Here is a 57,371-nt window from a genome sequence, read left to right on the forward strand (position 1 = left end):
GGTGCGTTCGACTTCGACGCGGACGGCCGCCTGGTCACCGCCGACGGCAAGATCGTGCAGGGCTACCCGGCCACCAACGGCGTCGTCAACGACAACGGTGGCCTCGCCGACATCACGCTGCCGCTCGACGCCGCGGCACCGGCCGTCCGCACCACCTCCGCCTCGGTCGCCGGCAACCTGCCGTCCGAGACCGCCGTCGGCGACACCATCACCCGCGAGGCCACCGTCTACGACGCCTCGGGCGCCAAGCACACGATGTCCCTCGCCTACACGCGCACCGGCACCGGCTGGGACGTCACCGCACGCAACGGGCAGGGGACCACCACGAACGGGTCGCTCACGTTCGGCACCGACGGCAAGCTGACCTCCGGCGGCGCCCTGACGGTCGGCGGCATCGCCGTCGACATGGGGGAGCTCACCGGCTTCGCCTCGCTCAACACCGCGTCGATCGGCTCGCAGAACGGCCGCGAGGCCGGCGCCCTGCAGGGCTACGCAATCTCGAAGGACGGCACCGTCACGGGCACGTTCTCGAACGGTGCGTCGCTCGCCCTCGGCCGCATCGCCCTCGCGACGTTCGCCAACCCGGCGGGCCTCGAGAAGACCGGCGCCTCGGGCTACCGTGCCACCGGCAACTCGGGCACCGCGACCGTCGGTGGTCCCGGCTCGGCCGGCGTCGGGTCGCTCGCGGCGGGCACCCTCGAGATGTCGAACGTCGACCTGTCGCAGGAGTTCACGAACCTGATCGTGGCGCAGCGCGGGTTCCAGGCGAACGCGCGCATCATCACGACCTCGGACGAGGTGCTGCAGGAGCTGACGAACCTGAAGCGGTAGGCGCTGGTACCGTCGCGTCGCGTCGCGTCGCGTCGCGTCGTGCGCTTCGTGAGCAGAAATGGTCGGGTGCCTCCGGGCGACCCGACCATTTCTGCTCACGATCGCCGGTCGCGGCGGACCGTCGCGGCGTACCGTCGCGCGCATGAGCTCGCACACCACCAGCACCGCTTCGGTCACCGCCAAGACCCTGCTCCGCATCGCCCTCGGAGCCGTGCTCGTCTCGCACGGCTCCCAGAAGCTCTTCGGCGCGTTCGGCGGCGGAGGCATCGAGGGCACCGCGCAGGGCATGCACGCGATGGGGTTCCGCCCCGCCAAGCGGAACGCCGTGCTGGCCGGCATCGGCGAGGCCGGCTCCGGTGCCGCCCTGGCACTCGGGCTCGCCACCCCGATCGCCGGTGCGGGCGCTGCGACGACGATGGGCGTCGCGTCGAGCGTGCACACCCCGAACGGCTTCTTCAACGCGGACGGCGGCTTCGAGTTCCCGGCGTTCCTCGGCTTCTCGGCGGCGATGTTCGCGCTCGGCGGCCCCGGTCCGGTGTCGCTCGACCACGCCACCCGGCACGTGTTCGACCGCCCGTGGCTCCGGGCGGTCGCCCTCGCCGCGATCCCGGTCGCGATCGCGGTCCAGGTCGCGCAGCGTCGGAAGGCGCTCGCGTCCGACGCGGCGGCGCCCGAAGACGCGTAGACCACGAGACGGGAGGCCCGGTGCCAGCTGGTACCGGGCCTCCCGTCCGCCGTGGCAGGGGCTGACAGCCCCTGTCAGCGCGGTCGGATCGGCGATTGCATCGTCCGGTGACCACTGACACCCTGCAGCCCGCGACCGGCACGAACCGGACCGTCGTCCACACGACCGCGATCCTCGTGATCATCCTGATCAGCTACTTCATGCTGATCCTCGACAACTCGATCGTCTTCACCGGGCTGCCGACCATCCAGCGCGAGATGCACTTCACCCAGACCCAGCTCACCTGGGTCCAGGACGCGTACACGCTCACCTTCGGCGGCGCCCTGCTGCTCGGGGCGCGCGCCGGGGACATCGTCGGCCGGCGCCGCATGTTCATCATCGGGCTGGTCGTCTTCACGGTCGCCTCCGGCCTCGTCGGGGCGTCGCCCACCGGCTGGTGGATGATCGCCGCACGCGCTGCGCAGGGCATCGGATCCGCGATCCTCGCTCCGACGTCGTTGTCGCTGATCACGAGCACGTTCACGGACCGTGACGAGCGTTCGCGAGCAGTCGCGCTGTACTCGGCGGTCGCGGGGATCGGCGCGAGCCTCGGCATGGTCGTCGGCGGGGTGACCGCCGACCTCGTCTCCTGGCGCGCCGGCTTCTTCCTGAACCTGCCCATCGGTGCCGTGATGATCGTGCTCGGGGTGCGGTACCTGGTCGAGACTCGTCGCGCTCCCGGCCGGTTCGACGTCGTCGGCGCCCTCACCGCGACCATCGGCGTGGGCGCGCTGATCTTCGGGGTCATCGAGTCCTCGACACGGGGGTGGGCGTCGCCGGTCACCCTGACGGCGGTCATCGTCGGGCTGGTGCTGCTCGCGCTCCTCGTGGTGAACGAGTGGCGTGCGGAGCAGCCGATCATGCCGCTGCGGCTCTTCCGCAGCCCGATCCGGTCGAGCGCCTACGCGATCCGCTTCCTGTACCTCGGCGCGATGATGGGCTTCTTCTTCTTCACGACGCAGTTCCTGCAGGAGGTGTTCGGGTGGACGCCACTGCAGGCCGGGCTCGGCTTCCTGCCGATGAGCGTCGTGAACTTCGCGGTCGCCGTCTCGGTGCCCCGGTTGCTCCGTCGCGTCCCGGCGGCCTGGGTGCTCGTGGCAGGTGCGGTCCTCACCGCGATCGGGATGTGGTGGCTCGCCCAGGTGCACGTCGACTCCTCCTTCACCACCGGTGTCGCGCTGCCGATGGTCCTGATCGGTGGCGGGCAAGGTCTGGTGTTCGCACCGCTGACGAGCTTCGGCATCCACGGCGCCACGGCGTCGGATGCGGGCGCCGCCTCCGGCTTGGTCAACACCGCGCACCAACTCGGCAGCTCGCTCGGGCTGGCCGTCCTCGTCGCCGTCGCCACGACCGCTACCGCCGGGCCGGACGCGGCGGCGGTGGTCGCCCGCACGGACACGGCGCTCACGATCGCGACCGTTTTCCTCGTGGCCAGCGCCGTCATCGCGGTCGTCGTGCTCCCGCGGGCGGACGTCCGGGAGCGCTGATCGAGCGCGCCGTCGGGCGGCGGAGGTCAGGCGGGGGTGATGCCGTCGAGTCGCGCCTCTTCCGCGTCGTAGCCGGCGCGGACCTGGCGGAGCACCAGGTCGTCGATCTCGTCCGAGTCACGGAGCCGCAGCAGGGTCGCGGCCTTGTGCTGCACCAGGGCGAGCTCGAGCGCGACGGCGGTGTCGTGCCGCTGCACCGCCGGGTGCTCGTCGTCGTCCTCCTCGCGCGCCTGGATGACGTCCAGGTGCGCCTCGTAGTCCTTGCGCACCCGGTCGACGGTGGCCTGGTCGGCTCCGGTCGACCGTGCCAACCGCGGCAGGGCGTCGAGGGCCTCCTCGATCGCGGTCCGCTCGGCGTAGCGACGTTCCTCACCGACCGACTCGTCCTCGGGCAGCGCAGCCCGCCGCAGGACCGCCGGCAGCACGAGTGCCTGACCGACGATGGTGACGACGACCACGCCCGCCGTGACGAAGACGATGAGGTCGCGGTCCGGGAAGTCCGCTCCGGACTCCAGAACGCGGGGGACGGCGACGGCCATCGCCAGCGAGACCGCGCCGCGGAACCCGGCGAAGCCGCTCACGAGCCGGTCGCGGTGGCCCTCGCGGGGCGCGCCTCCCGTGCGACGGGTGACGAGCCAGACGGTGCCGCCCGCGGCGTTGAGGAACGCGAACCGGACCACGACGAGCACGACCGCGACGGCCAGGACGACGCCGACGGCGCGGAGCAGCTCGGACGGCGTCAGCGCCCGGGCCGCGACCATCGCCTCGATGCCGACCAGGACGAACAGTGCACCGTTGAGCAGGAACGTCAGGAACGACCAGAAGGCGCGGACCTGCTGCCGGGTCTCGGCGCGGTCGAGCTTCGGCCCGACCTGGCTGACGACGATGCCGGCCGCCACCACGGCGAGCACACCGGAGGCGCCGATCGCCTCGGCAGCCAGGAACGCACCGAACGGCACGAGGAGCGTGACGAGGTTCTCGAGCACCACGGTGTCGACCCGGCGCAGCACGAGCGTGCCGACCCACGCCGCGGCGAGCCCCGCGGCGACCCCACCGAGGTACGACAGGACGAGCATCCCCGAGACGCCCCAGAACGTGAGTTCCTGCGTGCCCACCGTGACGGCGACCGCGATGCCGTACACGACGAGGGTCGTGCCGTCGTTCACCAGGCTCTCCGCCCGCAGCACGGTGACGTTCCGGCGCGGCAGCATCTTCGTGAGCACCCCGACCGCGGTCGCGTCGGTCGGGGCCACGGCGGCGCCGAGCACCCAGGCCGGACCCCACGGCATGCCGAGCAGGTGGAGCAGGACGGCGACGGCGCCCGCCGTGGCGACGACGAGCAGGGTGCCCATCAGGACGATGCCGCGCAGGTTCTTCCGGATCTCGCGGAGCGACGTCGTCAGGCTCTCCCAGTACAGGAGCGCCGGCAGGAACAACAGCAGGACGGCGTCGGCCGGCAGCTCGACGTCCGCGAACTCCGGCACGAAGGCCAGCGCAGCGCCGAAGACGAGCAGCAGCACCGGAGGGGCCACCCGGATCCGGTCCGCGATCCCCGCCGTCAGTGCGATGGCGAGGCCGAGGACGACCACCAGTTCAGGACCCAGCACGTGCACTCCGATCGTCGTCCGACCCGCAAGTCAACGCCGATCACCGGTGGATCCTTCCAGACGCGCGATCAGACTGGGTGCGGGCGCCGCGCCACCCGCCGCCACCACGCCCGCCACGGCAACGAGCTCGCGAGCGCCGAACCGATCACCACGCTGCCGAACCAGGCGACGACGGCCCCCGGGATCGGCACGAGCAGGCTCGCCCACAGCAGCACCGCGAGCACCCCGAGCACGTACGCCGCCCCGGCCTTCAGGTACCGCAGCCGCTTCAGCCCCGCGGCCTCGTCCAACCGCGAGGTCAACCGCGCCAGGAACACGGCACCGACGCCGATCGCCGCCACCGCGACCGCCGCCTGTTCGAGCGCTCCGAGGCCGTCGGCGCCGAGGGTCCCGGACCCGGACAGGCTGTACACGCCGTCCAGGATCTCGAACAGCATGAACACCACGAGCCCCCGCTCGAACACGACGGTCGACGCGTAGGCGTGGATCCGCCAGGCACCCCGCCCGACCCCGATCGACGCGGTGTCCGAGCCGACCCCGTCGATCGCCCAGGCGGCGACGCGCTTCGACCCGAGGTACGCGACGATGCCCGCGGCGCCGCCGAGCACGACCGGCAGCAGGGCTCCCGGCGACCACGCGCGGTCGACGCCGACGAGGACGGCCGTGACGGCGACCCCCGTCGCAGCGGTGACCAGGGACCAGACGCGAGGACGCGCGACGGCGGCGAGCCGGGCCTCCAGGCGGCCCAGCCAGGACCTGCGCGACGCACGGTCGGTGTTGAACAGGTACTCGGCGAACACGAGCCAGATGAAGGCGGCGCCGAAGGCGGCGAGGGCGGGGCGCACCTCGGCGAGGTGCGCCGAGAACGAGCCGGGGGCGAAGACGGCTTCCTGCACGGAGCTCGCGGGGTCGGTCGCGTCGCCGACCGCGACGGCAGCCGGCGGCAGGAGCAGCCGCATCGCGAGGACGCCTGCGACGATCCCGAGCGACAGGAACAGGCGCCGGGCGGGGGAGTGCAGCCGTCCCGCGATGCCGGCCATCGGCACCGACGAGTCGGCGGCCATCGCGATCTCGAGGAGCGCGAGCGCGACGAACGCCAGCGCGGCGGCGGGGCCGAGGACGAACCAGGCCGCCGCGGCGGCCGCGACGGTGATGGACAGGGGGACGGTCAAGAGCGATCTCGTGGCCATCACCCCATCCAGCACCGGTCGCCTGGATGGGTGGTGGAGCGCTCCTGCGCATCAGCCTGGAGGCACGGGTCGATCCGCGCAGAACGGGTGACGGCCCGTCCCCACTTGCGGGGACGGGCCGTCGGGTCACGCGGGCAGGCGGTCGCCTCAGTCGTGGAACGTCTCGATGGACGCGCCGAGGGAGTTCAGCCGTTCCTGCAGCTGCTCGTAGCCGCGGGCGATGATGCCCACGTTGCGCAGGACGCTCTCGCCCTTCGCCGCGAGCATCGCCAGCAGGATGACCACCGCGGGGCGGAGCGCCGGCGGGCAGCTGATCTCGGCACCGGAGAAGTGCGTCGGACCGGTGACGTCGAGGCGGTGCGGGTCGCGCAGGGTGACGCTCGCGCCGAGACGGGTCAGGTCGAGCAGGTGGATCGCCCGGCCCTCGTACACCCAGTCGTGCACGAGCGTGGTGCCCTCGGCCATCGCGGCGATGACCACGAAGAACGGCAGGTTGTCGATGTTCAGCCCGGGGAACGGCATCGCGTGGATCTTGTCGATCGGGGCGTGCAGCTCGGACGGGTGCACGGTGATGTCGACCAGGCGGGTGCGGCCGTTCGCTGCCGGGTACTCGTCGGTGACGTCGAACCGCAGGCCCATCTCGGCCAGGGTCGCGAGCTCGATCTCGAGGAACTCGATCGGCGCCCGGGTGACGGTGAGCGTGGAGTCGGTGACGATGCCGGCGGTCAGCAGACTCATGGCCTCGACCGGGTCCTCGCTCGGCCAGTAGTCCACGACCTCGTCGATGCGGCTCTTGCCGGTGATGCGGAGCGTCGTCGTGCCGATGCCCTCGACCTGCACCCCGAGCAGCTCGAGGAAGAAGCAGAGGTCCTGCACCATGTAGTTGGGGCTGGCGTTGCGGATGACGGTCTCGCCGTCGCGGGCGGCCGCGGCGAGGATCGCGTTCTCGGTGACGGTGTCGCCGCGCTCGGTGAGGACGACGGACTTCGCGGGGACGTCCTGGTTCGCGACGCCGACCTCGTACCAGCCGGAGGTCGCCTCGACGTCGACGCCGAAGGGGCGCAGCGCGATGAGGTGCGGTTCGACCGTGCGGGTGCCGAGGTCGCAGCCGCCGGCGTAGGGGAGTCGGAAGGACTCGTACCGGCCGCTGAGCGGACCGAGGAACATCAGGACGCTGCGGGTGCGGCGGGCGGCGTCGGCGTCGATCGCGTCGAGGTGCAGGTCGGACGGTGCGACGATCTCGAGGGTCTCGCCGTCCTCGGACCACGTGACGCTCGCGCCGAGGCTGCGGAGCACGTCGATGATCCGGTCGACCTCGACGATCCGGGCGACCTTGTGCAGGCGGGTGACGCCGCGGTTGAGCAGCGAGGCGCAGAGCAGCGCGACGGCGGCGTTCTTGCTCGAGTTGACGGCGATGGACCCGCTGAGCTTCCGCCCGCCCTGCACGCGCAGGTGGGCACGCTGCGGGGCGCCGCCGATCGAGACGATCTGCTGGTCGAGGGCGTCGCTGATGCGGGTGAGCATCTCGAGGGACAGGTTCTGCCCGCCCTGTTCGATGCGGTTGATCGCGCTCTGGCTGGTGCCGACGCGTTCGGCGAGCTGCGCCTGGGTCATGCTGCGGCCCTTGCGGGCGCCCCGGATGAGGGCACCGACCTCGCGGAGCGGGGCGGCGGATGCCGGGGTGGCCGGCGAGACGACGGTGGTGGTGTCGGACATGGCGCCAACGTAACACGCTCATGAGATAAAACGACTGGAGAACGACACCCGTTGCCCGTCCCGAGGTCTCGAATACGTCACAGCTGAGAATTCGGGGGACGAAGACGCTCAGGGATCGGTCAGCGTCCCGCGCACGATCGAGTCGCCGGAGTGCGCCGGGTCGCCGTCGTCCGCTTCGGCGGAGACGTCGACCACGGGGAACCGCGCGGTGTCCAGGTCGGCGGGCACGGTGAAGGTGCCGCGGTCGCCGTCCAGGTAGCCGACGCTCACCAGGCCGGCGAGGTCGGACCGCATCATCCAGACCTCGCGGAGCGGACCGGTACCGGATCGACCGCGTTCACCGTGCAGGTCGACCACGAGCGTCACCCGCCCGTCCCGGTCGCGTTCGAGTTCGGCGGTACCGGACGTGCCGGACCAGCCGGGGAGCGCCGCGAGTTCGGTGTTCGCGAGGACGGTCTCGGTGTCGCCACGGGGCAACCCGGGGACGACGCCGGACGCCACGCCGATGCCCAGGACGACCGCGAGGACGCCGGCACCCGCGATGAGGACCGTCACGAGACGACGACGCGTGGCCGACCGGGGTCGACGGGACACGACGTGGGGCCGCGGGTCGACGGGGGCGGTCACCTGCTGCGGCGTCTGCGCGATCTCGGTCGCGATCCGGTCCCACACGTGGTCCGGCGGCGCGATGAGCTCGAGGTCGTCGGACGCCCGCGTGACGGCGGCGACCCGCTGCAGCACGGCGACCTCGTCGCGGCACCGGGCGCACGACGCCAGGTGTTCGGCGACGTCGTCCTCAGCCACCTGGTCGGAGACCGCGAGCATCGCCAGGGTCTCGTCGTCGACGTGCTTCATTCGATCACCTCCAGACGTGTTCGGAGCCGAGCCAGACTCCGGTGGATGTGGCTCTTCACGGTGCCCAGCGGCAGGTCGAGCCGTTCGGCGATCTCACGATGGCTGAGGTCGTCGTAGAACGCCAGTCGCATCACTCGTCTCGGTGTCTCGTCGAGTCGGTCGAGCTCGCCCGCGACCAGTGCGCGCTCCGCCAGGTCGAACGCCGGTTCCGGTGCGGGCGTCGTCGCTTCGACGACTTCGGGGTCGGCTGCGCTGGCGTGCCGACGGCGATCGTTCAGGGCGTCGACGATGCAGTTGCGGGTGATGCCGACCAGCCAGGCGCCGAGCGGAGCCCTGGCAGGGTCGTAGCTGGCGCTCCGCTGCCAGGCCTTCACGAAGACCTGCTGCGTGACGTCCTCCGCGGCTGCCGGGTCCGACAGCGCCCGCAGGGCCAAGGAGTACACGAGCGACGACCAGCGTTCGTAGACGGCGCGCAGGGCGTGCTCGCCCCCGGCGCTGAACGCGTCCGAGAGTTCGCCGTCGTCCGGGAGGATGGTCGTCACGTCTTCCTGTCGCTGGTGCGGTCGTCGTCGACCACGACCTGATCGTAAGCGGCCGTCGGTCGCCACGGTCAGATCGGTGCCGCGGTGACGACGAGGTTGCTCTCGTAGTGTCCGGTGCTCGTGTCGAACCGGCCGCCGCACGTGACCAGGACGAGTCGGCGCGGTCCGTCGTCGCGGAACACCTCGCCCCAGGGGAGGCCCTGCTTCTCGAGCGTGCTGACGGAGTCGATCCGCCACCGGGTGTCGGCACCGGCAGCGTCGGTGAGGGTGACCGTCGTCCCGCGGGGGACGTCCCGGAGCCGGGCGAAGGGTCCGATGCCGTACCCGACGGCGTCGACGTGGGCGGCGATCACGACGGTGCCCTCCGGTGACGACGGCGCTGGGCCGAACCGGTACCACCCGGCGGTCGCGGGGTCGGGCGGGAGGCCCATCGCCCCGCTGCCGTCGACGCCCTCGGGCTGGACGGGGGCGCTGATGCCGTCGTGGTCGACGACGATGCCGGTCGGAGCCGGTGCGCGCCGGACCGGGGGGATGGTGGCTGCCTGCTGCGGCACCGCGGTCGAGAACGCCGTCGGGACCGGAGTGGGGGTGCTCGTCGGCAGGGCGGGCGGCTGCCCGTCGGGGGCGTGTCCGGCCGACGAGCACCCGGTCAGGGATGCGACCGCCACGGCGACGACGATGGCCGTCACCGTGACGGACCGCACTGGGGACCGCACGTTCAGCGGCGGGCCGCTGCGGTGCGTCGACGGAGCAGCACGGCACCGATCGCGGCAGCTGCGGCCAGGGCTGCTGCTGCACCACCGACGAGCGGCAGAGCGGCCTGACCGTTCGTGGCCACCAGACCCGCGTTGCCGGCGGGGACGCCGTTCGGCGTGCCACCGAGGTCCGAGATCGTCTGCGTGGCGAGCGCGAGGTTCGAGTCGTCCAGGCTGCCCCACGCGTACACGATGGTGTCGGCGCCGGCTGTGACCGCGACGTCTGCCGGGCCGATCACGGGGTCGGTCGTCCCGGTCGCGGCAACGCTCGCCGAGACCGTGCCGGCCGGGAGTTCCAGTGCCTGCTCGTCCGGGTTCGACAGGTTCGTGACGACGGCCTTCCCGCCGGCGAGGACGTCGACCGCGGGTGCGGCCGCGACGTGCCGGACGACGAGACGCCCGTGGCCGGCGGGCACGGCGGAGGTGTCGTTGGTGAACACCGTGGCGGTCGGTGAACCGTCCGCCGCGTCGTGTGCGACGGCGGTGTAGTTGCCGCCCGCGTCGAACGAGACGTCCGCCGGTCCGATGATCGGTTTCGAGGCGTCGGCGGCGTCCGAGGCGGTGATGGCGAGCTGGTGTGCACCTGCCGGCACCATCATCGGACCGGCGAGGGTGCCGGGTGTGAAGTCGTCGATCGCCCGCTTCCCGTCGAGGTAGACGTCCACGGTGACGTCCGGGACGGCGTGGAGGACCGAGAGTGTCGCCTCACCGGTGGCGGCGGTGGCGGCGGTCGCGGGCAGTACGACCGCGGCGGCGGCGAACAGCACACCGGCGCTCAGGCCGGTGACGAGTGTCTTGCGCATGGCGTTCTCCTTCGGGCCGGTCCGGGCCGGAGCGGACGGCGTCGTCATCGACGTCGTACCCCCACTACCGGCCGTGAGGGCCGATCGGATGCACCGGTTCCCGGCGGATCCGCGGAGCCACCGCCGGATCGTCGCTAACGCCCCGGCCCCGCCCGCCGATAGACCTCCGTGCAGGCCCACGGACGGGCAGCATCCTGCCCCACGGACGGCGGCGGGACGATCGAGAACCAGGACGGGCCATGATCGTCGTCACACGACTCAACGGCAGCGCATTCGCTGTCAACCCCGACCTCGTGGAGCGCATCCACGAGACGCCGGACACGACGCTCATCATGGTCGACGGGGCGAAGTACATCGTCCGCGAGTCCATGGCCGACGTCATCGACCTGATCGCCGCGTACCGCGCCCGCATCGTCGGCATGGCCTACGGCACCGACCTGCCGAACACGCGGAACGCCACCGGCCCCCAGCCGACGCTCACCGCGGTCGCACCCCTCCGCACGCAGGACGGGGGACGCTGACGTGGACATCGCGACGATCATCGGGATCCTGCTCGCCTTCGGCGCCCTGTTCGGCATGGTCGAGATGGAGCACGTCGAGCTCGCCGGGCTGTTCCTGCCCGCGCCGATGCTGCTCGTGTTCGGTGCCACCATCGGCTGCGGCATCGCGAGCACCACGCTGAAGGACGCCATCGCGAGCTTCAAGGCCGTCCCGAAGGCGTTCACCGGCAAGGTCACGCCGCCGCAGTCGGTCATCGACGACGTCGTGGGCCTGGCGGAGACGGCTCGCTCGAACGGTCTGCTCGCCCTCGAGCAGGAGGCCGACAAGCACGACGACCCGTTCATGAAGAAGGCGCTGCAGAACATCGCGGACGGCACCGACGGCGACGAGCTGCGGATCCTGCTCGAGGACGAGATCGAGTCGAACGCGGCCCCCACGCGCAGTGCGAGTGCGTTCTTCATGGGGCTCGGCGGCTTCGCCCCGACGGTCGGCATCATCGGCACCGTGGTGTCGCTGACCCACGTGCTCGCGAACCTCGGCAAGCCCGACGAGCTCGGCCCCCTCATCGCGAGTGCGTTCGTCGCGACCCTGTGGGGCCTGCTCACCGCGAACTTCATGTGGCTGCCGATCGGCGGCAAGCTCCGGAAGCTCGCACAGCTCGAGTCGGACCGCCAGACGCTCCTGATGGAGGGGCTGCTCGCGGTCCAGGCCGGCAGCCAGCCGCGCCTGCTCGGTGAACGCCTCAAGGCGATGGTGCCGCCGGCAGCGCGCACCGACACCTCGAAGAGCAAGGCCGGCAAGAACAAGCAAGACGCCGACGCCGACGACCAGCAGCTGGCGGCCTGACGATGAGCGCCAACCCCCGTGGGCGCGGCCGCGGTCGTGCGAAGAAGGGCCACGACGACGCCGAGCACCCCGACGAGCGCTGGATGGCCTCGTACATGGACATGATCACGGTGCTGATGTGCATGTTCCTGGTGCTGTTCGCCATGTCGACGGTCGACCAGGAGAAGTACATCGCCCTGAAGAACTCCCTGGCGACGGGCTTCGGTGAGGTGAAGTCGCAGAAGGTCGACACCGCCAGCGGCACGGTGGTGACGAAGGACCAGGTCGAGGACGGATCCGGGTACTCCACCGACAAGTCGCAGGCCGACCACTCGACGGCGTCGTCCGGCACGAAGGACACCAACGTCGACCCCGCGTCGACCGTCGTGCCGGTGACCGCGACGAAGCAGGACCTCGCCGACGCCCAGAAGGAGCTCGACGACCTCACGGCGATCGAGCAGGCGATCAAGCAGAACCTCGCGAAGGCGGGGCAGACCGCGAACGTGCAGTTCACCGTCGACGCCCGTGGCCTGATCGTCCGCCTCGTCGGCAGTGAGACCTACTTCGGCACGAACAGCGCCGACCTGTCCGACCAGGCGAAGTCGATCATGGACGCGATCGCCCCGGTCCTGCAGACGAGCCACCACGACGTCAGCGTCGAAGGGCACGCCGACCAGCGGAACTCGACGGCACCGTACGCCACCAACTGGGAGCTCAGCGCGGCCCGGGCGACGGGGGTGCTGCGCGACCTCGTCGAGCGTGGCGGGATGCCGGGCGACCACGTGCAGAGCGTCGGTTTCGGGTCGAGCCGGCCGCTCGCGAAGGGCGGGACCGACCAGGACCTCGCCCTGAACCGAAGGGTCGACATCGTGGTCCTGTCGAACGCCGACCAGGACGTCAGCGCGCTGATGCCGGCACTGGCGAAGGCGCAGGACGGAGCACGCCAGGGCTGACGCGCGACCGACGGGGCTGGAGACCCCGCATCCCCAGTACGGGGTACAGCACTGACGGGTGCCACACAGGCGACCGATAGACGCACCCGTGACCGAGACCCTGCCAGCGCCCGAGGTGTACGACTTCGCGCGCCCGTCGACGCTCGCCCGCGAGCACGCCCGGGTCCTCGAGCTCGCGTTCGAGACCTTCGCGCGGCAGTGGGGCACGCAGCTCACCGCGAAGGTGCGTGCCGTCAGCCAGGTCACCTGCGAGCAGGTGCAGATGGTGACGTACGACGAGTACGCCGCCTCGCTGCCCGCGCTCACCGGCATGGTGCTGCTGCCGATCGCGGACGTCGTCCCGAAGGGCGTCCTGCAGGTCCCGCTCGACGCCGCGCTGACCTGGGTCTCGCACGCCCTCGGCGCGTCGAAGCCGCTGCCGACCCCGGAGCGCACCTTCACGCCCATCGAGCAGGCCCTCGTGCGCAAGATCGTCGAGGACGCCCTCGACGACCTCCGCTACTCGTTCGGCGGGTTGCTCGCGCACGACGTCACGGCTGGTGGCTTCCAGTTCAACTCGCAGTTCGCCCAGGCCGCCCAGAAGGGCGACCTGATGATCGTCGCGGCGTTCTCGATCCGCGTCGGCGACCGCGTCGCCCCCGGCACGCTCGCGCTGCCCGCCGAGGCCGTGCTGCCGCAGCTCGGCGAGGCCGCCGCGCACGTGTCGCCCGCCGACGCCCAGGCGCTGCTCGACGCGCAGCTCGCGGGCGTCCCCGTCGGCGTCAGCCTGCGCTTCGCCCCGGCGACGGTCCTGCCCACGCAGGTGCTCCGGCTCGCCGTCGGCGACGTCCTGCCGCTGCCGCACCCGCAGCACCGCCCCCTCACCATCGCGGTCGACGGTGAACCCGTCGGCACCGCCGCGGTCGGCGCGAACGGCTCGCGCCTCGCCGGCATCGTCGTCACCACCACGAGCACGGAGCAGCACTGATGACCGAAACGACCACCCTCCAGACCACCGCGGCCGAGTCGCTCGCGGCGCAGCTCCCGACGGCCGTCCCGCTGGGTGCGCTGCTGCTGCCGGGAGGCGCGACCCCGGTCGTGCTCGAAGCGGCGACCGACGCCGTGGTCGCGTCGTTCGTCGGCGGCCTGTCGGCCGATCTGGCCCTCGTGCTCACCGACCTCGAGGCCGTCATCGCTGCCGGCGGCACCGACCACGGGATCGTGGCCGTCACCGACGTGCTGCGTCCGTCGCTCGAGGCCGCCGCGTCCGTGCTCGGCGTCGGGGTCCTCGGCGAGGCGAGCCGCGAGTCCGCGGCCGCGCTGCTGGCCGACCCCGACACGGTGGTGTTCGAGCTGACCGCCGGTGGTGTCCCGAGCGGCTGGTTCGGCATCCGCGTGCGCGAGCACGGCACGGTCTCGGCCGCCGCCCCCGTCGGGGTGCCCGCCGGCAACCTCGGCCGCATCAACAACGTCGAGATGACCCTGACCGTGGAGATCGGCCGCACCCGCATGTCGGTCCGCGACGTGCTCGGCATGGAGCCCGGTGCGGTCGTCGAACTCGATCGCAGCGCGGGTGCGCCCGCCGACGTCCTGCTGAACGGTCGCCTCATCGCGCACGGCGAGGTCGTCGTCGTCGACCAGGACTACGCCGTCCGGATCACCCGCATCCTCGACGTCGCCGAATCCCTCTGAGCCCCGCGTGGACACCCTCCTCATCACGCTCCGCGTCGCGCTGTCGCTCGGCGTCGTGCTCGCCCTCATGTGGGTGCTGCACCGTGCCAGCAAGAAGCGCTTCGCGGGCAAGACCTCCGGGCGCCGTGCGGCGACCGTCGAGGTCGTCGGTCGCCAGGGCCTCGGCGGCAAGGCGAGCGTCGTGGTGGTGGACGTCGAGGGGGAGCGTCTCGTGCTCGGGGTCTCCGAGCAGGGCGTCAGCCTGTTGACGAGCGGGCAGGCGCCCGCTCCGGAGCTCACCATCGTGACCGGACCCGTGCAGCTGCCCGTGCGTCCCGCCCCGTCGGCCGACGCGTTCGGTCAGGAACTGGCGCTGCAGGCGGACGCCCCCACGGCCCTCCCGGCCGACGCGGCGACGCCGCTGCCGATGCGCCCGCGCAACCGTCGTCCGCAGCGCACCACGGTGCCGACCGCGCAGCAGCTGCAGGGCTCGATCCTGTCGGTCGACACCTGGCGGCAGGCGGCCGCCGCCCTGCGGAACCGGCGCGCCGGGTGACCGCGGTCCGCACCGGACGCACCGCCGCCCTCGTCCTGCTCGGGCTGGCGGTCGTCGCCGGCTTCCTCATGCTCACCGCGACCGGTGCCCACGCCGCCGGCGTCGTCGAACCGACCGCCCCCGCGACGCCGACCGCTCCCGCGAACGGCGACTTCAGCGTCAGCGTGAACGGCCCGGACGGCACCCCGTCGTCGGCCGTCGTGACGCTCATCGGCATCACGCTGCTCAGCGTTGCCCCGGCACTCATGCTCATGATGACGTCGTTCACGAAGATCTTCGTCGTCCTCGCGATGACCCGGAACGCGCTCGGACTGCAGTCGATCCCGCCGAACCAGGTGATCGCGGGCCTGGCGCTGTTCCTGTCGCTGTTCGTGATGGCGCCGGTGCTCGGGCACATCAACGACGACGCCCTGCAGCCCTACCTGGCCGGCCACCTCGACTTCAACCAGGCCGTCGAGATCGGCACCAAGCCGCTCCGGACCTTCATGCTGCACCAGACCCGTGACGAGGACGTCGCCTTGATCACCCGCGCCGCAGGGCTCGACAACCCGAAGTCGATGGCCGACGTGCCGATGACGACCGTCATCCCGGCGTTCATCATCTCGGAGCTCCGCAGCGCGTTCATCATCGGGTTCGTCATCTTCATCCCGTTCCTGGTGATCGACCTCGTCGTCTCGGCGGCACTCATGTCGATGGGCATGATGATGCTCCCGCCGGTCATGATCTCGCTGCCCTTCAAGATCCTGCTCTTCGTCCTGGTCGACGGCTGGGGCCTCATCATCACGTCGCTCATCGAGAGCTACCACGTTGTCTAGGGGGCAGGCATGAACCAGCAGGCCGTCATCGACCTGGTCCTCCAGGCGCTCCTGGTCGCGGGCAAGCTCGCCGCTCCGGTGCTCGTCACGTCGCTCGTCGTCGGGTTCGCGATCTCGCTGTTCCAGTCCGTGACCCAGATCCAGGAGGTCACGCTCTCGTTCGTGCCGAAGGCCGTCGCCGTCGCGATCGCCCTGGTCGTCTGCGGCAACTGGATGATCTCGGAGATGGTGGCGTTCACGCACGTCGCCTTCGACATGATCCCGAAGCTGCTCGGCAGCGGCTGATGGAGCTCGCGATCAACGCCGACCGTCTGGAGGCGACCATGCTCGCCGGCGTCCGGCTCGTCGCGTTCTTCGTCATCGCGCCGCCGTTCTCGTACCGGGCGTTCCCCGGCACCGTGAAGGTGATCCTCGGGCTCGGCCTGGCGATCGGGGTCGCCCCCCGCGTCGCGGTCGGCTACGAGTCGCTCGACACCGGGCCCTTCCTGCTCGCGCTGCTCACCCAGCTCGTCGTCGGGTTGTCGCTCGGCTTCCTGGTGTTCCTGGTGTTCGCCGCGGTGCAGTCCGCCGGTGCGCTCATCGACCTGTTCGGCGGGTTCACGCTCGCGCAGGCGTTCGACCCGCAGTCGCAGGTCAACGGCGCCCAGTTCACCCGGCTGTTCCAGATGGCGGCGCTCGCGCTCCTGTTCACCTCGGGCGGGTACCAGCTCATCGTCGGTGGGCTCGTGCGGTCGTTCGACGCCGTGCCCCTCACCGGCAGCTTCGCGGTCGACGGTCTGGCCCACCTGCTCGTGGCAGCGATGTCGCAGATGTTCCTGGCGACGCTGCAGATCGCCGGGCCCCTGGTGGTCGTGCTGTTCCTGGCGGACGTCGGCCTCGGTCTGCTCACCCGCGTCGCGCCGGCCCTCAACGCGTTCCAGATGGGGTTCCCGATCAAGATCGGGCTGACGGTCCTGTTCGCCGGTGCGCTCTTCATGGCCCTGCCCTCGGTGGTGTCGTCGCTGACCGGCGACGCCGTCCAGGCGATCACGGGACGGGGGTGAGGCGCCGTGTCCGACAGTGGTGAGAAGTCCGAGAAGGCCACCCAGAAGCGCATGCAGGAGGTCCACCGGAAGGGCCAGCTCGGCCGGTCCCAGGACCTCGGTGCGTGGATCGGCATCGCCGTCGTCGCCCTCATGGTGCCGTCGATGATCGGCAACGCGGCAGCCGCAGGCACGGCACAGCTCGTCGCCGTGCAGTCCGTCATCGCGAACCCGACGATCGGCACCATGAACCACCTGTTCGGCGACGCGATGGCCAGCGTCGGCGCGACCCTCGGCCCGATGCTCGCGGTGGTGCTCGTCGCCGTCACCGCGGCTGCCGTCGCGCAGGGCGGGGTGCACATCCGCAAGCTCGCGCCCGAGGCGTCGCACTTCGACCCCATCGCGGGCCTCAAGCGCGTGTTCGGCGTCCAGGCGCTCTGGAACGGGGCGAAGGCGCTGCTGAAGACCACCGTCGTCGGCCTCGTGCTCTGGTTCGCCGTGCAGGGCCTGATGCCCGTGCTCATGACCAGCGGCTCGATGCCGTTGTCCGCCGTGCTCGAGGCCGCAGCGGACGGCGCGGGCACCCTGCTCCGCGCCGCGATCGCCGCCGGGCTCGTCCTCGCCGCGATCGACGTGCTCGTGGTCATCCGCCGCAACCGCAAGCGCACCATGATGACCAAGCGCGAGGTCAAGGACGAGCAGAAGAAGAGCGACGGCGACCCGCTCGTCAAGGGTCAGCGCCGCTCCCGCCAGCTCGCGATGAGCCGCAACCGGATGATCCAGGCGGTCGGCACCGCTGACGTCGTCATGACGAACCCGACCCACTACGCCGTCGCGCTCAAGTACGAGCCGGGCAAGGCCGCACCGCGGGTGGTCGCGAAGGGCGCCGGGCCCGTCGCCGACGTCATCCGTGCCCGGGCGGAGGAGGACCGTGTGCCGATCGTGCGCGACGTCCCGCTCACCCGAGCGCTGCACGCCGCGTGCGAGCTCGGGCACGAGATCCCCGTCGACCTGTACACGCCGGTCGCCCGGGTGCTGTCGTTCGTGATGGCCCTGAAGGCCCGCGGTGCAGCGGCCGGCACCCACGCACCGCCGAGGCCGACCACGCCCGACGAGGTGGCGAGCGTCATCGACCCGGCCACGTTGACCGGTGACGTCCGCCCCCGCAAGCTCCGCGCACCGCGCATCGCCGAGACCCCGACCGAAGGACTCCCCGCATGAACCGCAAGGACCTGCCGAAGCTCGTCGTCCCGGTGTTCATCGTCGGCATCATCCTGCTGCTGATCCTGCCGGTGCCGTCGTTCCTGCTCGACTTCCTGATCATCATCAACATCCTGCTGGCGCTGGTGATCCTGCTCACGACGCTGTTCGTGAAGAAGCCGCTCGACTTCTCGGTGTTCCCGTCGCTGCTGCTCGTCGCGACGCTGTTCCGCCTCGGCCTGAACGTGGCGTCGACCCGGCTCGTGCTCGGCGAGGGCTTCGCCGGCGACGTCATCCAGGCGTTCGGCCACGTCGCCGTGTCCGGGTCGATCATCATCGGCGCGGTGATCTTCCTGATCCTCATCGTCATCCAGTTCGTCGTCGTGACGAAGGGTGCCGAGCGCGTCGCCGAGGTCGGGGCACGGTTCACCCTCGACGCCATGCCCGGCAAGCAGATGGCGATCGACGCCGACCTGAACGCCGGGCTCATCACCGACCAGCAGGCGAAGGACCGCCGCGCCGCGGTCTCCGCCGAGGCCGACTTCTACGGCGCGATGGACGGCGCCTCGAAGTTCGTCAAGGGCGACGCGATCGCCGGCATCCTGATCATCATCATCAACCTGGTCGGCGGTATCGCGATCGGCATGCTGCAGAACGGGCTCTCCGCCACCGACGCCCTGTCGAAGTACGGCATCCTGACGATCGGCGACGGCCTCGTCACGCAGATCCCGGCCCTGCTCATGGCGGTCTCCACCGGCATGATCGTCACCCGCTCCGGCGCGGAGTCCGAGATGGGGGCCTCGGCCGCCACCCAGCTGTCGCAGTCGCGCAACGCCCTGATGATCGCCGGCGTCGCCGCCATCGCGATGGGGTTCATCCCCGGCATGCCGATCCTGCCCTTCCTGCTCGTCGGTGCGACCCTGCTGTTCACCGCGTGGCGCATCGGCCGGAACGCCGCGAACGCCGAGTCGGCCGCCGCCGAGCAGCAGGCCCTCGAGGCCGCCGCGCCTTCCGGCGACACCCCCGAGGACCTCATCGAGCAGATGCGCGTGCACGCCCTCGAGATCCTGCTGGCGCCCGACCTGGTCGACATGGTGTCCGGCGCCTCCGACGACCTGCTCGGCCGGGTCCGTGCCCTCCGTCGCAAGATCGCTGTCGACATGGGCATCGTCGTGCCGCCGGTCCGCACCCGCGACAGCATCGACCTGCCGCCGTCGACCTACGCCATCCGGATCGCCGGCGTCGAGGCCGGCCGCGGCACCGCCCCGGCCCGCAGCGTCCTGGCGCTCGGCGACCACCTGGACGGCCTGCCGGGCACCTCGACGGTCGAGCCGGTGTTCGGCCTGACCGGCAAGTGGGTGCCCGCCGAACTCCGGCACGCCGCCGAGATGACCGGCGCCACCGTGATCGACCGGGTGTCCGTGCTCGTCACGCACCTGCAGGCCGTCATCGGCGACAACGCCGCCCGCCTGCTCACCCGCGAGGACGTCAAGGTCCTGACCGAGGGCGTCAAGCAGGTCAACCCCGCCGCGGTCGAGGAACTCGTGCCGGGCATGCTCTCGATGGCCGAACTCCAGCGCGTGCTGCAGGGCCTGCTCGCCGAACGCGTGCCGATCAACGACCTCGGGCGGATCTGCGAGGCGCTGACCCTGCGCGCCAAGGCCTCCACCGACCCCGAGGGCCTGGTCGAGGCCGCCCGCGCCGCACTCGGCCCCGCCCTCGCCGCCCGCTACACCGACCAGGGCACCCTGCGCGTCATCATGATCGACCCGCTGCTCGAGCAGTCGATGCTCGAGGGCCTGCGACCGTCCGAGCAGGGCAGCCAGATCGTCCTCGACGCCCACCGCATCGAGCAGGTCCTGGGCTCCGTCCGCGATGCCGTGCGCAGCATCGAGGACCAGGGCCTGTCCGCCGTCCTGGTCTGCGCCCCGCAGCTCCGCCCGGCCGTGCACCGCATGGTCGCCGCCCAGTCGAACGGGCTCCCGGTGCTGTCGTACCAGGAGGCCACCGCCGCGGGCTCCACCATCGAGACCGTGGGAGTTGTCCGTGCCGCCGACCCGATTGCAGCGTAACGGCGCAACGCTCGACGAGGTCCGCGACGCCGTCCGGACCGAGTTCGGCGCGGGCGCGAGGATCGTCGCCGCCGAGCGGGTCACCACGCCGGGCATCGGCGGGCTGTTCCGCAAGGCGCACGTCGAGGCCACCGTCGAGGTGCCGGAACCGGGGGAGACCCCGACCGCACGCGTCGTGATCGCCGACTCACCCGTCCAGCGGATCGGCATCGCGGCGCTGCTCGCCGACGCCGACGCGGCCGAGGCCCGCATCGCGCGCGGTGACGGCACCCAGGCCACGCGTGCCGACGCGTTCGCGTCGGTGCTCGACGGCTTCGTGGCGGACGGGATCACGGGGAGCGCCCCGCGCCCGACGCACGCCCTGCCCGGAGCGGACGGGCCTGCGGACGTCGACCCGCGCCTCCAGGCCGTCACCGACACCCTGCCAGGAGGCCCGACCACCGTCCCCGACGTCGCGCCCGGCCGGCGCGCGGCCCGGTCCACGGCGCCTGCCGCGCGGTCTGCTGTCCCGGCAGTGCGGTCTGCTGACGGTGACCTGGTCCTGCTGGTCGGCCGGGCGAACGACGTCGACGCCGCGGCCGGGCTGTTCGCCGTCCGGCACGCGCTGCGGCCGACGGACGCCGCCGACCGGCGGTCCGCCATCCTCGCCCGCGCCGACGGCGTGCGCGACGGCCACGCGGTGCTCGCCGTCGCCGCGTGGGACGACCGCGCGACCGGCGAAGGGATCGAGGCCGACCAGGTCTGGGTCGTCGTCGACGTCGGACGGAAGCCCGAGGACACCGCGGCCATGGTGTCCGCGGTGGCCGCACGGCTGCCGGTGGCCGGTGTCGTCGCGATCGGCGCGGGGGAGACCGCCACGCCGGAGTCCGTCGACCTGCTGGGGGTCCCCGTCCTGTCGCTAGGCTGAGCGGGTGCTGGTACTCACGCGGAAGGTCGGCGAGCGGATCCTCGTCGGTGACGAAATCGTCATCACGGTCCTCGACGCCCGGGGCGACGGCGTCCGGATCGGCATCGACGCACCACGCGGGGTGAAGATCCAGCGTGAAGAGGTCGTGCGGGCGGTCGCCGAGGCGAACGCCGAGGCCGCCGCGGCTGCCGGCGCGACCGGTGCCTCCGGTGACGACGCCGAGGCGCGGCTGCGTGCCGCGCTCGGCGACCGCGGCGGGGCCGACCGGGCGTAGTCCGGGCCGGGCGCGGTCGTTGTCGCACCGTCGTCGGCGAGCGCGCCCCGTGGCGGGCATAGCGCCCCGACTCTTCGGGGCGCGATGACGCTGGCGGGGCGCGGGCCGGGCGGCTACGCGCGGGGCTTCTTCTCCTGTTCGGGGAGTCGTCCGGCTGCCGCCTCGGCGGCGAACCACGCACGGGCCTCGTCCTGGCGCGCCTGCTCCTCGCCGAGCGCGATCGGCGCCCGCACGTGGCCGGGCTCGTAGCCGAAGGTCTCGATGAGCTGCGGGACCACCGGACGGAGCCGCGCCACGAGCCGGTCGATCGACGCCGACACCGCACGGGCACGCTGCGCGCTCAGGCGGCCGTGCACCAGGTACCAGTCGAGGTGCTGCTCGAGCAGTCCCAGCGCGAACAGGTCGCGCAGCCACACGAGGACCCGGCGGGTGTCGCCCTCGGGGACCGCGTCGAGCCCCTCGGTGAAGGCGTCCCACTGCATGAGTTCCGCGTGGGCGCGCGCAGCCTCGATCAGCTCGTGCTGCGACCGGTTCAGGAGCACGGCCTGTCGGGCGCGGTCCTTGCCGGCGGTGTTCAGCCGGAGCCCGATCTCGGTGACCATGGTGTCCACGCGGCCGGCGAGCAGCGCGCGCTGCGTGGCGGGGTCGTGCAGGTCCGTGACGCTCGCGGCGAGCGACCCGCGGTCGGCGACGGTCTGGCCCAGCCGGCGGAGGCCCGAGGCGTCCGCGAGCTTCGCGCCCACCTGCGACGCGACGAACTTGGCGGTCGACGCGGCGTCGCGCGGCGCGCGCTTCCGGAAGTCGGTGAGCAAACGCTTCCCGACGAGCTGCAGCAGGACGGTGTTGTCGCCCTCGAACGTCACGTAGACGTCGAGGTCGGCGCGCAGGCTCGTCAGGCGGTTCTCGGCGAGGAAGCCCGCGCCGCCGCAGGCCTCGCGGCACTCCTGCAGGGTGTCGAGCGCGGACCACGTCGACAATGACTTGAACGCGGCGGCCTGGGTCTCCAGGTCCTCGCGTCGCTCCGGGGTGTCGGCTCGCCCGCTGAACACGTCGTCGAAGGTGCGGAGCAGCTGCTCGTGCGCGAACGACTGCGCGAACACCGTCGCCAGACGGGGGATGAGCCGGCGCTGGTGCCGGCCGTAGTCGAGCAGGACGCCCTCGACACCGCCCGCCGTCGGGAACTGCCGGCGCTGCATCGCGTACGTCAGCGCGATCTGCAGCCCGATCTTCTGGGCGACGACCGCGGCACCGTCGAGCGACACGCGGCCCTGCACCAGGGTGCCGAGCATCGTGAAGAAGCGGCGTCCGGGCGAGTCGATCGGCGAGCTGTAGGTGCCGTCCTCGGCGACGTCGCCGTAGCGGTTCAGCAGGTTCGTGCGGGGGACGCGGACGTGGTCGAAGTGCAGCCGGCCGTTGTCGATGCCGTTCAGGCCGCCCTTGACGCCGTCGTCCTCGCCGCCGACGCCCGGCAGGAACGCGCCGTCGTCGTCACGGAGCGGCACGTAGAACGCGTGCACGCCGTGGTCGACGCCCTGGGAGACGAGCTTGGCGAAGACGACGGCCGCCTTGCCGTGCAGGGCCGCGTTGCCGATGTAGTCCTTCCACGCCCCGCGGAACGGCGTGTGCACGACGAACTCCTGCGTGGCGGGGTCGTACGTGGCCGACGTGGCGATGTTCTGCACGTCCGAACCGTGGCCGGTCTCGGTCATGGCGAAGCAGCCGGGCACGTCGAACCCGATGATGCCGGGCAGGAACTCCTCGTGGTTCCGCGCTTTCCCGAGGTGGTGCACCGCGGAGCCGAACAGGCCCCACTGCACGCCGGCCTTGATCTGCAGCGACGGGTCGGCGGTGGTGATCTCCTCGAACGCCGCCAGGTTGCCGCCGTGGTTGTCCTGGCCGCCGAGCTCGGGCGGGTACGGGCGCTGGATGGCTCCGGCGTCGACCAGGATCTGCAGCTGCTCGAACGCGCGGGCCCGGTGCTCGATGGTGCCGAGTCCCTCGGTCTTGTGCAGTGCGGGGTCGAGCACGAGGCGGCGGGAGATCCGGCGGTCCTCGGCCCAGCGGCCGAGCAGGAGGGTCTCGACCATGTCGACGTCGATGCGGATGTCGGTGTGCTTGCCCGCGTTGTCGCTCGTGTGCTTGCTCGTGTTCTTGCCCGAGTTCTCGCTGGCGTTCTTGCCCGAGTTCTCGCTGGCGTTCGTGCCCGGGTTCACGCCGGCGTCGTGCTTCGCCGTGGGCGTGCCGGTGTGCTGCGCGGATGCGGTGTCGACCATGGTCGGAGTCCTCCTGAACTGCGGTGTCCGGTGTTGCGCTCCCCACGCTAGACACCACCGCCGGGAGCCGGCGGAACGCCGTGCGGGCCGCACAACGCTGCCCGGCACGGACCGACCACGATGGTGGGAACCCTCCAACTGCACGCGTCGATCGATTTGATGAGCACCCATCAACGATTGGGCGCGCCACCGGCCCGCGGGGCAGACTGGCCGACATGTCAGGCTCCACCACGGGACACGATCCCAAGCCCAAACGCACCTTCTTCGGACAGCCGTTCGAGCTGTCGACGCCCTTCGCGGTGGAGCTCTGGGAGCGGTTCTCGTTCTACGGCATGCAGGGCATCGTCCTGATCTACATGTACTACACGGTCACGCAGGGCGGCCTGGGGATCGACAAGGGCATCGCGACCGGGATCATGGGCGCGTACGGCGGCGCCGTGTACCTGTTCACGATCATCGGCGCGTGGATCGCCGACCGGCTGCTCGGTGCCGACCGCACACTGTTCGGCAGCGCGATCGTCGTCATGCTCGGCCACATCGCCCTGGCGCTCATCCCCGGGGTGGCCGGCGTGGGCGTCGGGCTCGTGCTCATCGCGCTCGGGTCCGGCGGACTCAAGGCGACCGCCACGACGATCGTCGGTGGGCTCTACAGCCGCGACGACCCCCGCCGTGACGCCGGCTTCTCGCTGTACTACCTCGGCGTCAACCTCGGTGCGTTCTTCGGGCCGCTCCTGACCGGGCTGCTGCAGAGCTCGCTCGGCTTCCACTACGGCTTCGGGCTCGCCGCCGTCGGCATGGCAGCCGGCCTGGTCCAGTACGCCATCCGTCGGAAGAACCTGCCCGACACAGTCCGCCACGTCACGAACCCGGTCGATCGCCGACGCTTGCCGCTGATCGGCGTCGGGGTCGTCGTCGCCCTGGTCGTGATCGCGGTCGCCGTCCTGACCGGGCTGCTGAACGTCGGCAACCTGCCCACCGTGGTCGTCGCGATCGTGATCCTCGCCACGATCGGGTACTTCGTCGTCATCCTGACGAGCGGCATCACGGCGCAGGAGCGCTCGCGGGTGTTCGCGTTCATCCCGCTCTTCATCGGCAGCGCCGTGTTCTGGTCGCTCTACCAGCAGCAGTTCACCGTCGTCACGGTCTACTCCGACGAGCGACTGAACCGCTCGCTCTTCGGGTGGGAGATGCCGGTCTCGTGGGTGCAGTCGATCAACCCGGTCTTCATCATCGTGCTGTCCGGGGTCTTCGCGGCGCTCTGGACCAAGCTCGGCGACCGTCAGCCGTCCACCCCGACGAAGTTCGGCCTGGGCACCGGCATCATGGGCGTCGCGTTCCTGCTGTTCCTGCCCTTCGTCGGCTCGGGACAGAACGGCACGCCGCTGCTGGCCCTGGTCGGCATCCTGCTCGTCTTCACGCTCGCCGAGCTGCTGCTGTCACCCGTCGGGCAGTCCGTCGCCACGAAGCTCGCGCCGCCGAAGTTCCAGACGCAGATGGTCGCGCTGTTCTTCCTGTCCGTGTCGCTCGGCACCGCCGTCACCGGGGTGCTGTCGCAGTACTACGACCCGGCGAACGAGGCGCCGTACTTCGCCGTGCTCGGTCTCGTCGCCGTCGCGGTCGGCGTGGTCCTGCTCGTCCTGGCCAAGCCGGTCCTGAAGCTCATGCGCGGTATCCGCTGATCCGTCGCGGCATCCGCTAACCTGAGGGAAGCCACACGGCCGAAGCAACCAAGGAGTCACCCCATGCTCGAACTCATCGCCGGCATCATCATCGGCATCGGCGTCCTCGGTGGTGTGGGCTGCTGCATGGCGGTCGCCGCCATGATGAAGAGCGGCTCCGAAGAGTACTGAGCCCGCTGGGCTACTCGCCGCTGCCGGTCGTGATCGGCACCAACTGACGACTCAGGACGGTCGCGCGCTCGAAGGGGCCGCGGCCGTCCTTCGTGTACACGGGCTCCTCGAACGCGACGGTCCACGACAGCGGTTCGCCGACGCCGGGGTAGCCGACGATCTGGTTCCCACCGGGAGCCACGATCACACCGATCGGCTCGTCGGCCCACCGCTCGCCGCCCTCCGCGGAGTCGATGACCTGCACGAGCGCACCGATGCCGAGGCCGGGGGCGTCGTCGGGGCGGGGCTTGGGGGAGCGGCGTCCGAACACGCCCTCACCGTAGTGGCGAGTGGTGAAGGAACGTCTGTGCGGCGCCTGTCGACACGCTGACGAAGCACCCGCCGGGTGGCCACGACATCCCGTCGGCCGTGCTCCGAGTGGTCGCAGGCCGTCGGCGGCGGCGCCGCCAGGCGACGCATCGTGACCAGTGCGCGAAGGTGAGCAGGGCGTTGCGACCGGCAGGGCGACGGCCGGGAGGACCGTGGCAGGCTCGCCCCGCGCCTCCAGGCCGTCGCCGGGCACCCCCACAGCGCGTGCCGGGTGGTCAGGACACCCCGCCGGTAGCGCGTTGAGTGGTCACCAACTGTCGGCGGCGCCGCCGCCATCCGACAGTTCGTGACCTCTCGGCAAGCGTCAGGCGTCGGCGGGGACCCGGGCGATCTCGGTGATGGACGAGTGACCGGTCTCGGGGTGCTTGCGCATCGAGAGCAGCCGCTCCATCGAGGGCTCGAGCGCCGTGACCTTGTCGAGCGGCGCACTCACCACCAGCTGGAACCCGAGCCGCAGCCACGCGGTGACGGCACGGCCGGCGAACTCCGAGTCCGCCTTGATGAACGCCTCGTCGAGGAACACCGGGGCGAACCGCGGCCGGGGCCGGGTCTCGTCGCCGAGCTGGTAGCGGAGCGCCGCACCGACGATGAACGCCACGAGCTCCTGCGTCTCACCACCGGACTTGTCACCGAGCGACGAGTACACACCGAGGTCGTTGCCCGACGTGTCGTAGCGGACCGCCGTGATCTCCATGTGCCGTCGGACGTCGAGCACGGCGTCGCGCTGCGTGGTGCGGCCACGGGCGGCGTCCGGGTCGGGGCGGATGACGGCCATGAAGCGCCGGAGCCGACGGAACCGGGTCTCGAGCACGTCGTCGGTCAGCTCGGCGTCGACCGAGGCGGACAGGGCGCGGAGCTCGCGGCGGAACGCGGTGACGTCCTCGCGGGTGACCCGCCGGATCTGGATCTTCAGACGATCGCGGTTGGCGCCGAACGGCAGGTCCCGCAGGATCTCGTTGACCGGTTCGAGGCGCTCCTCGATCTCGACGACGGCCCGGTCGAAGGCCCCGGCGAGCGGCACGAGGTCCTCGCCGCTCCACTGCGACAGCCGCCGACGCCACTCGGTGCGGCGGGCGTGCAGGCCGGTCGCGACGATCTGGTCGAGGATGGCGTGGTAGTCCGGGTACGACGCGACGCCGGTGCCGAGGTTCGGGTCCGGCCAGGCGTCCTGGTACCGCTGGAACGTGAGCGTCAACGACGTCGAGGCCGCTGCGGCACCGTCGAGTGCCTGCGACAGCCGCTCCTCGAGGCGTCGCCGGAGCCGTCGGGTCGCGTCGTCGAAACCGTCCACACCGTCCGGTGCACCGACCTCGGCGAACGTCTCGGCGAGGAGTCGCGACTGCTCGTCGTCGGGCAACGACTCGGGGGTGTCGTCGAAACGCGACAGGATCTCGGCGGCGGCGTCCTGGCCGTCGACGAGCACGGCGTGCCGCTCCTCGAGGCGCTGCACGGAGAGCCGTGCGGCGGAGCGGCGGTCGGCGGCCTCGTCGAGCGACTTCCGCAGGCGGGCGACCGAGGCGCGCAGGGTCCTGAGGCCGTCGTCGGCGGCGAGGAGCGCCTGCCGTTCCTCGTCGAGGCGTGCCAGCGAGGTCTCGACTCCCTGGACGTCGATGGCGTCCCAGGTCACGTCGACGACGTGCTGGTGCGCGGCGCGGAGGACGTCGAGTGCGGTGAGGTCCTGCGCGACGTCGGTGCGACGGGCCTCGAGCGTGGCGAGGTCCTGCGCGATCGAGGCGAGTTCCTGCTCGACGGCGGCGACGCGGGCCTCGTTGGTGAAGCCGATGACGTTGGTCTGGCGGCGGTCGCCGTGCGCACCACGACGGCCGTCGCGGAGCTGCCCGGACTCGGTCACGCGCCGGCCGCCACCACCGAGCTCCGAGGCGTCGGTGACGCAGCGGGCGTCGGTGCGGTCCGACTCGATCCGCTCGCGCACCCAGGTGCTGAAGGGCGACTGCTTGATGGCCAGCTTGCCGGACACCATCGCGGGGTCGCCGTCGAGGTCCAGGTGCGGTCCGGTCGGCACGCCCTCGAACTGCACGCGGACGGGCAGGCGGAGTGCGTCGATCGCCTCACTGAACGCACCGAGGCGGTCCTGGTCGACCAGCAGGGTGCGGGCGACGGGGGCCAGCACGGACTCGATCGCCGTCCGCCAGCGCTCTTCGCCGGGCTGCACGTCGAGCAGTTCGGCGACGAACGGCAGGTCGGCGGGGTCGATGCCGGCGGCCCGGGCCATCGCGAGCCGGGCCTCGTGCATCGGCAGGGGCATCGCGCCCTGACGGTGCTCGAGCGACTGCCGCTCCTGGCGCAGCGAGCGCTCCCGGTCGAGCAGCGGGTACTCCTCGCGCGTCAGGGCGTCGCGGCGGTCGTCCAACGACGAGCGCGAAGCAGCGTAGGAACCGAGGAACTCGTGCGAGCTGCGCTGCGCGGCAGTGAAGTCGGCCTCGGTCGCGACGGACGCGCCGAGCACCGCTGTGCGCTCGTCGAACGTCGCCCGGGTCCGGACCACCGCGTCGCGCTCACGGGTGAGTCGCTCGATGCGGTCCTCGAGCTGGGCGAGCGCGTTGCCGCCCTGGTCGCGCAGCCGAGCCTCGGCGTCACGCAGCTCGATCTCCACGGCGGCGTGCCGGGCCTCGGCGGCGGCGACCTCGGCGCGGGACGCCGTGCGCTCCCGGCCGTTGCGGTCCGCCTCGGCGTCGAGCAGGTCCCGCTTCCGCGAGGCCGTCCAGTGCGCGAACGGGGAGACCTCGGCGCCGGTGGCGATGCCGTCCAGGGCCTCGGCGGCGGCCTTCGACCGTTCGATCTCGTCGTGCAGGTCGGTGATGGGGGAGAGGATGCGGACCTTGCGCTCCTCGGTGTCCATCGCCTCGTACGCCTCGTCGAGCGCGGAGAAGTGCGCGAGGGCGCGGTCGGCCGCCTCGTAGGTGCCGGGGGTCTCGAGCACGAGCGACTTGTACAGCGCGTCGACCGTCGGCAGGTGCTGCCCGGCCTGGATGCGCGCGAGCAGGCGCATCGCCCGGTTGCCGCCACCGGAGTCGCCGATGCCGAGGCGCGTCTGCAGCGTGTACGCGAGCTCCTGGTAGGTGTCGCGGATGACGAGGCCGGGAACACGACCGGTCAGTTCGAGGTGGTGGAACCGCGTCGGCACGAACTCCTCGAGCCGACGCAGGTCGAAGGTGTCGTCGACCGTCGCCATGGTCATCTGGATGTCGCCGACGCCGCGCGCGCGCTTCGGCACGATGTACGCCCGCAGCACCGTGAAGCGCCGCTCGTCGTCGTTCCGGAACGTGACCGCGGCCGCACCCCAGGTGGTCTGGTCGTCGCCGCGCAGGTTCACGTCGCGCAGGGCACCGGATTCGGGATCGCGGCGGGTGTCGACCTTGCCCCGCAGGTACGTGAGCAGGTTGCGCTGGTCGGCGCTGCGCGCGCGACCCGTCGTGGCGTCGTTCGAGGCGCCGTTGAACGGCACGTCGGACGGCATCATCACGGCCAGGTACGCGTCCATCAGCGTGGACTTGCCGGTGCCGGACGCGCCGGAGATGAGCGTCGCGGTGCCGGACAGCTCGACCTGCCGGTGGCCGTGGAACCCGCCCCAGTTCACGACCTGCATCGACTCGGCGCGCCACTGCGCGACCGTGTCGAAGAGCGCCGGGATCTCGAACGTGTCGGTCACGCTTCCGTCTCGCCTTCGTCGTCGGTGTCGGTGTAGTCAGTCGGGAGGCCCGGGTCGGCTCCGCCGTTCGGCTCGCCGCCCGGGGCGGTCGCCACTTCCTGCGCGGTGGTGGTCCGCAACCAGGTGTCCAGTTCCAGCAGGCGCTCCAGGGGGAGCAGCACCTCGACGACGCTCGCCACCCGGAACCGGTCCGGGTCGGACGTGCGGATCAGGATGCGCGCCGTGACGAGACGCTCGACGGCCTTCGCCACACGGCCCTCGTCGCGGGTGCGGTCGGTCGCGGTCGCCGGTCGGAAGCCGGCGACGTGCCCGCGGATCTCCGCGCGGTCGACGACCACCTGGTCCGGCCCCGGCCGGGCATCGGCTCGCAGCCGCATCCGCAGGTAGACGAGGACGATCGTCTCCTCGCGGGTGTACGGCAGGTCGCGCAGCAGCGTGGGGAACGGACGGCGCTGGCTCTCCGAGCGGGCCTGGCGCTTCCAGGCGACCTCGCGGTCGCGGTCGACGTGCAGCTCGAGGAACAGGTCGTTCAGGCGCGACCGCAGTTGGTACTCGCCGTCGAGCACCGCGCGCCACTCGTCGGGGTGGGTGCGGGAGCTGACGTACGAGTGGCGGAGCAGCGCCACCAGGGCGCGGCGCTGGTGCTCGTCGAGCCGACCCTCGTCGCCCTCGAAGAGGGCGAAGCTGGACTCGTCGCGTTCGTCGTCCTGCAGGACCGTTGCGGGGTCGTCGTAGGGGACCGTCTCGTCGACCGGTGTCGGCGTCGTGTCGCTCACCGTGCCTCCTGTGCGTTCTGTGTGTCGTCGTGGTGTTCGCCGGCCGGCGTGCGCTCCGCAGCGAGCGCCGCGGTGGGCATGTGGAAGGTGACCGGGCTGCCGTCCGGGCGCACCGTGCGGTGTTCGGCGAGGTGCGCGGCGGACTCGAAGTCGTCGCGCCCCGTCAGCAGGTGGGCGAGGCCGAACAACTCGACCGGTCGACGCTGCTCGGGCGGCAGCCCGTGGAACGCGTCGACGCTCGAGTCGGCCTCGGCGAACCGGAGTGCGGCGCGCAGCTCCGTCAGGAGCGGGCCGCCGTGCTTGCGGAGCATCTCGACGTCGAGGTCCTCGAAGACGTCGTCGTCGGGTTCCTCGATGGGTGGCGGCACCGACTCGGCGTCCGGGTCGTAGAAGCGCTCGCGCAGGGTGCCGACCTCGGCCGCCGCCGGCAGCAGGGGGAGCGGGATGCGGTCGCGCGCACCGCCCTGGTCCATCAGCGTCGCCAGGCCGCGGTTGATCGAGCGGATCACGGCGTCGAGCTCACGGTCGCGGACCACGTCGTGGGCGACGATCTGGTCGCGCAGGGTCGCGGTGAGCTGACGCCGCTGGGCGAGGACGTCCTCGATGCCCTGGCGGAGGATCGTCACGGTGTTGCGGAACGCGCGACGCTCACCGGCTCCGAGGCCGTCGGCGAACGAGTGGGACAGGATCGTCGCGATGTCGTCGCGCAGGCGGAGCAGCAGGGCGTCGTCGCGCAGCAGCTCGAAGGCGCCCTCGAACGCGCGGCCCTCGGGCGTCGCCTGCATCAGGTTGTCGGTGCGCGCGAGGTAGTCGTCGAGGATCTCGCCGATCGGGCGGACCTCTTGTCGGAAGTCCTCGACGATCGAGCGGTGCATCGTCGCGACGGCCTCTTCGACGCGCTTGAAGTCGCTCGGCAGCTGCCGGATCAGGTCGGAGATGTTCGTGTACCCGTCGCGCATCCGGTCGTCCTCGACCGTGACGACGTCGTCGCCGTGCTCGAGGCGTTCACGCTCGGCCTGCAGTTCGGCAATCTGGGCGTCGATGCGGCGGATCTGCACGTCGGGGTCCGGCTCGGCACGGGCGGCCCAGCGGTGCACGGCGTCGACGATCATCGCCAGGCGGCTCTCGCTGATCAGTGCGCGGTCGGCCGACAGGGCGTCGACGAGGCTCAGGGCCTCGAGCGCGTGACTGGTCAGGGAGTACTGCTCGTCGCCGTCGGGGGAGTTGGAGCGGACGAGCCACTGTGCCGCCACCCACTCACGGCAGAGGGCGCGGCCGTTCGGTCGGGGGTCCTGCTCGCTCTGCTCGTGCTGTTCGCTCGCGGGCACGCGTGCACCCGATGCCTGCAGGCGGGCGACGTGCTCCTCGACCTGCAGGTGCATGCGGTCGGCGGGGACGTACTGGACGTCGCGGTCGAACACCGTGCGGAACACGGCGAGGACCGTCGCGCTCGTCGGGCGGGACATGAGGCGCAGGGTCGGACGGTCGAGGACCGCTCGGACCCGGGCGAACTCGAGGTCGACGTCGGTCATGCGCCCCTTCGTCCGATCGTGCTGGTGGCTGTTCTGGCTGCTGACTGTCTCAACAGATGCGAAGAGCCCGACGCTTGTGCGCCGGGCTCTTGCAGGGTGGGTGGGCGATACCAGACTCGAACTGATGACCTCTTCGGTGTGAACGAAGCGCGCTACCAACTGCGCCAATCGCCCCCTGCACTGTTCGTGCGAGTCGATAGTAGCGGAAGTCCGGCGGTGCATCGAACACGGCGCGCGCCCCGGGTGTGGCGCGCCGCGGGTGTGCAGCGGCGCACCGTGCGGCGTTGGGGCACGTTCGCACGGTGCGGCATTGGCGCCTCCGTGCGAGCTTGACCGCATGGGGCGGGCCTGAAAGCAGGCACGGAGCACGCAACTGTGCACCACATGGCGAAGACTGCGCCGTGCGAGGGGGCTCGAACCGGCCGGATCCGCATGAAATCGGGGGACACGCCCGGTGAACGGGAAGGATTTTGGCGGATGCCCCCGGGTTCGTATAGAGTTTACGTCGTCGCCGCGACAGCGGAAAGACAAATGCGGATGTGGCGCAGTGGTAGCGCATCACCTTGCCAAGGTGAGGGTCGCGAGTTCGAATCTCGTCATCCGCTCGAGTGCGGGGCTTCTCGAAGCCCTGCGACTCACCAGAGGGTATCCCACCGTTCGGGTACTCACGGAGACGTGAACCTCGATGGTGGGGTGGCCGAGAGGCTAGGCAGCGGCCTGCAAAGCCGTCCACGCGGGTTCGAATCCCGTCCCCACCTCCAGCAACACCCTCCAGATCCTGTACGAACCCCGGTTCAGACAGGGAATCTGGGCGATTGGCGCAGCGGTAGCGCGCTTCCCTGACACGGAAGAGGTCACTGGTTCGATCCCAGTATCGCCCACCACGGGAAAGCCCCCGGCAGGACCACCAGGTCCGGCCGGGGGCTTTCCTCGTTCCGGGCGACCGCCGCGCTCGGCTGGCACGATGGCGATATGGATTCGATGCGTAGGTGGCCGCTGTGGGCCGTGATGATCGTCCTCGCGGTCGCGTTCGGCGGTTTCTGGTACCTGTCGACGTTCGTCACCATGCCCGCCGACGTGCCCGTCTGGATCCGTGGCACAGCGAGTGCCGTGACCGGCGCCGCGTTCGGCGTGATCTTCGGGCTCTGGATCGGTCGGCAGCGCCGGAGCGTCGGGCCGGCAGCGCGTGATCGTTCACTCGGTCGAGCGGTGAGGCGCGGCGAACTGCCCGCTGATGCCGACCCGGCGCAGTGGCGCCAGGCGCTCGAGCACTACCAGCAGCAGTACCGCCGACAGCGGTGGTTCGGACCCGTCGTGTTCGTGCTGGCGATGGTCCTCGAGGTGTCCCTCGCCGTCACCGGGCGGCCGGTCTTCTGGTTCGCGGCGGCGATGTTCCTCGTGTTCCTGATCGTCACCCTCCTGCAGACGCCGAGGGTGCTACGGAACATCGCCGCGATGCTCGTCGAGCTCGACCGGCGGAACGCGACCGACACGCACTGAGCGACCGGACGCGGTGATGGTGACCAGCGCGGGAGGTGCGGTGCGGGGCGGACGCACGCCGCGCCTCCCGGCCGGGTCGTGTACGCAGGGCGGTACCTCGTCGACGCGGTGCACCGCGCCGACCCCGCTCAGGAAGGCGCCCGCTCCATGACCTCACCCTTCGACCTCACCGGCCGGACCGCCCTCGTCACCGGCGGCAACCAGGGACTCGGCCGTGCGTTCGCGTTCGGCCTGGCCGAGGCCGGCGCCCGCGTGGCGATCGTCGGGCGCTCCGCGGAGCGCAACGCCCTGGTCGCCGCCGAGGCCGCGGATGCCGGCCACGACTTCGTCACCATCACGGCGGACATCACCGACGGCGAGCAGGTGGCGCGCATGACCGAGGATGCCATGACCGCCCTCGGCCGCCTCGACGTGCTCGTCAACAACGCCGGCACGTGCCACCACCGGGACGCGTTCGACGTCCCCGACAGCGAGTGGGACGACGTGTTCGACCTCAACGTCCGCGCACTGTGGAAGACGTCGACGGCGGTCGGCGCGCACATGCGCGATGCCGGTTCGGGCTCGATCGTGAACATCGGCAGCATGTCGGGCCTCATCGTGAACCGGCCGCAGTGGCAGCCGGCGTACAACGCGTCGAAGGCCGCCGTGCACCACCTGACGAAGTCGCTCGCGGTCGAGTGGGCGAAGTACGGGATCCGCGTGAACGCCGTCGCCCCCGGGTACGTGAAGACCGAGATGGCCCCGGTGGACTCCCCGGAGTTCCGGCGGTACTGGATCGAGGACGCACCGCAGCAGCGCTTCGCCCTGCCCGAGGAGATCGCGCCGAGCGTCGTCTTCCTGGCGAGCGACGCGGCGTCGTTCATCACCGGATCCGTGCTCGTGGCGGACGGCGGCTACAGCGCCGTCTGAGCCGGTTCGGCCACCGGCGTGCCCGCGCGGGTCGTCGCGCGGGCCATGCCGACGGCGACAAGCACGGCGGCGACGACCGTCAGGACGACGCCCGCGACGGTGATCCCGCCCTCGAACGCGGCCAGCCGGTCCGCCGTCCACGACGTCGACGCGATGCTGCCCGGCACGAGCAGCGCCAGCACCGTCCCGGTCGCCGCGATGCCCACCGCGGTCGCGAGCTCGCTCGAGGTGTCGACGAGCGCCGCACCGACCGACGTCCGGTTCGACGGCAGGCCCTGGAGCACGTTGTTGCCCGCGACGACCCCGACGACCCGCATCCCCGCGGCGACGAGGACGAGTGCCGCGGCGACCCAGCCGTACCCGGCTCGGCCGCCGACGGTGAAGAGCGCGAGTCCTGCCACGACGGCGCCGGCGCTCAGCCAGGCCGCGCGGCCGAGGCCCACCCGCTGCACGAACGGGCCGACGAAGCGTCCGGACGCCAGGAGCACCACCACCTGCGGCAGCGTCCCGATCGCGGCCAGCGCCGGCGACCACCCCCAGGCGAACTGCAGCTGCAGCGTCACCAGGTAGGACAGGCCGGAGACGGCCAGTCCGGAGGCCGCCTTGTACGCCAGACCGCTCGCGACGAGCGGACGGGCGAGCAGGCGCAGGTCGAGCAGCGGCTGTGCCGCGGTGCGCTCCCGCTGCACGAAGGCCGCCACCGCTGCGACCGTCACGACGACCCCGGTCCACCCCGGCCAGGAGGCGCTGCCCGCCTCCGCGAAGAGGGTGGGCGTCCCGAGTGCACCGACCAGGGCCGTGGTGCCGAACAGCGCGCCGGTCACGTCGATCCGGTCGGGGTGCAGGTCCTCCGGTCGGTCAGCGGGGACGCCGGTCCGGATGCCGATGAACGCGAGCGCCGCGGTCGGGACGTTCACGAGGAGCAGGGCCTGCCACGGCGCCACCGCGAGGGCGAAGCCACCCGCCGTCGGTCCGACCGCGAGCCCGACCAGGCCCGCGGTGGAGATGACCGTCAGCGCCCGGACCCGCAGGGCGTCGGTGTCGAAGAGCCGGAAGGCCAGGGCCATCGACCCGGGCGTCGTCATGGCCGCTGCGAGCCCCATGAGCGCGCGGACCGCGACGAGTTCGCCGGTCGTGGTGACGAGGGTGGTCGCCAGGGCGGAGAGCGCGAGCAGCACCAGACCGACGAGCATGACCCGACGTCGGCCGAACCGGTCGGCGACCGCGCCGAACAGGAGCATGAGGGCGCCGAAGACGACCGAGTAGGCACCGGTGACCCACTGCAGGCCGGTCGTCGACGCGTGGAGTTCGCGGCCGATGGTGGGCAGGGCAACGTTCAGCACCGAGTTGTCGAGCATCTCGAACAGGAAGACGGCGGACAGGCCGGTGAGGGCGATCCCGGCGTCGCGGAGCCGGGCGGGGGAACGGGTGGACACGTGCACTCCTTCGATGAAGAAGTGGCGACTCGTCCGAGACCGCGTGTGGGTGCCTGGCCGCCGGGGCGACGAGGCGTTTTGCCCTCTGGCAGGAGCGTACGTCCAGTGGGGTGTCTGCTGCAAGCGGGCCGTCTGCTGCAAGCGGGCCGTCCGCTGCAAGTGGGCCGGAACGCGCGTCGGTGTCGTGCGAGCCGCTGCCCACGCGAGCAGGCTGTCAGGAGTGCGCTGCGCCCTCGGCGTCGGCACGCCCTCGAAGGAGATCCGATGAGCACCACCACCCCTCGACTGCCGGGCGGCACCTGGACCCTCGGCGACCGGCCGGTCGCACGCTTCGGCTACGGCGCGATGCAGCTCACCGGTCCCCGGGTCGTCGGGCCACCGAAGGACCACGACGAGGCTGTCGCCGTGCTCCGGGACGCCGTCGCGGGCGGCATCACGCACATCGACACCGCCGAGACGTACGGCCCCCGTGTCGTCAACGAACTGCTGCACGAGGCGCTGCACCCGTACGCCGACGGCCTCGTCATCGCGACGAAGGTCGGTGCGCGGCGGGACGCCCGAGGCGGTTGGCCGACAGCTCGGGAACCCGACCAACTGCGTGCGCAGGTCGACGACAACCTCGAGACGCTCGGCGTCGACGTGCTGGACCTCGTCAACCTGCGGCTGGGCGACGCGAACGGTCCGGTCGCGGGGCCGATTGCCCCGGCGTTCGAGACGCTGGTCGACCTGCAGCGACAGGGGGTCATCCGGCACCTCGGCGTGAGCAACGCCACGCTGGGCCAAGTGGACGAAGCGCAGGGGATCGCTCCGATCGTGTCCGTGCAGAACATGTACAACCTCGCGAACCGGCAGGACGATCCGCTCATCGACCGTCTCGCCGACGAGGGGGTCGCCTACGTGCCGTTCTTCCCGCTCGGTGGCTTCTCTCCGCTGCAGTCCGAGGTGCTCTCGACCGTGGCGACACGGCTCGGGTCGACGCCGATGTCCGTCGCCCTGGCGTGGCTGCTGCGCCGTTCCCCGAACATCCTGCTGATCCCGGGCACGTCGTCGCGGGCACACCTGCGCGAGAACGTCGAGGGGGCCGCCGTCGTGCTGAGCGACGACGACCTGCTCGACCTGGAGGGCATCGGCGGCTGAGCCCGGCCCCGGACGCTCCCGTGTCCGTTACGGTGCTCGTGGGGCGGCACCGGCGCTGCTCGAGAGGCAGGACCGATGACGGACCACGCGGCCACCGCAGCGCAGGAGTTCCTCCGCACGTACGACGAACGGCTCCGTTCCCTGGTCGACCAGGTGGTGCCGGCGGACGAGTACCCGTCGGCGTCCGAGGCCGGCGCGCTCGAGTTCCTGGCCGGGGTGCTGGTCGACCGGCCGGACTGGCTGGGCCGGCTCCGAGCCGTCGTCGAGCACGCGGACGACCACGAGGGCGTCGACGAGCCCCAGGACGAGGACGATCCCGACTGGACCTGGTTCGCCGAGCTCGTGGCCGCGGGCTACTACGCCGACGCGGGGAACGGCGGGAACGCGGGGGAGCGGTCCTGGGAGATGGTGGGGTGGCAGCCCGGTCCGCCGGACGGCTGGAGCGTGCCGGTACCGGTACCGACCGCAGCGCCCTCGGTCGTGCACCCGTCGCAGCTGGCCGACCGGTACGACGCGGTCGTCGTCGGGTCGGGCGCCGGCGGGGGTGTCGCGGCGTGCGGGCTCGCCGAGTCCGGTCGGCGCGTGCTCGTGGTCGAGGCCGGTGGGTGGCCCGGCACCGCGGAACTCAGCCGTGACCACATCCGGAACCCGCGGTCGAGCTGGGGCGTCGCACCGCGGTCGGGGCCGTCCGACGTCGGCAACCCGCGGACGGTGGCGGACGGTCGCGAGCTCCTGGTGCTCCGGCCCTCGTCGCCGGGGTGGCACAACAACGCCGTCACGGCCGGCGGCGGCACACGGGTCTACGGCGCCCAGGCCTGGCGGTTCGGGCCGCGGGACTTCGCGATGGCATCGACGTACGGCGTGCCGGACGGCAGTGCGCTGGCCGACTGGCCGTTCGGGTACGACGACCTCGAGCCCTGGTACGAGCGCGCCGAGTGGGAGATCGGGGTCAGCGGCGGTGACGTCGACGGTCCGTGGTCCGGGGAGCGCTCGCGCGCGCGACCGATGCCACCGCTGCCGTCCGGGGCAGCGCGGGACCGGCTCGCCGCCGCCGCGGACGCCCTGGGCATCTCGACGGTGCACGTCCCGCTCCTGATCAACTCGACGCCGTACCTGGGTCGCCGCGCGTGCGAACAGTGCGGCATGTGCGTCGGCTTCGCGTGCCCGGTCGACGCCAAGAACGGCAGCCAGAACACCATGCTGACCCGCGCGTTCGCCACCGGGAACGCGTCGATCGTGCTCGAGTCGCGGGTCGCCCGACTGCGCACGGACCATGCCGGCCGCGTGGTCGGCGTCACGATCGTCGGCACCGCGGACGGCCGCGACTGGCGGGCCGAGGTCGACGCCGCCGAGGTCGTCGTCGCGGCCGGAGCGGTGGAGTCGGCACGGCTCCTGCTGAACAGCCGGAGCGACCAGGAGCCCGACGGCATCGGCAACGGTGCGGACCAGGTCGGCCGGCACCTGCAGGGCCACGTCTACGGCGGCGCGATGGGGGTCTTCGACGACGTGGTGGACGACGGTCTCGGACCGGGGCCGTCGATCGCCACCACCGACTACCGGCACGGCGTGCCCGGGCAGATCGGTGGCGGGATCCTGGCGAACGAGTTCATCGCGACGCCGTCGAACACGTACCAGTACCTCGTCGGCACGGGGCTCGCGCCGCGATCCGGGCTCGACGGCAAGCACGCGATGCGGGACCTGGCGCGGCGCAGCATGCGGATAATGGGGCCGATCCAGGAGGTCACCACGGCCGACGCACGCGTCCGGGTCGACCCCGCGGTGACGGACCGGTACGGCATCCCGGTGGCGTCGTTCAGCGGTGGGGTCCACCCGGAGGACGTCCGTGCTCGCGACCACACCAGCGCCCGGAGCGGCGACTGGTTGCGCGCGGCCGGCGCCACGCGCGTGGCGGAGCTGCACGGTCCGGTCCGGGGCACGAGCGGTGGCCAGCACCAGGCCGGCACGCTCCGGATGGGGACGGATCCGGCGACGTCGGTCGTCGACCCGTTCGGCCGGGTGTGGGGACACGACAACCTGCGCGTGACCGACGGCTCGGTGCACGTCACGAACGGCGGGGTGAACCCGGTGCTCACCATCCTGGCGACCGCGATGCGGAGCGTCGACGCGATGGTCGCGCAGCACGGTTGACCACGTGCCCGGTCCGCCACCGATACGGTGGCGTCCGTGACCGACGACCCTGAAGCCGCCATCGCCCAGCACGTCCACGACGCGTGGGACGGTTCCCTGCGGCTCGTGCACATCACGATCTCGGACGAGGACGGCGACGCCTACCCCGGCCAGGACGTCGACCGGTGGGTGATCGACGTCCGGGTGCCCATCACCGACGACGAGGCCGAAGCGGTGTCGGTCGCCGAGGTCGCCGCGTACACGAGCCGATCGCCGGAGTCGGTCGAGGCACTCGTGCTCGGCTACCAGGTGTCCGACGTCGACGGTGACTTCGCCGCGGCGATCGTCGTGCCGGACGCCACCGGCGAGACCTTCCTGTCGCTGCAGACGCACGCCGCCGAGATGCTCGGCAAGCCGGACCTGCTCGCGCTGGACCGCCTCACCGTGCGCCCGGCGTACCGCGGGCTGCCCGGGCTCGTCCCCGCCGTGGTCGACGCCGTGCGTCGTGGCCCCGCCGGTCGTACGGCGTCGTGGGTGCTCGCGGACCCCTCGGTCTGGAACGTGCCGTTCGAGGACCAGGACCGTGCGGCCGGCGAGTTCGTCCGGTGGGCGGACACCCCTGTGTTCGCGTCGATGAACGCGGACCACGAGGACCTCGAGCGGTTGGCCGCCGTGCCCCCGACCGGCGGCATCGTCATGGGGTCCCGCTCGGACGAGGTGCACCTCGGCGACGCGCTCGACGAAGCATTGGCACGTCCGGCGATCGCAGTCGCGTTCGCCCTGCCGCCGAAGCTCCCGGCGAGCATCTGGGCCGCGGCCCCCGAGGACGTCCACGGCGTGCACCCCGACGAGGCCACCGGGTCCATCACCGTCGAGACGCACGACGAGCAGCTCGAGGTCGTCGGATCGCCCGGCACGGCACCGCAGCTGGTCGGGACCTCGGCCTCGGCCGACGCCGCGACGCAGGACTGGCTCCGGGCCGTGCACCAGCGCTGGTGGCAGTACGAGCCCGGACTGCACGACCGGATCCACGAGGTCGTCGACGAGTACCTGACGTCGGGGGAGATCGAGTCCGTCACCGACGAGCGCGCCCCGCACCTGCACGCACCGGACCTGCCCGTGTTCCGCACCGAGTGGCCCGGGATCGGCGAGGTGCACCTGGAACCCCTCGGCGAGGACACCGAACCCGTCGTGTACGACGCCGTGCTCGAGGTCGGCGATGCCCACGACCACATCGGGGTCGTCGTCGTGCACGAGTCCGGGCACGTCCGGGCGTCCCTCCACGACGAGTGGAACCCCGCCCTGACGGACGTCACCGGTGCGCTCACCCACCTGGTCAGCCTCGGCGCCGGGGAGTTCTTCGCGGACGCGCTGCACGACGAACTGTCGGCCGGCGCCGAGCACGCGATCCTGACGGGCGACGTCCGCGGGCACTGACCGCAGTCGAGCGCCAGGCCGGTCGCCGAGCGCGCCTCAGACCGGGCGGTAGATCGCGATCGGGGGCGCCTGGTCGTCACCGTCGTCGTGCGCGTCGCCGGTGGCGAGCCAGGTCCGCCCCTCGTGCTCGATCGTGGTCGGCAGGTCGCCGTGCACCAGGATGCGGATGGCGGGGGTGTCACCGTCGATCAGGTCGACGCCGTGGGCCTCGGTCCCGCCCGGGTTGTCGTGCACGTAGCTCATGCTCCGATCGAACTCCTCGGTGCCTGATGACCGCGCCTGACGACCGCGTCGGGCCGCGCCGGACCGCGCCTCGCGACACCGGACACGCCCGGATCTGCCGCAGAACACGTCCGTGGGCCCGGGATCGGGTACAGTCGACTCCGCACGGCCCACACGGCGTGCGAATGCGGATGTGGCGCAGTGGTAGCGCATCACCTTGCCAAGGTGAGGGTCGCGAGTTCGAATCTCGTCATCCGCTCGGACGGAACAGGACCCCCGGGGTTGCTCACAGAGCAGCACCGGGGGTTCTGTCGTTCCCGGGCGCCGTGAGCGGGCGCATCCGGGGGCGCAGGCTTCGGGTACCCGCGCCCACCGGACGCAGAGGCCGCACTGCCCCGAGTGGAGACGCCGGGTGGGTGGCCCAGCGATGTCCCGAAGAGTCATCCGGAGCATCGTCTCGGTCGGATTGGACCCCAGTTCGGGGCGTGCGGAAAACCGCAAGAACTCCGCACGAGATGCGGTCGGCGATTGCGCTAGCCGCGATCCTCGGGTAAAAGGATCAGCGTGGCACGGGTACCGGGGAGGCTGATCCAGCGCGCGGAGCCGGCCTCGACCACCGTGACGAGCACGGTGTCACACGTCCGGCACCGGGCGACGGAGCCCATCGCCGAGCAGTACACGGCGGTGCGAGCGACCGATCCGCGGGACCCGCACCCCGCGCAGCAGAGCACCGTCACGGTCGGCTCCGGACCGAGCACCTCGGACAGGACCCCCGCGAGCGCGTTGCCGTCGACGACCGTCATCAGCTGCCCCCGAACCGTTCGGCACGGACGTCGGTGGTGTCGTGTCCGAGGTCGGCGAGCCAGCGGAGCACCTGCTCGACGAAGGGCGTCGAGCCGCACACGTAGACGAGCGCCCCGGCGTCGGGTGGGAAGACCGCGGCGGCGAGCGCATCGCGGGTCAGCCGTCCCGCGGGCACGGCGGACCCGGGTGGAGCGGTCCGGCTGTACACGGTGGTCACCTCGAGCGGAGCGTCGGAAGCGACGGCCCGGTCGAGTTCGGCGCGGAAGAAGACGTCGTCGGGGGTCCGGACGGCGACGAGCAACCGGAACGGTGCGGGGTCCCCGGCCTCGGCGTGCGCGGTGACCATGGCGACGAGCGGCACGATCCCCGAGCCGCCGGCGATCAGCTGCACCGGACGGGCGGACGCGCCGGGGCGCCACACGAACCAGCCGCCGAGCGGCCCGTGCACCTCGAGCGCGTCGCCGACCTCGACCGCGTCGACCAGGAACGGGGACACCTCGCCACCCTCGACGCGGTCGACGGCGAGCACGACGTCGGGCCGGTCACCCGCCGAGGCGATCGAGTACGAGCGGGATGCCTGGTAGCCGTCCTCGGCCGTGAGCCGCAGGTCCAGGTGCTGGCCCGGGTCGTTCCCCGGCCACGTCGGGACGTCCAGGACGACCCGACGGGCGTTCGGGGTCTCGCGCTCCACCGAGGCGACCGTCGCGGGGTGCCAGGCCGGCCGCCTGCGGGGCGCGGGCCGACCGGCGGGCGCGATCCGGGCCTCCAGGTCGGTGGACGGGGCGGTGGACACGTCGGTGTCGGGAACCGTCACCAGTACCGCTCTTCCTTCCAGGGGTCGCCGTGCAGGTTGTAGCCCGCGTTCTCCCAGAAGCCCGGTTCGTCGTCCGCCTGCATGACGATCCCGCTCACCCACTTCGCGCTCTTCCAGAAGTACAGGTGCGGGACCAGCAGGCGCGCCGGACCGCCGTGTTCGGGCTCGAGCGGTTCACCGTCGGCCTCGAACGCGATCCACGCCTTGCCGTCCAGCAGCTCGTCGAGCGGCACGTTCGTCGTGTACCCGCCGGTGCTGTGCACCATGCAGTAGTCGAGCGACGTCTCGACGTCCTCGAACAGGCGGTCGAGGGGGACGCCGCGCCACGGCATGTCGAGCTTGGTCCAGTGGGTGACGCAGTGGATGTCGACGGTGACGTCCTCGACGCCGAGCGCGTGCACCTCGTCCCACGTCCAGGTGTGCAGACCGTTCTCGGCGCGGATCGAGAAGACCCACGACGCCGGATCGACGTCGGGCGTGGCACCGGCCGACAGGACGGGCCAGTCGCGCACCAGGGTCTGGCCGGGCGGGATGCGGGTGTCGTCGCGGTCGGCTCGACGGCCACCGAACCCCCTGGTGAACGTCGCCATGATCCTCCTCGGACGGGATGGTCCGATCATGCTCCGTGCCGGCGGCGCCCGTGTAACGAGTTCGTAAACACTCCGGAGGACGAGGAGCAGGAGTTGGGGGATCGCCTGGTTCCCTCTATCGTTCACCGGAACGATTACAGGAGGGGCCACCCCGAATGCAGCCCATCGTCCCCGAACCCCGGAACGCCCGCGGCCCGAGCCGTCGAGCGCTCCTCACCGGCGCCGCCGGCCTGGCCGGCCTCGGCCTGCTCACCCTGACGGGGTGCAGCTCCGGCGCGAACGCCGGCACGCCCACCATCCCCGAAGCGGCGGCCACCGGCGTCGCCCGACGCGGCGGTCGCCTGCGCATCGCGCGCCCGGCCGCCTCGGCCGCCGAGACCCTCGACTCCGCCAGCTCCCTGTCGGCGTACGAGTACCTCGGCGCGCTCTACAACCGGCTCGTCAAGCTCGACGAGCAGGGCACCACCGTGCCCGACCTCGCCGAGGAGTGGTCCGCGAACGCCGACGGCACCGAGTGGACGTTCTCGCTCCGCCGTGGCGTCACCTTCCACGACGGCAGCCGCTTCACCGCGGACGACGCCATCGCGAGCATCCGGCACATCCTCGACGAGAAGACCGGCAGCCCGCAGGCCGGGGTCCTCGGCGAGGTGATGGACGCCGACTCGATGCGTGCGACCGACCCGTTCACGCTGCGGTTCTCGCTGACCAAGCCGAACGCCGAGTTCCCGTCGCTGCTCACCGCGTACCAGTGCTACATCGTGCCGGCGGCCGCGATCGCCGACATCGGCCGCACCGGGATCGGGACGGGTCCGTTCCGGCTCTCCGCGTTCACCCCCGCCGGTGCCGGCAGTGTCGAGGCGTTCGACGACCACTTCGCCGGGCGTCCCGCGCTGGACGGCATCGACTTCTACTCGATCCAGGACACCACCGCCCGGGTGAACGCGCTGCTCGCCGGCCAGATCGACCTGATCTCGCAGACGAACCTGGACTTCGCGACCGCTCGGGTGGTGTCCGCGTCCGACCGCGCCACCGTCGCCCGGTCGAAGAACGCCCAGTGGTACACGATCCCGATGCTCGCCACGAGCGACGAGTTCAGCGACCCGCGGGTCCGCCAGGCGATGAAGCTCGCCTACGACCCGCAGCAGATCGTCGACACCGCCCTGCAGGGCACCGGCTCGCCCGGGTGGGACAACCCCGTCCCGCCGCAGCTCGCCGCGTTCGTCGACGACCACCGCGAGTACGACCCGGACAAGGCGAAGGCACTGCTCAAGCAGGCCGGTCACGAGGGGTTCCGGACCTCGATCTACACGTCGAGCTACGAGTCGGTCTTCACGCCGATGGCGGTCGCCTACCGCGACGCCGTCGCCGACGCGGGCATCCGCCTGACGGTCCGCAACGCGAGCTCGGACTCGTACTACACGCAGATCTGGATGCAGAAGCCGCTCATGGTGAGCTACTGGTTCACCGGCCGGCCGATCGACCAGCTGCTCAACCAGATCTTCCGCACGGGCTCGTCCTACAACGAGAGCGCGTGGTCGAACGAGACCTTCGACGGGCTGCTCGACGACGCCCGCGCCGAGATGGACGACGCGAAGCGGCTGACGCTCTACCAGGACGCCCAGCGGCTCGTGGTCGAGGACGGGGCCGACATGACCCCGATGTTCGGCGACCGGCTCGTGGGGTTGTCCCGCGACGTCGTGAACTACTCGGAGTACGGCTTCGAGTTCGACTACCTCCGGATCGGACTGCGCCGATGACGACCAAGAACACCCCGTCGGACGTCCTCGTCCCCGTCCTCCGCCGGGTCGGCATCGCCGTGCTCACGGTCGTGCTCGCCTCGCTCTTCGTGTTCCTGGCCGTGCAGGCACTGCCCGGCGACGTCGCGCAGCAGCTCCTCGGCCAGAACGCCACCCCGGACGCCGTGAAGCAGCTCCGCGAGACCCTCGGCCTCGACCAGAACGTGTGGCTCCGGTACCTGCAGTGGCTCGGTGGCGCGGTGCACGGCGACTTCGGCACCTCGCTCGTCAGCGGCGAGGCCGTCGCGCCGACGCTGTTCACCGCCTTCCGGAACAGCATGCTCATCGCCGTGCCCGCCATGCTCGTCGGCGTCACGGTCTCCCTGACGCTCGGCGTCCTCGCCGGGGTCCGTCGGGGTCGCCCGTCCGACAAGGTGATCTCGATCGTCAGTCTCGTCGTGATGAGCGTGCCCGAGTTCATGGTCGCGACCGTGCTCGTGCTGCTCTTCGCGATCGGCCTGCCGGTCTTCCCCGCCGTCGTGCTGCGGGGGAGCGACGCCACGGTCGGCGAACTCCTGCCGACGATCTGGCTGCCGATCATCGTGCTCACCCTGGCGATGGCCGCTTACATCGTGCGCACCGCCCGCTCCTCGACCATCGACGTGATGGCGTCCGAGTTCGTCACCACGGCGGAGCTCAAGGGCCTGACGATGCGCCGCGTGGTCTGGAAGCACGCGGTGCCGAGCGCGCTGCTGCCGACGCTCAACGTCGTCGCGCTCAACGTCGCCTGGCTGCTCGGCGGTGTCGTCGTCGTCGAGAACGTCTTCAACTACCCCGGCATGGGCAAGCTCATGCTCGAGTCGGTCTTCAACCGCGACCTGCCGACGATCGAGGCGATCGCGCTCCTGAGCGCCGTCATCTACGTCGTCTGCAACCTCGCCGCCGACCTCGTGGCGCTCGCCCTCGACCCGAAGCTGCGGACCCGCCAGCGGCGACCGCGCACGCGCACCCGCACGACGCGCAGCACCAGGAAGGCCGCCGCATGACCGCCACCGCCACCCGCCGCCCCGGACGCGCCGTCCTCGCCGGGGCCCTCGCGCCCCTGCGCGGCTCGACGGCGCTGAGCATCGGCCTCGGCCTCATCGCCCTGCACGTCGTGCTCGCCCTGCTCGCACCGGTCATCGCCGGGTACGACCCGGTGGCCACGAACGCCGGCGACGTCCTCGCCGGCCCGACCTGGACGCACTGGCTCGGCACCGACCAGTACGGCCGCGACGTGCTGTCGCGGACGCTCAACGGCGGCCGGTACGCCCTGCTCGTGACCTTCCTGGCCACGACGATCGCCGTCGCGGTCGGCACGGTGCTCGGTTGCATCACGGCGTACGCGGACAACTGGTTCGACGAGGCCGTCATGCGCGTCGTCGACGCCCTGCTCAGCGTGCCGTCGATCCTCGCCCTGCTGGTCGTGGTCACCGTCTTCGACGCCGGGCTCTGGGTGATCGTCCTCGCCGTCACCGTCGTCTACGCGCCCGCCGTGACCCGCGTCGTCCGCGGTGCCGCCCGCACCGTCATCACGCAGGACTACGTGACGGCCGCCCGGGCCCGCGGTGAACGCGCGCTGTCGATCGTGTTCCGCGAGATCCTGCCGAACGTCCTCGACGTGGTGCTCGTCGAGTACGCCATGCGGGCCTCGTGGATCGTGCTGCTCGTCGCGTCGCTGTCCTTCCTCGGCTTCGGCGCCAACCCACCGACGCCCGACTGGGGGCTGATGGTGCAGGAGAACCGCACCGCGCTGACCGTGGTGCCGCTCGGCACGCTCGCACCGATCGTCGCCCTGGCGACCCTGGTGATCGGGCTCAACCTCGCCGCCGACGGCCTGAGCAAGTCGCTCGGCGTCGACCGCGCCACGAAGGGAGTGAGCGCATGACGCACACCGACACCGCACCGGCCGCAACGGCGACCGCCACGGACCCCATCGTCCGCGTCGACGACCTCGCGATCTCCTACGCGGCCGGCAAGCGCCTGGTCCCCGTGGTGCGCGGCGTATCCTTCGCGATCCCCGCCGGGCGCACCCTCGGCCTCGTCGGGGAGTCCGGCAGCGGCAAGTCCACCGTCGCCCGGACCCTGCTCGCGCACCTCCGGGCGGGCTCGACGATCGTCGGCGGCTCGGTCCGCGTCGGCGGCGACGATGTCTTCGCGCTGTCACCGTCCGGCCGCCGCGAGCTCCGCGGCGGCGTCGCCTCCGTCGTCGCGCAGAACGCCGGCCAGGCGCTCACCCCGTCGATGCGCGTCGGCGAGCAGATCCGCGAGGCTCTGCGCGCCCACCGCGAACCCGACGGCCCCGAGCGCGTCGCCGAGCTGGTCCGGTTGGTCCGGCTGCCAGACCCCGACGCGATCGTCCGCCGCTACCCGCACCAGCTCTCCGGCGGGCAGCAGCAGCGCATCGCGATCGCGATGGCCGTCGCCGCACGCCCGCGGGTGCTCGTGCTCGACGAGCCCACGACCGCGCTCGACGTCGTCACGCAGGCCGCCGTCCTCGACCTGATCGCTGACCTCGGCCGGCAGCTGGGCATGGCCGTCCTGCTCGTCAGCCACGACCTCGGGGTCGTGTCGGCGATGGCGGACGAGATCGCCGTCATGCGCGACGGCGAGATCGTCGAGCACGCCGCCACGGCGGCGCTCTTCGCCGCCCCGCAGCACGAGTACACGCGTGCCCTGCTGGCCGCGGTGCCGGACGGGCGACGGCCGGGAGGATCGGGGCACGTGCCCGAGACGGCGACCGTCTCGTCGACGGTCGCCTCCACGGCCGGCCGAACCGTTCCTCCCGAACCGCTCGTCCGTCCCGTGGTGACCGCCGAGGACCTGGTGATCCGCTACGGACGCGGCCTGCCGGCCGCCGTCGACGGCGTCTCCTTCACGATCGCACCGCGTGAGACGCTCGCGGTCGTGGGGGAGTCCGGAAGTGGCAAGTCGACGCTCGCGACCGCCCTCGCCGGCCTGGTGCCGGCCGAGTCGGGCACGTTCTCGTTCGACGACGGGACCGTGAGCGGCGACCTGCGCGAGCCGATCGCCGGACGGTCCCCGGACCTTCGTCGTGCGGTGCAGCTCGTGTTCCAGAACGCCGACACGTCGCTCAACCCGCGGCGCACCGTGGGCGCGGCGATCGGGCGACCGCTCAAGCTGTTCACGGGCACGTCCTCGCGGCAGCGCGTCGGCGAGCTGCTCACCCAGGTCGGCCTCGGCCCGGAGTTCGCCGAGCGGCTGCCGGCACAGCTCTCCGGCGGGCAGCGGCAGCGCGTCGGCATCGCCCGGGCCCTCGCCGCCGAGCCGCGCCTGGTCATCGCCGACGAGATCACCACCGCACTCGACGTGCAGGTGCAGGCCGGGATCCTCGCGCTCCTCGCCGACCTGCAGCGCTCGCGCGGGCTCAGTTGCCTGTTCATCAGCCACGACCTGGCCGTCGTCCGCGGCGTCGCCGACCGGGTCGCCGTGATGACCGGCGGCCGGATCGTCGAGATCGGACCGACCGAGCGGGTCTTCACCGGCCCGAACCACCCGTACACGTCGACGCTGCTCGCCGCGACGCTCGAACCGGGCAGCACCGAGCTGCCCGACGTCGGCGACGGGGTGCCGCGCTGGCGGCACACCGAGGGCTGGACCGACCACGGCGACGGACACCTGACCCGGAACTGGGAGGACGCATGAGCCGCGATCGCTCGGTGTCCGCCGACGCTTCGACCCTCACCGCCATCGGCGCGCCGGACTCGCTGCCGGACGGCGTGACCGTCCGCGACGAGTGGATACCGATGCCCGACGGCGTCCGACTGCACACCCGGATCTGGTCGCCGGCGTCGCCCGACGGTCCGGTGCCGGTGCTGCTCGAGTACCTGCCGTACCGGCTCGACGACTGGACCGCGCCCCGCGACTCGGAACGGCACCCCTGGTACGCCCAGCACGGGTACGCCTCGGTCCGGGTCGACATCCGGGGCAGCGGCTCGTCGGACGGGTTCTTCGACGACGAGTACAGCGAGCAGGAGCTCCGCGACGGAGAGGCCGTGATCGCCTGGCTCGCCGAGCAGGAGTGGTCCACCGGCGCCGTCGGCATGTTCGGCATCTCGTGGGGCGGGTTCAACGCCCTGCAGCTGGCAGCGCGGGCGCCCGCTGCCCTCAAGGCCATCGTCACGGTGTGTTCGACCGACGACCGGTACGACAACGACGTGCACTACGTCGGCGGAGCGGTGCTCGGCATCGACATGGCGGCGTGGGGCGCGACGATGTTCGCGTTCAACTCGCGGCCGCCGCGGCCCGAGGTCGTCGGTACGGACTGGGTCGACCGGTGGCGCGAGCGGCTGGAGTCGAACCGCCCGATGACGCCGGTGTGGCTCGCGCACCAGGAACGCGACGACTACTGGCGGCACGGCAGCGCCGCCGAGGACTACGACAACATCGGCGCAGCGGTCCTCGCCGTCGGCGGCTGGGCGGACCCGTACCGCGACGCCGTGCTCCGACTGGTGTCGAACGTGCAGTCCCCGGTCAAGGGCATCGTCGGACCGTGGTCGCACCAGTACCCGGACCGCGGTCTCGCACCCGGACCGTCGATCGGGTTCCTGCAGGAGACGCTGCGCTGGTGGGACCGCTGGCTCCGCGGGATCGACACCGGCGTCGAGGCGGACCCCGCGCTCCGCGCCTGGATCAACGAGGGCGAAGCACCGGCGACGTACTACGCGTCGCGACGGGGTCGGTGGGTCGGCGCCGAGGCGTGGCCGTCGGCGGCGACGCACCGGCGCGCGCTGCCGCTCGCGACGCTGCGCGGCGGCGAGGACGGGCCGGTCGTCGTCCGGTCGCCGCAGCACACCGGCGCCGACGCCGGACGGTTCTTCCCGTTCGGCAACGCGACCGACCTGCCACCGGACCAGCGTGCCGAGGACGGCCGCTCCGTCTGCTTCGACCTGCCCGTCGGCCGGGCGTTCGACCTGCTCGGCAACGCGCTCGTCACCCTGTCGGTCACGAGCGACCAGCCGCGCGCCACCCTGACGGTGCGGTTGTGCGACGTCGCGCCGGACGGCTCGTCGACCCTCGTGACGCGCGGGGTGCTCAACGCGGCGAAGCGGGACGGCATGGACCGGAACGACCCGCTGGTCCCCGGTGAGCCGGCGTCGCTGCCGGTGCAGCTCGTCGCGACCGGTCACCGGTTCGCCGCCGGGCACCGCCTGCGGATCGCGGTGTCGTCGTCCTACTGGCCCTGGGTCTGGCCGCACGGCACCGAGGCCACCGTCACGATCGACCCGACGGCGTCCGAGGTGTGCCTGCCGGTCTGGACGCGCGACACCGACGACGACGTGCGCTTCGACGAGCCCGAGCGGTCGACGCCGCTCGCGATCGAGCGCGTGGCACCGACCGAGCAGCTGCCCCAGCGCACCGTCACGCACGACGTCGAGACGGGGGAGTGGACCCTCGACGTCGACCCCGGGTACGGCGGCGGACGGGTCTACCCCGACGGGCTCGTGTTCAGCGAGGACGCCCGCGAGACGTACCGCATCCGGTCGGACGATCCGAACTCGGCCGTGGCGTCGTCGCGCTGGGCGATCGGCCTGGAGAAGCCGGACTGGTCGGCACGGCTCGAGACGTCCTCCGAGGTCACCGCCGACGCCGAGGCCTTCCACGTCGTGAACACCGTGCGGGCCTGGGCCCGCGACGGCGGCGCGGACGTCCCCGAGGTGCTGGTCACCGAGCAGACCTTCGTCGACGACGTCCCGAGGACCTCGGCGTGACCGGGGCAGCGGGGGCTGCACCGGGGGCGGCGGCTGCACCGGGCGCGGCAGCGGACGCCGGGGGTGCGGCACCGCGCGTCCGGCAGCGTCCCGCGGTCCGGCGCGCGATGATCGTCGCGGCCGCCCGTGCCGTCATCGTCCGGAACGGCGTCGGGGCGACGGGCCTGCGGGACATCGCCGCCGAGGCCGGAGTGTCCGTCGGCACCGTGACGTACCACTTCGGCAGCGTGGCGGAGATCCTCAACGAGGTCGTCGTGCTCGAGACGGAGCGCTTCTACGGGGCGATCGTCATCGCCGTCGACGCCGAGTCCGACCCCGTCGAGGCGCTGCGGATGCTCGTCGCGCCCCTGTTCGACGACACCGAACAGGTCCGGCAGCACTGGCGGATCTGGTCCGACTACTGGACCGCGGTCGCCCGCCGGCCCGAGGTGGCCGCCGAGTACGCCGAACGGATCCGCGTCTGGGAGGCCTGTCTGGTCCGTGTGATCCGCCGCGGTGCCGACGCCGGCACGTTCCCGGGCGGCGCCGGACCGATCGAGCCGGACACCGTGGCCCTCAAGCTCGCGGCCTACAGCGACGGTGTCGCGACGCAGATCGCCCAGGGTGTCCCGGGGCTCACGAACACCGTCGCGCTGTCGTGGATGTGGACGTTCCTGGCGCACGAACTCGGTGTGCCGGCTGTGGAGATCGCCGGAACCGGCCACCAGCCCTTGTGATGAGGTAAGGCTTGCCTTACCGTTGCAGCATGGCACGGACCCGGCGACAGCCCAGCGAACGCATCCTCATCGCCGGCGGCGTCGAGGACCTGCCGGAGATCCGCCGTCAGCTCGAAGACCTGCCGGAGAACGCGTACGGACAGGTCTTCGTCGAGGTCGCCCTCGACGAGCAGATCCGCATCCTGCCCGCGCCGCCCCGCGTGACCGTGACGTGGCTGGTCCGCAGCGCCCGCACCTCGGCGGTGTCGCCACTCGTCTTCGCCGACCACGGCGAGGCCCTCGCGCACGCCCTGACCGGCTGGGCGGCCGAGTGGTGCGTCGCCGACTGCGAGCCGCGCACGAGCGTCTGGATCGGGTGCACCGACAGCCCCTGGGTCGAGCGGGCGCGTTCCGCCGTCCAGATCGAGCTGAGCGACGCCGGCTTCGACACGCTCGTCGGCTGACCGCTGCCGGCTGGCGGCTGCTCGCCGCCGGTAAGGGCAGCCTCCGCTTCCTTGCGGCATACAAGAGAAGCGGGCATGGTTGTGTCCATCGGCAGCACCGAACTGGTCAGGACAGGCCCAGCGATCCGGTGTAACCACGACGCAGGAGGTTCAGACATGACCACGACCACCACCAGCACCACGACCACCACGTCCCCGTTCTCGACGACGCCGGAGCTCGCCGCCGGAGTGGCACAGTTCCTCGCCCCCGTCGTGATCGACCTCGAGGCACTCGTCGTCAACGGCAAGCAGGCGCACTGGCACGTCCGCGGCCGCAACTTCGTCGGTGTGCACGAGCTCCTCGACGACATCGTCGAGCACGCCCAGGCCTACGCCGACACCGCCGCGGAGCGCATCGTGGCCCTCGGCCTGCCGGTCGACTCGCGCATCGCGACCGTCGCCGCCAACACGACGCTGCCGCCGCTGTCGCAGGGCTTCCAGAACTCCGACGTCACCATCACCGAGGTCATCGCCCAGATCGACGCGGCCCTGCTGCAGGTCCGTCGCGCCGTCGAGGGTCTCGACGAGGTCGACCTCAACAGCCAGGACGTCGTCATCGAGATCGAGCGCGGCCTGACGAAGGACCGCTGGTTCCTGCAGGCGCACCTCGCCGCCTGAGTCGCGACCAACCCCTGACGGGAGGCCCGATGCCAGCTGGCACCGGGCCTCCCGTCCGTCTGTCGTCGCGTCTGCCCACCGCGACCCGCGTCGACCCCGTGCGACACTCTCGATGTCGTTCGACAACGACCCTGTCGCCGCTCCGCGTGTGCAACCGTTGCGGGCGCGCAGTTGCGACGAACTCGATGTCGTACGACATCGGCAACGTCGCTGGTTGCGCGCGCAAGTACCCGCGCGCGACCTGTACCCGTGCCGGACCTGCGACACCGACGAGATCGCGCGACACGCCGCTGGCGCGACGCCGAGGTTCCAAGGACCGACGTTTCGGCGCGCGAGATGTGCAGATTTCGGAACCTCGGGGGACGTGAGCGGCGCGGCGGACGGGGGCCCGGCGGACGGAGGCGGCGCGTCAGGCGGACGGGCGGACCAGGCCGGCCTCGTACGCCAGCACCACGGCGTGCACCCGGTCGCGCAACTGCAACTTCGCCAGCACCCGCCCCACGTGGGTCTTGACGGTCTGCTCCGCGATGAACAGGTCACTCGCGATCTCGCCGTTCGACCGCCCGCGCGCCATGAGCAGGAACACGTCGCGCTCCCGGTCGGTCAGGACGTCGAGCACCTCGGTGCGCGGAGCGGCGGTGACCGGTCCGGCGACGAACGCCTCGACCAAGTGCCGGGTCACGCGCGGCGCGAGCAGTGCCTCGCCCGCGGCCACCGTGCGCACCGCCGCGACGAGCTCGTCGGCGCTCGCGTCCTTGAGCAGGAAGCCGCTCGCCCCGGCCCGCAGGGCGTCGAACACGTAGTCGTCGATGTCGAACGTCGTCAGCATGACCACGCGGACGGGTCGGTCCGTCGGCGCCGCCGTGATCCGTCGGGTCGCCTCGATCCCGTCGAGTTCCGGCATCCGGACGTCCATCAGGATCACGTCCGGCTGCAGCCGGATCGCCGCGACCACCGCCTCGGCACCGTTCGCGGCCTCGCCCACGACCTCGACGTCGTCCTGGGCCTGGAGGATCGCCCGCAGTCCCATGCGGAACATCTGCTGGTCATCCACCACCATCACCCGCGTCATCGGCTTCCCCCGTCGGCCGCCGGTACGCGGACGGGCAGGGTCACCACGACCGTGAAGCCGCCGTCCGCCACGGGGCCGTGGTCGATCGTGCCGTCGAGCGCCGTCACCCGCTCGCGCATCCCGGCCAGGCCGAAGCCACCGTCGTCGGGTGGTGCGGTCGGCACGGTGCCAGCGGGTGGAGCGGTGTTGGCAACCTCGACCCGGAGACGCGAGCCGTGCCTCCTGACCGTCACGACGGTGGACGCGCCGGGAGCGTGCCGGGCGACGTTGCCGAGCGCCTCCTGCACGACCCGGTAGACGGTGAGCTGTGCGAGCCGGTCGACGTCGTCGGCGACGTCGACGTCGAGCTCCACCGGCATGCCGGCAGCGCGCGTGGCCTGCACGAGCGCGGGCACGTCGGCGAGGTCCGGCTGCGGCGCGCGCTCGGCGGCGGTGTCCCCGCGCAGGGTGCCGAGCAGCTGGCGCATCTCGCGCAGCGCCGTGCGCGAGGTCTCGGCGATCGCGGCGAACTCGGCGCGGGCCTCCTGCGGCAGGTCGGTCACCCGGTACGGGGCCGACTCCGCCTGCATGTGCACGACGGACATGCTGTGCGCGACGACGTCGTGCAGCTCGCGGGCGATCCGGGAGCGCTCCTCGACGGTGCGGCGCCGGGCCTGCTCGAGCTCGGCGTCGCGGCGGGCGGCGACGAGCTCCTGGCGGATGCTGCGGCGCTGCCCGATGACGACGGCGGCCGCGGCGACCAGGAGCGTGTCGCCGGCGGACACGACGAAGCTCGTCGCCCACACGGCGGGCTGGTCCCAGCGGCCCGGCGTCACCGCGACGAGCAGCAGGGGGAGCACGGCGGCGACGGCCCACACGATCGCGGTCAGCCGCCAGGTCGAGCGGACCCCGAGCACGACGAGCAGGACGCTCAGGCCGATGATGCCGGTGACCGGGATCGGCCACGGGCTCGTCTCGACCGGGGCGGTGAGCAGGCCGAGCGCGACGAGACCGACGAGGTGGGCGGCGGCTGCGGTTCGGGGGACGAACGGGGCGATGCCGATGCTGACCGCGAGCACCGCCGACACGAGCAGGGAGAGCGGGACGGCGACGGCGTAGTAGACCGAGGTCACCGGGGCGGCGACGCTGAACAGGGACACCACCGCGACCACGAGTGCGATCCGGGTCGCCAGCGGCAGCCAGGTCGGTCGCGGGCGGAGCAGGGCGGTGGTCACGGTCGGACGATCTCTCCGGTGGGGACGATGCGGGGTGTGGCGGACGGGGCGTGCGTGACGGGTGCTGTGCTCGCGGTCGGCACGTCGGTCGCGGACACGTCGGTCGTGGGCACGCCGGTCGTGGGGACGATCGCGGCGGCCGCTCGGGCGGCACGGGTGTCGCGCCTGCGGCTGATGCTACCGATCACCCGGTCGACCGCGATGCCGAGGCCGCCCGCGACCACCATCGACACCAGGGCGGCGACGAGCGGCTCGTGCAGCACCTGCGACGCGGCCAGGGCGATCCCGACCGAGGTCGCGGACCACGCCGTCCCGGCGATCGCGCTGATGGCGAGGAAGCGACGGTACGGCAGCCGGGTCGCGCCGGCGGTCATGTTCACCGCGACCCGGCCGACGGGGATGTAGCGGCCGACCAGGATCAGGCTCGCGGACCGGCGCTGCATCTGCCGTTCGGCGAACGCGAACGCCGCGGCGATCCGCGGCCGTCGGGACTGCGCCAGGCGGGCGAGTCCGATCCGACGGCCGATCCAGTACGCCACCGAGTCACCCGCGATCGCCCCCACCGCGGCGGCCACCAGGACCCCGGCCAGGACGGGCTGGCCGGACGTCGCGGCGATGGCGGCGACGGCTACGAGCGCGGACTCGCTCGGGACCGGTGGGAAGAAGCCGTCGACGAAGCACAGGGCGACGAGCACGACGTAGACGAGCGGACTCGCGGCCAACTCGACGACGAACGGGGTGATCTGGTCGAACACGGCGACGCTCCCTCCGCCGACGGACCTCGTCGACGGGTTCGACGCTACGGAGCGCCGGGAGCGCTGCCATCCCGCCGGGGTCTCGACGACCCCCTACTGCGGTATGACCTTTCCGTGCGTGGTCCCCTCGGGGTCGGTCGCGGCTGCGGTCGCGGTGGTCGCGGCGGCTGGCACCGCGGACCCGGCCGACGCCGCGGGTGGCTTCGCCGACCCGGCCGATGCGGCCGCGGCTTCGCGGATGCGCCGGACAACGGCCGTCGTGGAGTGCTCGGGGACGTAGTCGACCATGACCACCTCACCGCCGTACCCGCGCACGACCGCCGTCTCGCGGAGCATCTCGGGTGAGTAGTCACCGCCCTTGACGTAGACCTCGGGGCGCAGCCGTTCGATGAGCGGGATCGGGGTGTCGGTCGCGAACACCGTCACCAGGTCGACGCAGGCCAGGGCGGCGATCACCCCGGCGCGGTCCTCGGCAGGGTTGATCGGGCGTTCCGGGCCCTTCAGCCGTCGCACCGAGTCGTCGTCGTTCAGCGCCACGACGAGCAGGTCACCGAGGTCCCGGGCCTGGCGCAGGTACGTCGTGTGCCCACGGTGCACGACGTCGAAGCAGCCGTTCGTGAACACCACGCGCCGACCGGCCTGACGGGCCTGTTCGACGGCGGCCGCGAGTTCGTCGTGGTCGACGACGGTGGCTGCCGGTGCCGACACCGAGTCGAGCAGGGCGGCGGCGCTGCACACCGACGTACCGGCCTCGCGGACGACGACGTCGGCGGCGGCCTGCGCAACGGACACGGCGTCGCGGACGGACGCGTCGACCGCGAGCGCCACCGTCGCGGCGGCGCAGAACGTGTCCCCGGCTCCGGACGCCTGCTGCTCCGAGGCCGGCACCGCACGGGTGCGGAAACCCTCGTCCGTGCTGCGCTCGAGCAGCACGGTGCCGTCGCGGTCGAGCGTGACGACGGCCGCGCGGGCACCGGTCCGGGCGAGGACGTCGGCGCGTGCGCCCAGGACGGCGGCCACCCGGTCGGCGCCGGTCCCGAGGTCGCGTCCGAGCAGTGCTGCGGCCTCGCCGGCGTTCGGCGTGACGAGGTCGGGTCGCAACGACGCCCAGCGGGGCAGGTCGTGCGCGTCGACGACGATCGACCCAGGGCGGTCGCGGTCGAGCACCGGGACGACGTCCTCGGCACGGACGCCGAGTCCGTAGTCGCAGACGACCGCGGCGTCGGCGCAGCGGACGGCTCGGGCGACGGCACGTGCCAGCCGTTCGTTGTGGTCGGCGGTCGGTGTGCCGGCCAGGTCGTCGACCCGCACCACGACCCGGTCGCCACCGACCACGCGGGACTTCGTGGTGGTGCGCGCACCGGCGATCTCGACCAGGAACGCGGTGTCGACGCCCGCGGTCTCGAGCCGTTCGCGCAGGACGTCACCGGCCTCGTCGTCGCCGATGAGTCCGACGATCCGGACGCGGGCGCCGAGCGCGCGGGCGTTCACCGCGGTGTTCGCCGCCCCGCCGGGCACCGCGATGGTCCCGGTGACCCGGACGACCGGTGCCGGTGCCTCGCGTGAGACCCGCTCGGCCTCGCCCACGGTCCACCGGTCGAGGATGCAGTCGCCGATCACGACGACGAGCGGTTCGCGGTCGTCGATCGTGGCGACCAGGTCGCGGACGAGCCGGACGTCGACGCTCATCGTGTGCCGCCGACGGTGCGTGCGGGGGCAGGCTCGAGGTGCACGACCGTGGTGGTGGTCATCTCGTCGAGCAGGTGCGGGCCGTACCCGAAACCCGCTCCCGAGGCTCCTCGTGGCTGGGCACTGCCGCCCGGCGCACCACCGAACACCGCGTTGACCTTGACGGTGCCGACCGGCAGCTCCGCGGCGGCGCGCAGGGCGTGGCCGGTGTCGTTCGTCAGGACGGTGGCGGCCAGGCCGTAGCGGTCGGCGGCGGCGAGCCGGAGCCCCTCGTCGAAGTCGGCCACGACGCGGACCGGCGCGATCGGCCCGAACGTCTCCTCGGTCATCACGAGCATGTCGTCGGTGCACCCGGTGAGCACGGTCGCCGGGTAGAAGGATCCGACGCCGTCCGGGGTGACCCCACCGGTCCGCGCCGAGGCACCGCGCTGCAGGGCGTCGTCGACGTGCGCCTGCACGGTGCTGCGCAGCCGGTCGTCGACCAGCGGACCGTAGGTCGTCGCGGGTGCGGCGGTGCGGCGCTCCGCCTCGGCCACGAGGGCGGCGACGAAGGGCTCGGCGACGTCACGGTGCACGTAGACGCGCTC

52 protein-coding genes and 5 tRNA genes (2 of these 57 only partly in view) are annotated in these 57,371 nt (G+C 72.1%); 34 read left to right on the forward strand and 23 right to left on the reverse strand.

What is annotated here, in order from left to right; all coding sequences use genetic code 11:
• The 3 genes from EDF51_RS02105 to EDF51_RS02115 all read left to right on the forward strand — a co-directional run.
• On the forward strand, positions 1-831 hold the 3' portion of the coding sequence (locus tag EDF51_RS02105) for a flagellar hook protein FlgE (RefSeq protein WP_123292728.1). The gene continues 345 nt to the left of window position 1, outside the view; only the last 831 of its 1,176 coding nucleotides appear in the window; its start codon lies off the left edge, out of view; its stop codon occupies positions 829-831.
• A gap of 142 nt (positions 832-973) precedes the next feature.
• Entirely contained in the window at positions 974-1,516 is a 543-nt protein-coding gene (locus EDF51_RS02110; RefSeq protein WP_123339565.1) for a DoxX family protein, read from the forward strand.
• A gap of 107 nt (positions 1,517-1,623) precedes the next feature.
• Complete coding sequence (locus EDF51_RS02115) at positions 1,624-3,042, forward strand: MFS transporter (protein WP_243650097.1); 1,419 nt, start codon at positions 1,624-1,626, stop codon at positions 3,040-3,042.
• 26 nt (positions 3,043-3,068) lie between these two features.
• Here the strand turns inward: EDF51_RS02115 and EDF51_RS02120 are convergent, their stop codons facing one another.
• From EDF51_RS02120 to EDF51_RS02150, 7 genes are all read right to left on the reverse strand, one after another.
• The gene (locus tag EDF51_RS02120; RefSeq protein WP_131846864.1) at positions 3,069-4,649 is read right to left on the reverse strand and encodes a Na+/H+ antiporter; all 1,581 of its coding nucleotides are present in this window, start codon (positions 4,647-4,649) and stop codon (positions 3,069-3,071) included.
• A 68-nt stretch (positions 4,650-4,717) separates the two neighbouring features.
• A complete protein-coding gene (locus EDF51_RS02125) occupies positions 4,718-5,839 on the reverse strand; it encodes a DUF475 domain-containing protein (RefSeq protein ID WP_134193739.1) in 1,122 nt (373 codons plus the stop codon).
• A 147-nt stretch (positions 5,840-5,986) separates the two neighbouring features.
• Positions 5,987-7,555 carry a UDP-N-acetylglucosamine 1-carboxyvinyltransferase gene (locus EDF51_RS02130; protein ID WP_173168527.1) on the reverse strand — a complete coding sequence of 523 codons (1,569 nt, stop codon included), beginning with the start codon at positions 7,553-7,555 and terminating at the stop codon, positions 5,987-5,989.
• Positions 7,556-7,663: 108 nt separating this feature from the next.
• The gene (locus tag EDF51_RS02135; protein WP_134193741.1) at positions 7,664-8,410 is read right to left on the reverse strand and encodes an anti-sigma factor; all 747 of its coding nucleotides are present in this window, start codon (positions 8,408-8,410) and stop codon (positions 7,664-7,666) included.
• Positions 8,407-8,952, reverse strand: a complete 546-nt coding sequence (locus EDF51_RS02140; protein ID WP_131846859.1) for a sigma-70 family RNA polymerase sigma factor — start codon at positions 8,950-8,952, stop codon at positions 8,407-8,409. Before EDF51_RS02140 ends, EDF51_RS02135 begins: the two co-directional genes overlap by 4 nt.
• Positions 8,953-9,020: 68 nt before the next feature.
• Positions 9,021-9,641, reverse strand: coding sequence for a class F sortase (locus EDF51_RS02145; RefSeq protein WP_131846858.1), 621 nt, complete (start codon positions 9,639-9,641; stop codon positions 9,021-9,023).
• 29 nt (positions 9,642-9,670) lie between these two features.
• The gene (locus tag EDF51_RS02150) at positions 9,671-10,510 is read right to left on the reverse strand and encodes a DUF4397 domain-containing protein (protein ID WP_131846857.1); all 840 of its coding nucleotides are present in this window, start codon (positions 10,508-10,510) and stop codon (positions 9,671-9,673) included.
• Positions 10,511-10,749: 239 nt separating this feature from the next.
• Between EDF51_RS02150 and EDF51_RS02155 the strand changes: the two genes are divergently transcribed.
• The 13 genes from EDF51_RS02155 (at position 10,750) to csrA (ending at position 21,285) form a co-directional block, all read left to right on the forward strand.
• On the forward strand, positions 10,750-11,031 hold the full coding sequence (locus EDF51_RS02155) for a flagellar FlbD family protein (protein ID WP_111084138.1): 282 nt from the start codon (positions 10,750-10,752) through the stop codon (positions 11,029-11,031).
• 1 nt (position 11,032) lies between these two features.
• Positions 11,033-11,857, forward strand: coding sequence for a MotA/TolQ/ExbB proton channel family protein (locus EDF51_RS02160; RefSeq protein ID WP_123339575.1), 825 nt, complete (start codon positions 11,033-11,035; stop codon positions 11,855-11,857).
• Positions 11,858-11,859: 2 nt separating this feature from the next.
• On the forward strand, positions 11,860-12,789 hold the full coding sequence (locus EDF51_RS02165) for a flagellar motor protein MotB (protein ID WP_131920252.1): 930 nt from the start codon (positions 11,860-11,862) through the stop codon (positions 12,787-12,789).
• Between the two features lie 88 nt (positions 12,790-12,877).
• Positions 12,878-13,756, forward strand: a complete 879-nt coding sequence (locus EDF51_RS02170; RefSeq protein WP_123292756.1) for a flagellar motor switch protein FliM — start codon at positions 12,878-12,880, stop codon at positions 13,754-13,756.
• Positions 13,756-14,460 carry a flagellar motor switch protein FliN gene (fliN, locus tag EDF51_RS02175; protein WP_123292757.1) on the forward strand — a complete coding sequence of 235 codons (705 nt, stop codon included), beginning with the start codon at positions 13,756-13,758 and terminating at the stop codon, positions 14,458-14,460. Before EDF51_RS02170 ends, fliN begins: the two co-directional genes overlap by 1 nt.
• Before the next feature lie 7 nt (positions 14,461-14,467).
• Complete coding sequence (locus EDF51_RS02180) at positions 14,468-14,995, forward strand: flagellar biosynthetic protein FliO (RefSeq protein ID WP_134193743.1); 528 nt, start codon at positions 14,468-14,470, stop codon at positions 14,993-14,995.
• A 68-nt stretch (positions 14,996-15,063) separates the two neighbouring features.
• Positions 15,064-15,810, forward strand: coding sequence for a flagellar type III secretion system pore protein FliP (fliP, locus tag EDF51_RS02185; protein ID WP_228505755.1), 747 nt, complete (start codon positions 15,064-15,066; stop codon positions 15,808-15,810).
• A 9-nt stretch (positions 15,811-15,819) separates the two neighbouring features.
• The gene (fliQ, locus tag EDF51_RS02190; protein ID WP_111084131.1) at positions 15,820-16,095 is read left to right on the forward strand and encodes a flagellar biosynthesis protein FliQ; all 276 of its coding nucleotides are present in this window, start codon (positions 15,820-15,822) and stop codon (positions 16,093-16,095) included.
• Complete coding sequence (locus tag EDF51_RS02195) at positions 16,095-16,853, forward strand: flagellar biosynthetic protein FliR (RefSeq protein ID WP_123339580.1); 759 nt, start codon at positions 16,095-16,097, stop codon at positions 16,851-16,853. The genes fliQ and EDF51_RS02195 overlap by 1 nt, the downstream gene beginning before the upstream one ends.
• A 6-nt stretch (positions 16,854-16,859) precedes the next feature.
• Positions 16,860-18,053, forward strand: a complete 1,194-nt coding sequence (locus EDF51_RS02200) for an EscU/YscU/HrcU family type III secretion system export apparatus switch protein (protein ID WP_134193745.1) — start codon at positions 16,860-16,862, stop codon at positions 18,051-18,053.
• Complete coding sequence (locus EDF51_RS02205) at positions 18,050-20,104, forward strand: flagellar biosynthesis protein FlhA (protein WP_123938084.1); 2,055 nt, start codon at positions 18,050-18,052, stop codon at positions 20,102-20,104. Before EDF51_RS02200 ends, EDF51_RS02205 begins: the two co-directional genes overlap by 4 nt.
• Complete coding sequence (locus EDF51_RS02210; protein WP_134193747.1) at positions 20,079-21,011, forward strand: hypothetical protein; 933 nt, start codon at positions 20,079-20,081, stop codon at positions 21,009-21,011. Before EDF51_RS02205 ends, EDF51_RS02210 begins: the two co-directional genes overlap by 26 nt.
• A gap of 4 nt (positions 21,012-21,015) precedes the next feature.
• Positions 21,016-21,285 carry a carbon storage regulator CsrA gene (gene csrA / locus EDF51_RS02215; protein WP_134193749.1) on the forward strand — a complete coding sequence of 90 codons (270 nt, stop codon included), beginning with the start codon at positions 21,016-21,018 and terminating at the stop codon, positions 21,283-21,285.
• 113 nt (positions 21,286-21,398) lie between these two features.
• Here csrA and EDF51_RS02220 read toward each other — a convergent pair whose 3' ends face one another.
• Complete coding sequence (locus tag EDF51_RS02220; RefSeq protein ID WP_134193751.1) at positions 21,399-23,558, reverse strand: acyl-CoA dehydrogenase; 2,160 nt, start codon at positions 23,556-23,558, stop codon at positions 21,399-21,401.
• Positions 23,559-23,773: 215 nt separating this feature from the next.
• Between EDF51_RS02220 and EDF51_RS02225 the strand changes: the two genes are divergently transcribed.
• A complete protein-coding gene (locus tag EDF51_RS02225) occupies positions 23,774-25,237 on the forward strand; it encodes a peptide MFS transporter (protein ID WP_123292872.1) in 1,464 nt (487 codons plus the stop codon).
• Positions 25,238-25,418: 181 nt separating this feature from the next.
• Here EDF51_RS02225 and EDF51_RS02230 read toward each other — a convergent pair whose 3' ends face one another.
• From EDF51_RS02230 to EDF51_RS02250, 5 genes are all read right to left on the reverse strand, one after another.
• Positions 25,419-25,718, reverse strand: coding sequence for a hypothetical protein (locus EDF51_RS02230; protein ID WP_123292766.1), 300 nt, complete (start codon positions 25,716-25,718; stop codon positions 25,419-25,421).
• A gap of 363 nt (positions 25,719-26,081) precedes the next feature.
• Complete coding sequence (locus EDF51_RS02235) at positions 26,082-29,447, reverse strand: SbcC/MukB-like Walker B domain-containing protein (RefSeq protein ID WP_134193753.1); 3,366 nt, start codon at positions 29,445-29,447, stop codon at positions 26,082-26,084.
• Positions 29,444-30,223: a DUF4194 domain-containing protein gene (locus EDF51_RS02240; RefSeq protein WP_134193755.1), complete on the reverse strand. Its 780-nt coding sequence runs from the start codon at positions 30,221-30,223 to the stop codon at positions 29,444-29,446. Before EDF51_RS02240 ends, EDF51_RS02235 begins: the two co-directional genes overlap by 4 nt.
• On the reverse strand, positions 30,220-31,755 hold the full coding sequence (locus EDF51_RS02245; protein WP_134193757.1) for a DUF3375 family protein: 1,536 nt from the start codon (positions 31,753-31,755) through the stop codon (positions 30,220-30,222). Before EDF51_RS02245 ends, EDF51_RS02240 begins: the two co-directional genes overlap by 4 nt.
• A 101-nt stretch (positions 31,756-31,856) precedes the next feature.
• Positions 31,857-31,929, reverse strand: a tRNA-Val gene (locus tag EDF51_RS02250).
• 359 nt (positions 31,930-32,288) lie between these two features.
• Here EDF51_RS02250 and EDF51_RS02255 point away from each other — a divergent pair.
• From EDF51_RS02255 to EDF51_RS02275, 5 genes are all read left to right on the forward strand, one after another.
• Positions 32,289-32,360, forward strand: a tRNA-Gly gene (locus tag EDF51_RS02255).
• An 82-nt stretch (positions 32,361-32,442) separates the two neighbouring features.
• Positions 32,443-32,516 (forward strand) — tRNA-Cys (locus EDF51_RS02260).
• A 48-nt stretch (positions 32,517-32,564) separates the two neighbouring features.
• Positions 32,565-32,639, forward strand: a tRNA-Val gene (locus tag EDF51_RS02265).
• 88 nt (positions 32,640-32,727) lie between these two features.
• Positions 32,728-33,255: a hypothetical protein gene (locus EDF51_RS02270; RefSeq protein WP_134193759.1), complete on the forward strand. Its 528-nt coding sequence runs from the start codon at positions 32,728-32,730 to the stop codon at positions 33,253-33,255.
• Between the two features lie 147 nt (positions 33,256-33,402).
• Positions 33,403-34,164: a glucose 1-dehydrogenase gene (locus EDF51_RS02275; protein WP_134193761.1), complete on the forward strand. Its 762-nt coding sequence runs from the start codon at positions 33,403-33,405 to the stop codon at positions 34,162-34,164.
• Here EDF51_RS02275 and EDF51_RS02280 read toward each other — a convergent pair.
• Positions 34,149-35,600, reverse strand: a complete 1,452-nt coding sequence (locus EDF51_RS02280; protein WP_279586149.1) for an MFS transporter — start codon at positions 35,598-35,600, stop codon at positions 34,149-34,151. The two genes, EDF51_RS02275 and EDF51_RS02280, sit on opposite strands and share 16 nt — an antisense overlap.
• Positions 35,601-35,864: 264 nt before the next feature.
• On the opposite strand from EDF51_RS02280, the gene EDF51_RS02285 reads away from it, so the two are divergent.
• From EDF51_RS02285 to EDF51_RS02295, 3 genes are all read left to right on the forward strand, one after another.
• On the forward strand, positions 35,865-36,737 hold the full coding sequence (locus EDF51_RS02285; protein ID WP_134193763.1) for an oxidoreductase: 873 nt from the start codon (positions 35,865-35,867) through the stop codon (positions 36,735-36,737).
• A gap of 75 nt (positions 36,738-36,812) precedes the next feature.
• Entirely contained in the window at positions 36,813-38,885 is a 2,073-nt protein-coding gene (locus tag EDF51_RS02290; protein WP_134193765.1) for a GMC oxidoreductase, read from the forward strand.
• Between the two features lie 36 nt (positions 38,886-38,921).
• Positions 38,922-40,301 (forward strand): hypothetical protein, encoded by a 1,380-nt coding sequence (locus EDF51_RS02295; protein WP_134193767.1) that lies wholly within the window; start codon positions 38,922-38,924, stop codon positions 40,299-40,301.
• Between the two features lie 36 nt (positions 40,302-40,337).
• On the opposite strand, the gene EDF51_RS02300 is transcribed toward EDF51_RS02295, so the two are convergent.
• Positions 40,338-40,544: a hypothetical protein gene (locus EDF51_RS02300; protein WP_111084081.1), complete on the reverse strand. Its 207-nt coding sequence runs from the start codon at positions 40,542-40,544 to the stop codon at positions 40,338-40,340.
• Positions 40,545-40,710: 166 nt separating this feature from the next.
• On the opposite strand from EDF51_RS02300, the gene EDF51_RS02305 reads away from it, so the two are divergent.
• Positions 40,711-40,782: transfer RNA gene (locus tag EDF51_RS02305), tRNA-Gly, on the forward strand.
• A gap of 274 nt (positions 40,783-41,056) precedes the next feature.
• Here the strand turns inward: EDF51_RS02305 and EDF51_RS02310 are convergent.
• From EDF51_RS02310 to EDF51_RS02320, 3 genes are read right to left on the reverse strand one after another with little or no spacing between them, the layout of a single operon-like run.
• Complete coding sequence (locus EDF51_RS02310) at positions 41,057-41,326, reverse strand: DUF6510 family protein (protein WP_134193769.1); 270 nt, start codon at positions 41,324-41,326, stop codon at positions 41,057-41,059.
• On the reverse strand, positions 41,326-42,141 hold the full coding sequence (locus EDF51_RS02315) for a ferredoxin reductase (RefSeq protein WP_243837063.1): 816 nt from the start codon (positions 42,139-42,141) through the stop codon (positions 41,326-41,328). Before EDF51_RS02315 ends, EDF51_RS02310 begins: the two co-directional genes overlap by 1 nt.
• Positions 42,138-42,731 (reverse strand): molybdopterin-dependent oxidoreductase, encoded by a 594-nt coding sequence (locus EDF51_RS02320; RefSeq protein ID WP_134193771.1) that lies wholly within the window; start codon positions 42,729-42,731, stop codon positions 42,138-42,140. The genes EDF51_RS02315 and EDF51_RS02320 overlap by 4 nt, the downstream gene beginning before the upstream one ends.
• Before the next feature lie 155 nt (positions 42,732-42,886).
• On the opposite strand from EDF51_RS02320, the gene EDF51_RS02325 reads away from it, so the two are divergent.
• The 8 genes from EDF51_RS02325 to EDF51_RS02360 all read left to right on the forward strand — a co-directional run bounded on the left by EDF51_RS02325 (position 42,887) and on the right by EDF51_RS02360 (position 52,054).
• A complete protein-coding gene (locus EDF51_RS02325) occupies positions 42,887-44,488 on the forward strand; it encodes an ABC transporter substrate-binding protein (RefSeq protein ID WP_123292788.1) in 1,602 nt (533 codons plus the stop codon).
• The gene (locus EDF51_RS02330; RefSeq protein ID WP_131880041.1) at positions 44,485-45,513 is read left to right on the forward strand and encodes an ABC transporter permease; all 1,029 of its coding nucleotides are present in this window, start codon (positions 44,485-44,487) and stop codon (positions 45,511-45,513) included. Before EDF51_RS02325 ends, EDF51_RS02330 begins: the two co-directional genes overlap by 4 nt.
• Entirely contained in the window at positions 45,510-46,394 is an 885-nt protein-coding gene (locus tag EDF51_RS02335; protein WP_123292790.1) for an ABC transporter permease, read from the forward strand. Before EDF51_RS02330 ends, EDF51_RS02335 begins: the two co-directional genes overlap by 4 nt.
• Positions 46,391-48,172 (forward strand): ABC transporter ATP-binding protein, encoded by a 1,782-nt coding sequence (locus EDF51_RS02340; protein WP_134193773.1) that lies wholly within the window; start codon positions 46,391-46,393, stop codon positions 48,170-48,172. Before EDF51_RS02335 ends, EDF51_RS02340 begins: the two co-directional genes overlap by 4 nt.
• The gene (locus tag EDF51_RS02345) at positions 48,169-50,238 is read left to right on the forward strand and encodes a CocE/NonD family hydrolase (RefSeq protein WP_134193775.1); all 2,070 of its coding nucleotides are present in this window, start codon (positions 48,169-48,171) and stop codon (positions 50,236-50,238) included. The genes EDF51_RS02340 and EDF51_RS02345 overlap by 4 nt, the downstream gene beginning before the upstream one ends.
• Positions 50,235-50,954 (forward strand): TetR family transcriptional regulator C-terminal domain-containing protein, encoded by a 720-nt coding sequence (locus EDF51_RS02350; RefSeq protein WP_243837064.1) that lies wholly within the window; start codon positions 50,235-50,237, stop codon positions 50,952-50,954. Before EDF51_RS02345 ends, EDF51_RS02350 begins: the two co-directional genes overlap by 4 nt.
• A 29-nt stretch (positions 50,955-50,983) precedes the next feature.
• Positions 50,984-51,397 (forward strand): SIP domain-containing protein, encoded by a 414-nt coding sequence (locus tag EDF51_RS02355; protein ID WP_123292793.1) that lies wholly within the window; start codon positions 50,984-50,986, stop codon positions 51,395-51,397.
• Between the two features lie 156 nt (positions 51,398-51,553).
• Complete coding sequence (locus tag EDF51_RS02360) at positions 51,554-52,054, forward strand: DNA starvation/stationary phase protection protein (protein ID WP_111084072.1); 501 nt, start codon at positions 51,554-51,556, stop codon at positions 52,052-52,054.
• A gap of 409 nt (positions 52,055-52,463) precedes the next feature.
• On the opposite strand, the gene EDF51_RS02365 is transcribed toward EDF51_RS02360, so the two are convergent.
• The 5 genes from EDF51_RS02365 to EDF51_RS02385 all read right to left on the reverse strand — a co-directional run.
• Positions 52,464-53,126, reverse strand: a complete 663-nt coding sequence (locus tag EDF51_RS02365; RefSeq protein WP_123938047.1) for a response regulator transcription factor — start codon at positions 53,124-53,126, stop codon at positions 52,464-52,466.
• Positions 53,123-54,340, reverse strand: coding sequence for a histidine kinase (locus EDF51_RS02370; protein ID WP_123938046.1), 1,218 nt, complete (start codon positions 54,338-54,340; stop codon positions 53,123-53,125). Before EDF51_RS02370 ends, EDF51_RS02365 begins: the two co-directional genes overlap by 4 nt.
• A complete protein-coding gene (locus tag EDF51_RS02375) occupies positions 54,337-55,095 on the reverse strand; it encodes a VTT domain-containing protein (protein ID WP_134193777.1) in 759 nt (252 codons plus the stop codon). The genes EDF51_RS02370 and EDF51_RS02375 overlap by 4 nt, the downstream gene beginning before the upstream one ends.
• 93 nt (positions 55,096-55,188) lie before the next feature.
• The gene (rfaE2, locus tag EDF51_RS02380; RefSeq protein ID WP_131880051.1) at positions 55,189-56,784 is read right to left on the reverse strand and encodes a D-glycero-beta-D-manno-heptose 1-phosphate adenylyltransferase; all 1,596 of its coding nucleotides are present in this window, start codon (positions 56,782-56,784) and stop codon (positions 55,189-55,191) included.
• Positions 56,781-57,371, reverse strand: partial view of an aldehyde dehydrogenase family protein gene (locus EDF51_RS02385; protein WP_134193779.1) — the end only. Its footprint extends 825 nt past the window's final position; 591 of the gene's 1,416 nt are visible here — the last part of the coding sequence; its start codon lies beyond the right edge, outside the window; its stop codon occupies positions 56,781-56,783. Before EDF51_RS02385 ends, rfaE2 begins: the two co-directional genes overlap by 4 nt.

This window comes from Curtobacterium sp. PhB25, assembly GCF_004365375.1.
GTDB lineage: Bacteria > Actinomycetota > Actinomycetes > Actinomycetales > Microbacteriaceae > Curtobacterium.

Bases quoted from the DNA above. Each gene is read 5' to 3' on its own strand.
- EDF51_RS02110 (WP_123339565.1), top strand. From the start codon at position 974: ATGAGCTCGCACACCACCAGCACCGCTTCGGTCACCGCCAAGACCCTG.
- EDF51_RS02125 (WP_134193739.1), bottom strand. From the start codon at position 5,839: ATGGCCACGAGATCGCTCTTGACCGTCCCCCTGTCCATCACCGTCGCG.
- EDF51_RS02130 (WP_173168527.1), bottom strand. From the start codon at position 7,555: ATGTCCGACACCACCACCGTCGTCTCGCCGGCCACCCCGGCATCCGCC.
- EDF51_RS02135 (WP_134193741.1), bottom strand. From the start codon at position 8,410: ATGAAGCACGTCGACGACGAGACCCTGGCGATGCTCGCGGTCTCCGAC.
- EDF51_RS02150 (WP_131846857.1), bottom strand. From the start codon at position 10,510: ATGCGCAAGACACTCGTCACCGGCCTGAGCGCCGGTGTGCTGTTCGCC.
- EDF51_RS02155 (WP_111084138.1), top strand. From the start codon at position 10,750: ATGATCGTCGTCACACGACTCAACGGCAGCGCATTCGCTGTCAACCCC.
- EDF51_RS02165 (WP_131920252.1), top strand. From the start codon at position 11,860: ATGAGCGCCAACCCCCGTGGGCGCGGCCGCGGTCGTGCGAAGAAGGGC.
- fliN (WP_123292757.1), top strand. From the start codon at position 13,756: ATGACCGAAACGACCACCCTCCAGACCACCGCGGCCGAGTCGCTCGCG.
- fliP (WP_228505755.1), top strand. From the start codon at position 15,064: ATGCTCACCGCGACCGGTGCCCACGCCGCCGGCGTCGTCGAACCGACC.
- fliQ (WP_111084131.1), top strand. From the start codon at position 15,820: ATGAACCAGCAGGCCGTCATCGACCTGGTCCTCCAGGCGCTCCTGGTC.
- EDF51_RS02195 (WP_123339580.1), top strand. From the start codon at position 16,095: ATGGAGCTCGCGATCAACGCCGACCGTCTGGAGGCGACCATGCTCGCC.
- EDF51_RS02205 (WP_123938084.1), top strand. From the start codon at position 18,050: ATGAACCGCAAGGACCTGCCGAAGCTCGTCGTCCCGGTGTTCATCGTC.
- EDF51_RS02220 (WP_134193751.1), bottom strand. From the start codon at position 23,558: ATGGTCGACACCGCATCCGCGCAGCACACCGGCACGCCCACGGCGAAG.
- EDF51_RS02225 (WP_123292872.1), top strand. From the start codon at position 23,774: ATGTCAGGCTCCACCACGGGACACGATCCCAAGCCCAAACGCACCTTC.
- EDF51_RS02245 (WP_134193757.1), bottom strand. From the start codon at position 31,755: ATGACCGACGTCGACCTCGAGTTCGCCCGGGTCCGAGCGGTCCTCGAC.
- EDF51_RS02270 (WP_134193759.1), top strand. From the start codon at position 32,728: ATGGATTCGATGCGTAGGTGGCCGCTGTGGGCCGTGATGATCGTCCTC.
- EDF51_RS02275 (WP_134193761.1), top strand. From the start codon at position 33,403: ATGACCTCACCCTTCGACCTCACCGGCCGGACCGCCCTCGTCACCGGC.
- EDF51_RS02285 (WP_134193763.1), top strand. From the start codon at position 35,865: ATGAGCACCACCACCCCTCGACTGCCGGGCGGCACCTGGACCCTCGGC.
- EDF51_RS02290 (WP_134193765.1), top strand. From the start codon at position 36,813: ATGACGGACCACGCGGCCACCGCAGCGCAGGAGTTCCTCCGCACGTAC.
- EDF51_RS02300 (WP_111084081.1), bottom strand. From the start codon at position 40,544: ATGAGCTACGTGCACGACAACCCGGGCGGGACCGAGGCCCACGGCGTC.
- EDF51_RS02310 (WP_134193769.1), bottom strand. From the start codon at position 41,326: ATGACGGTCGTCGACGGCAACGCGCTCGCGGGGGTCCTGTCCGAGGTG.
- EDF51_RS02320 (WP_134193771.1), bottom strand. From the start codon at position 42,731: ATGGCGACGTTCACCAGGGGGTTCGGTGGCCGTCGAGCCGACCGCGAC.
- EDF51_RS02325 (WP_123292788.1), top strand. From the start codon at position 42,887: ATGCAGCCCATCGTCCCCGAACCCCGGAACGCCCGCGGCCCGAGCCGT.
- EDF51_RS02330 (WP_131880041.1), top strand. From the start codon at position 44,485: ATGACGACCAAGAACACCCCGTCGGACGTCCTCGTCCCCGTCCTCCGC.
- EDF51_RS02335 (WP_123292790.1), top strand. From the start codon at position 45,510: ATGACCGCCACCGCCACCCGCCGCCCCGGACGCGCCGTCCTCGCCGGG.
- EDF51_RS02340 (WP_134193773.1), top strand. From the start codon at position 46,391: ATGACGCACACCGACACCGCACCGGCCGCAACGGCGACCGCCACGGAC.
- EDF51_RS02345 (WP_134193775.1), top strand. From the start codon at position 48,169: ATGAGCCGCGATCGCTCGGTGTCCGCCGACGCTTCGACCCTCACCGCC.
- EDF51_RS02355 (WP_123292793.1), top strand. From the start codon at position 50,984: ATGGCACGGACCCGGCGACAGCCCAGCGAACGCATCCTCATCGCCGGC.
- EDF51_RS02360 (WP_111084072.1), top strand. From the start codon at position 51,554: ATGACCACGACCACCACCAGCACCACGACCACCACGTCCCCGTTCTCG.
- EDF51_RS02365 (WP_123938047.1), bottom strand. From the start codon at position 53,126: ATGACGCGGGTGATGGTGGTGGATGACCAGCAGATGTTCCGCATGGGA.
- rfaE2 (WP_131880051.1), bottom strand. From the start codon at position 56,784: ATGAGCGTCGACGTCCGGCTCGTCCGCGACCTGGTCGCCACGATCGAC.